The organism is Pseudomonas mandelii (genome assembly GCF_900106065.1).
Taxonomy (GTDB): Bacteria; Pseudomonadota; Gammaproteobacteria; order Pseudomonadales; family Pseudomonadaceae; genus Aquipseudomonas; species Aquipseudomonas mandelii.
The window spans coordinates 6,296,000-6,352,510 of record NZ_LT629796.1 but is presented as its reverse complement, the minus strand read 5'-3'; the positions used below and the strand labels follow the sequence as shown (position 1 = coordinate 6,352,510).

The following is a 56,511-nucleotide window of genomic DNA, read 5'->3' as shown; positions in this document are numbered from 1 at the left end:
GATGCGGTCGCATTCGATTTTCGGTTCGACGTGCGGTGCCATGCACCCGCGACGGGCCGGCCAGTCCCCAATGGCTTTTGTGCCGGCGAATTCCGAAGAGTCTTTGTTATCGACAGGCTCGCGACCAAAACCAACGCACTTTCCCCCTGCTAATGCTTGTGTCGGTGATGGATGTCCGGAAAGTGTGGATGGCTGTGACGGATCGGCGTGTGCTGATGTTCGTGGCTGTGCGGCTCGGTCCCGTCCCACTCGAACGAATGCTCATGTTGATGATGCTCGTCATGCACGTGCCGATGGCCATGGGTGAGTGCCACGTGTTGATGCTCATGGGCATGATGCTCCCTGAGATGTATCCAGACGCCCAGGCCCATCAGCAACGATGCGATCCAGAACGTCAGGGAAACCGTCTCACCGAACAGCAGGAGGGCGATGGCGGCGCCGAGAAAAGGCGCCGTGGAAAAGTAGGCGCCTGTGCGTGCAGTGCCCAGCCCGCGCAACGCCAGCACGAACAACACCAGGCTGATGCCGTAGCCGAGGAAGCCGACGATCAACGTCGGCCCGATCACCGTGATGTGCGGCAGTTTTGCCCCCAGCAGCAACGCCAGCGAGCAGTTCACCAACCCTGCGGCCAGCCCCTTGATCCCGGCGATGAACACGGCATCCGAGGCCGACACCTTGCGCGTGAGGTTGTTATCGATCGCCCAACAGGCGCAGGCCAGTGCGACCGCCAGTGGCCCGATCCAGCCTTGTGGCTGAGCCGAATCGTGCGGCCACGCCAGGAGCAATCCACCCGCGACAATGGCCAGCATCCCGGCGACGATGCGTCGGTCTGCATTTTCCTTGAACACGACCCACGCCAACACGGCAGTCAGTACCGCTTCGAGGTTGAGCATCAGCGAGGCCGTGGCGCCGGAGGTCAGGGTCAAACCAAACATCAGCGCCACCGGCCCCAGCACGCCGCCAAACACGATGGCACCGATCAGCCAGGGCCATTCAGACGCTTTCAGGCCGCTGGGCTGCCAGCCCCGGTCGCGGATCAGCCTGACGAGGGTCAAGCCCAGCCCGCTGCCCAGATACAGCAATCCAGCCAGCAGGATCGGCGAGAGGTCCAGGCCCAACACCTTGGCCAGCGGTGTACTCGCCCCAAACAGCGCGGCTGCGCTCAGGGCATAGACAACGTTCAGGTTCATTCGAGGCTCGGCGAGTGTGGATTAGTGATGCAGCGCAGTTTGAACCTGCGCTGCATCCCGTCAACCCCTGGAATCAGGCGCGACGCGCCATCAACAGCACCGAAGCCGCCGCCGACAACAACCCCGCGCAGCAACGGTTGAATAGCCGCTTGCCCCGGGGCTCGGCAAACCAGCGGCGCATGTGCAGGCCCATGTAGGCGTAGGCGCTGATGGCGATCCATTCCAGCATCAGGAACAACGCGCCGAGCAGCGCAAACTGTGGCGTCACGGCGCGTGTCGGGTCGACGAACTGGGGCAGGAATGCAGTGAAGATCAGGATCGCCTTGGGGTTGCCGGCCGCCACCAGAAACTCCTGTCGCGCCAGGGCCAACACGCCGACCGACGAACCCGACGAGGCTTTTTCGACCCCAGGATCGGCGCGCCACAATTGCCATGCGAGGTAAAACAGATACGCCGCGCCAACGATCTTGATGCCGTAAAACAGCAACTCGGACGTTTGCAGCACCACCGCCAACCCGGCCGACGCCAAGGCAATCATCCCGGCAAACGCCAGCAACCGCCCGATCCCCGCCACACAGGAGATGCGGTAGCCGTAGCGGGTCGAGTTGCTGACCGACAGCAGATTGTTCGGGCCCGGCGCCATGTTCAGGGCGAAGCAGGCGGGGATAAACAGCGTGAGCGTGGCGAGGTCCATGACAGGTCTCCGGTAACGAGAGAGGTATTTTTATCATGGACGGTGAGGGGCTTTCCCCGTACAGCGGTGGACGCAAGTCGCCGTACACTTTTGTTGTTTGTCGTGAGTGCGCGCCTGCTTATTCAACATGATTTGCGGGCGCTTGTTTAAAACCCGTCGGGTTTACTTCCTGAAAGCTACAAATCCTTGCGCCGTTGCCTACGGCTGCGCCAGAATCCGCCGGCTTGTGTGCTGTAGACCTTGATTCTATTGTTTCCGTGCCGCTGAACACTCAGCGGTCGGGCTTGGAAACTCGACGGGTAAACGACACGAAGGCACCTCTTCATAACGTATTTTTTCGCACTAAGTGCGTTGCGTTATGGCGGCTGTGCGTGGGAGACCTTATAGGTCTGCCGGGCTCGTTTACCCTGGTTTTCCAACCCGCGTACAGCTGCCACCCCTTCGCTTGGAAACGAACGTGGCAGCCTCACCAGTAAACGAGGTTTCACCATGTTCAAAGTCACACCAAACCCGCCGGACACCGATCCGGTTTCCCCATACGAACCTGACTCAAAGAAGCTCAACGAGGCTGCGGAACGGGCGCTCGACTTCCACTTCCCGTCGAATGCCGATATCAAAGCCACTCCGCGAATACGCAGCACCCTGTTTTCCGTAGACCCCGAGGCCTCGGCCGAAACCCTGGCGGTTTATCTGGTCGAGACGCTCGCCTCGGTCGATGTGATGGTCCATCAGTTGGTGGATCATCTGGAGGGTGAATCGCGTTACGCGTTGCTGGGTATATCCAATAGCATCATGACGGCGGAGATCACGGCGAACCGGGTGTTGGATAAGATTGATCTGCCCAAGTAGGTGCCGCTTGCTGTGGTGAGTGGCTAACGGATGTTTGGCTGTTCATCAGGACCAGAAGTGGCATAGCAGCGACTCGTGCGTTTCAAACGCGAAGAACCCCCAGTGGTCTGCCGATCACTGGGGGTTTTTGTTGGCCGCAAGACCGGCCGGTTTCATCGCCGGTCATGCTCCCCGGTCACATGTTGCGTATCGCCTCGTTCTCGTTAAGCACGAAATTTCATGAGCTCCTTCCAAATGTAACCGTAGCTGTAGCGAAGCCATGCAACTTTTAACAAGTCGAAGTTACGTCGTAGCCAACTGTTTTTTCGCGCTTTTAGTTCTTTGGCTATTTCATCTAGCAACCATTCATCCTTAAAACCAGTCCAGACAGGAGGGACGGGCGTTTCGAGGTTGCTGAAACACACAGGCGCGACCTCTGAGTACAAAATGTCCTCAACGACCTTTGGGTCATAGCCCCGGATTCGTTCTGCGATAGAGGCGTAGTCGACGGAGCTGTCTACAAAAGCCTCTGCCAGCGCGATCTGGATGCTTGCTCGTTCCGCAGTTGTCAGATGTCCCAATGGGCCAGCTCCTCTAGTTCTGCGTCGAACGTATGCAGTGATGTGACTGCGCCATTTCCGCACCGCACGAGAGCGGTATTTTTATCATGGACGGTGAGGGGCTTTCCCCGTACAGCGGTAGACGCAAGTCGCCGTACACTTTTGTTGTTTGTCGTGAGTGCGCGCTGCTTATTCAACATGATTTGCGGGCGCTTGTTTAAAACCCCTCGGGTTTACTTCCTGAAAGCTACAAATCCTTGCGCCGTTGCCTACGGCTGCGCCAGAATCCGCCGGCTTGTGCGCCTTGGGCCTGGGCTCTATCGTTTCCGGGTCGCTGCCAATTCAGCGTCCGGATTTGACCGTCCGACTCAATCAAGGCGCACCAGTGCCCAAGAAAAGTTTCCGGCTTTTTTGCGGTGGCTGTGCGCGGGACATCTTCGGGTGTGCCGGATTCCTTGATTTCCGGTCGGTCAACCCGCGTACAGCTGCCACCTTCATTCGTTTGACCGCGAATGGTGGCAGCTCCACTAATCAAGGAGCATCACAATGTTCAAGGCCACACCCAATCCCCCGGGAACCGACGACGTTTCCCCCTACGAATCCGCCGATTCCAAAAAGCTCAACGAAGCCGCCGAGCGAGCGCTCGACTTCCACTTCCCGTCGAATGCCGATATCAAAGCCACTCCGCGAATACGCAGCACCCTGTTTTCCGTAGACCCCGAGGCCTCGGCCGAAACCCTGGCGGTTTATCTGGTCGAGACGCTTGCCTCGGTCGATGTGATGGTCCATCAGTTGGTGGATCATCTGGAGGGTGAATCGCGTTACGCGTTGCTGGGTATATCCAATAGCATCATGACGGCGGAGATCACGGCGAACCGGGTGTTGGATAAGATTGATCTGCCCAAGTAGGTGCCGCTTGCTGTGGTGAGTGGCTAACGGATGTTTGGCTGTTCATCAGGGCCAGAAGTGACATAGCCGCGACTCGTACGTTTCAAACGCGAAGAACCCCCAGTGGTCTGCCAATCACTGGGGGTTTTTGTTGGCCGCAAGACCGGCCGGTTTCGCCGGGCACCGTCGGTCTACCTCGCAAACCTCCTCGCACCCACCACACACAAAATCACCGCAACAGTAACTCCGAGCATGCCGAGGCTGACCTGCTCGTGAAGCAGCGTAGCCGCCAGCGCCAATCCAAAAAACGGCTGTAGCAGCTGCAGCTGCCCAACGGCTGCAATCCCCCCTTGGGCCAATCCGCGATACCAGAATACAAAGCCGATCAGCATGCTGAAGAGCGACACATACGCCAGGCTCCACCAGGCCGGCGCGCTGATGCCCGAGAACGAAGAGGGCGTCAGCCACCAGGTCAGTGGCGCCACGATCGGCAGCGACACTACCAGCGCCCAGGAAATCACCTGCCAGCCGCCCAGGGTTTTGGAAAGCTTCGCCCCTTCGGCATAACCGAGGCCGCAGGCAAGAATGGCCAGTAGCATCAGGATGTCGCCGGCCGGCGAAGCGGTGAGTCCCTGGGACACGGCGAACCCGACCACCAGTAAACTGCCCAGGACCGAGAAGAACCAGAACGCCGGCCGGGGACGCTCGCCGCCGCGCAACACCCCGAACGCGGCGGTCGCGAGCGGCAACATGCCGACGAAGACAATGGAGTGCGCGGACGTCACATATTGAAGCGCCAGCGCCGTCAGCAGCGGAAACCCGACCACCACGCCCAGCGCGACGATGACCAAGGGCAGCATCTGGTGGCGCGCAGGGCGCTTTTCCTTGAACAGCCACAACATGCACAGCGCCAGCACGCCGGCGATGGTGGCTCGGGCGACGGTCAGAAAGACCGGCTCGAATTCCAGGACGGCCACCCGTGTCGCGGGCAGCGAACCGCTGAAGATCAGGACGCCGATGAGTCCATTGATCAACCCGCTGGTGTTCTTTTCCACGGTCTGGTTTTGCAGCTTCGATGTGCGTTCCATTTGGCGTCCACTCAAGGGGCGGGGTTGCGTTCAGCGCATCGTATGACCGACTATCGATACAATCAAAAAATTGTCATGGATACATTTCCCTATGCCTCGCTCTCGGTACAAGTCGCTGGTGGACGCCTTCGCAGCCGATATCCGCTCAGGGCGTTTGCCGCCCGGTACGCGCCTGCCGACTCATCGTTTGCTCGCCGCCAGCCATGGTTTGGCCTTGGTCACTGCCAGCCGGGTCTATGCAGAGCTGGAGGCCATGGGCCTCGTCAGTGGCGAAACGGGGCGCGGGACTTTCGTCCGGGAGACTTCGCTGCCGCCCAGCCTGGGCATTCATCAGCCCAGCGTGGCGGCGGGGATGATCGACCTCAACTTCAACTATCCCTCGGTACCGGGGCAGGCCGATCTGCTGCGCAATGCCTTGCGTCAGCTCGCATTGTCCGGTGACCTGGAATCCCATCTGCGCTATCAACCGCACGCGGGGCGCCTGCACGAGCGGGCATCGGTCGCGCGCCATCTGGAGGTGCGCGGGCTGACGGTACAGGCCGAGCAGGTATTGCTCGTCAGTGGCGCGCAGCATGGTTTGACGGTGGCGTTGATGGCGCTGCTGCAACCGGGTGACGTGATCGCGGCCGACGCCTTGACCTATCCAGGGTTCAAGGTGCTGGCTGAAACGCTGCATCTGGAAGTCGTGCCCATTCCCGGGACCGACACCGGGCCGGATCTGGAGGCGCTGGAAAAGCTCTGCCGGAGCCGATCGGTGCGAGCCGTCTACACCATGCCGACGCTGCACAATCCGCTGGGATGGGTGATGGCCGCCGATCAGCGTGAACGCCTGGTGGCGATTGCGCGCCAGCATGACCTGCACATCATCGAGGACGCTGCCTACGCGTTCCTGGCCGAAGACTCGCTGCCGCCGCTCGCGCAACTGGCCCCCGAAAGAACGGTGTACGTTTCAGGCTTTTCCAAGAGCGTCGCCACCGGCCTGCGCGTCGGATTCGTCGCTGCGCCCCTGCAAACCGTGCCCGCACTGGAGCGCACGATCAGGGCGACTACCTGGAATACCCCCGGGGTGATGACGGCGATTGCGTGTGCGTGGATCGATGACGGCACCGTCAGCCAGCTCGAAGCGCAAAAACGTGCAGACGCACAGGCCCGCCAGGCCGTAGCCGATCAGCACCTGGCCGGCCTGCACTTCGTGCGCCATCCATCCTCCTACTTTATCTGGCTGCCCTTGTCGGAAGACGCACGGGCCGACCAGATTGCCATGGCATTGATGCGCGAGCAGGTGGCGGTCTCGACCGCCGAACCGTTTGCGACTTCTGTCCATGTGCCCCACGCAATCCGCCTGGCGCTGGGTTCGGTGGATTTGGGCGCACTTGCCGTGGCACTGGAGAAAGTGAAGCGGGTGGTCGGGGCGTACACGTAGCGAAGTCATTGCCCGGGTGTGATCACTTCGCTAGCCACACACCCATAACCACAACCATGACCTACGCTTGTTCACAGACGCATGTTCAGAGAGCAGGGTTTGCTCCTGAGCGCGATTCAATCGGCACCCCACAAAAATAATATCGGGAGAGTCCCTATGCTTGCCTTGCTCCGTCGATCAAGCCGCTTCATGGCAATTGCCGTCACCGCTGCCGCGCTCGCGGCACCGGCGTTTGCGCTGGACACCGTCAAGTTCATGGCCCCTGGCTCGGTCGGTGGCGGCTATGACCAGACCGCACGGGATCTGGGCAAAGCCCTGGTCGAGGCCAAGGCGGCCAAATCCGTCACCTTCGAGAACAAGGGTGGCGCTGGCGGTACGCTCGGGCTGGCGCAATTTGCCAACAGCACCAAGGGCGACCCGAATGCGCTGCTGGTGGTCGGGGCGATCATGGTCGCAGGTATTGAACAGAACAAACCGCAAATCACCTTGAAGGACGTGACACCGATTGCCCGGCTGTTCACCGAATACAACGTCATTGCCGTACGCAAGGAGTCCGAGTTCAAAACCCTGGAGGACTTGCTCAAAGCCTTCAAGGACAAACCCTCCAGCATCACGTGGGGCGGAGGTTCCAAGGGGTCGATTGATCACATCGGGATCGCCGACCTGGCCGGAAAAATGGGAATCCCCGTTAACAAGGTGAACTACGTGGCGTTCGCGGGTGGGGGCGAAGTGGTGGCGCAGGTACTCGGAGGCCAGATCAAGGTGATCACCGGAGGTTATGCCGAACTGGGCCAATACATCCGCAACGGCCAGTTCCGGGTGCTCGCCATCGGCGCGCCCGAGCGCATTGCTGGCATCGACGCGCCAACGCTCAAAGAGAATGGCTACGACGTGATCATCGGCAACTGGCGCGGTGTTTACGGTGCCGCGGGCCTCACACCCGAGCAGCGCAAGGAAGTGACGGACGCCGTGCTGGCCGCCGCCGCCAGCGATGGCTGGAAAGCCAATGTCGAGACCAATAAATGGGCGCCCAACCTTCTGACCGGCGATGAGTTCGGCAAATTCGTCGACGAAGAACACGTGCGGCTGCGCGCGATGCTGGTCGAGGTCGGGTTGATTGCGAAATGAACCCGACTCGTAGAATCCTGCCGGTGCAACTGGCGATCGGCCTCGGTGTGGTCGCCATCAGTACAGTGTTGGCGCTCGGCGCCAACCGCTTTCCTGAGGAAATGGGTTTCGTCATCCTTGGCGCTCACGTCTATCCCTACGCATTAGCGGTGTTCCTCGGTGTGGTCGGTCTGTTGCTGTGTTATCAGGCCGTCACCGGTGGTTTTCGCGAATTGGCCGATCACGAAGACGAGTCTGCCAAGGCGCTGCCCGGCGGCAAACTCGGGGCTGCCTGGGTGACCGCGGGCCTGGTGGGCGTGGCAGTGCTGATCAACCTCATCGGGTTCGTGCTGTCGGCGGGGTTGTTGTTCGCCTGTTCGGCCCGGGGGTTTGGCAGTCGTCGCCCGGTGCGCGACCTCGCCATCGGCATTGCCCTGACGCTGCCGATTTACTGGCTGTTCAACGCCGGGCTCGGCGTGTCCCTTCCGCCCCTGATCAACGCCTGGATCTGAGGAGGTAAAGCACGGTGGATATTCTCTCAAGCCTGGCCATCGGTTTCGCCGCCGCGCTGACCCCGATCAATCTGATGTGGGGATTCATCGGCTGCCTGCTCGGCACGGCCATCGGTGTCTTGCCGGGGATCGGACCGGCACTGACCGTTGCGCTGCTGTTGCCGATCACGGCCAAGGTCGACCCCACCGGGGCGCTGATCATGTTCGCCGGGATCTATTACGGCGCTCAGTTCGGCGGCTCGACCACGTCCATCCTGCTCAATACCCCCGGGGAATCGTCGTCCATGGTCACGGCCCTGGAAGGCAACCTCATGGCCCGAAACGGACGGGCAGGGCCGGCCCTGGCGACGGCGGCTATCGGGTCGTTTGTCGCCGGCACCATCGCGACGGTCCTGCTCACCTTGTTTGCGCCCATCGTTGCCACGTTGGCGCTGAAGTTTGGTCCGGCGGAGTATTTTGCGATTCTGGTGCTGTCCTTCACGACGGTGTCGGCAGTACTCGGCGCTTCGATGCTGCGGGGTTTCGTCTCGCTGGGGATTGGCTTGACGATTGGCTTGATCGGCCTGGATTCGACCTCGGGCATTGCCCGCTACACCCTGGGCGTGCCGGAGTTGGTGGATGGCATTGAAGTCGTGCTCGTGGCAGTCGGTTTGTTTGCCGTGGGCGAGGCGCTGTACAGCTTGCTGTATCAAAAAGAAGAAGCGTCCGGTCGGCACCGGTTGACGTCTTTGTGGATGACGCGCGCCGACTGGAAGCGCTCGATTCCCGCCTGGCTGCGGGGCACTCTGATCGGTTTTCCTTTCGGCTCCATTCCAGCCGGTGGCGCTGAAATCCCGACCTTCTTGTCCTATTCGGCCGAACGCAAACTGAGCAAGTTTCCCAAAGAGTTTGCAGGCAGCAAGGGCGAGGGTGCCATCGAAGGCGTTGCCGGCCCCGAGGCCGCCAACAATGCCAGCGCGACCGGTTCCCTGGTGCCGCTGCTGACGCTGGGCATTCCGACTTCCGCCACGGCTGCAATCCTGTTGGCCGCGTTCCAGAACTACAACCTGCAACCGGGGCCGATGCTGTTCCAGACCTCGGGTGATCTGGTCTGGACCCTTGTCGCCTCGCTCTACATCGGCAACGTCATCCTGCTGGTGTTGAACCTGCCGTTGGTGGGGTTGTGGGTCAAATTGTTGCAGATTCCCCGACCGTACCTGAACGCCGGCATTCTGGTGTTCGCCACCATTGGTGTATACGGCATGCGCCACTCTTCGTTCGACTTGCTGCTGATGCTGGCAATCGGTTGGGGCGGGGTGCTGATGCGGCGCTTCGATTTCCCTGTCGCGCCGGTGATCGTGGGCATGCTGCTGGGGCCGATGGCCGAAAAACAGCTGCGCAACGCGTTGTCCATCAGCGAAGGTGACTGGATGATCTTTCTGACGCAACCTATCGCCGCGTCGTTCCTCGCGCTGACCCTATTGGTGTTGATCGTGCCCCATCTGCTGCACGCTCGGGGCATCAAGTTGCATGAGGATGATTAGGCAGTTTTCTTCAATACGCAGGGCAGGGCGCTCAGTACCTTGGGCGCTGGTTTTCCTGAATTGAAGAAGGTGTGCGATGAGTCTGATTATCTCCATGGCCACATTTGCCCTGGTGGCGTCGATAACGCCGGGTCCGGTCAACATTGTCGCGTTGAGTTCGGGGGCGCAGTTCGGCTTTCGCGCCAGTCAGCGGCATGTGGCCGGGGCCACGTTGGGCTTTGTGTTATTGCTGGTGTTGATGGGCCTGGGGCTGCATGAGGTGTTGCGCATCTGGCCCGCGCTGACACAGGTGGTGCAACTGGCGGGCGTGGCGTTTTTGTTGTTCATGGCCTGGAAGCTTGCGGCAGACGATGGTCGCATCGACGCCAAAGAGTCGCGCCGGGCACCGTCGATGCTGTATGGCGCGGTGATGCAATGGCTTAACCCGAAAGCCTGGCTGGCGTGTGTGGCGGGCATGGGCGCCTTCGTCGCGGACGGCGAGGCGCGGTTGGTCTGGCAGTTTGCAGCGGTGTATCTGGTGATTTGCTACGTGTCGGTGGGGTGCTGGGCGTATGCCGGAACTTTCCTGCAGGGTTATCTGAATAACCCTGCAGGCATGCGCTTGTTTAACCGCGTCATGGCGCTATTGCTGGGGGCGAGTGCCGTGTATCTGCTGGTTTCCTAGCCCCCGGGTCACTCACCTCAATCGAGACCGGGCAGCAAACTGAACTCATTTTTTATCAATGGTGTGCTTAGCCTCGATACTGTCCCGGTGTCGCTGCCAGATGCTGTTTGAATACCCGCTGGAAATGCGCCTGATCGGCAAATCCCGCTTCCAGTGCTACCTCCGCAATCAACTTGCCATTGCGCAGTTGATCACGGGCGAACTGGATACGCCGGTTGACCAGAAAGGCATGGGGCGTCATGCCGTAATGGTGCTTGAAGGCGCGAATCAGGTAGGACGGAGACAGTTGAGCCGCGTCGCAAATATCCTCGAGCTTGAGTGGGTGTGTACAGTTGTCACGAATGTAGTCGGCGGCCCGTTCCAGCTTGAAATTGGGTTCGCGCAACGCTTGATCGACCGGGTTTAGCCGCTGTTGCACATCGGTAAAAAACTCCACCGCTGCACTGTGTTTGCACAACACGTCCTGCCAGGGATCAACCAGTATTTCGTACAAGCTGTTGAGGCCGTCGAACAGGTTGCCATCGCGGGTGTGGGTGACGGAAAACCGCCTGAAGGCGGAGTCCTGGCTGAAGCCGAGCTGACGCTGCAAATCGGTCAGCCAAGGCGTTTCGACGTACAGCATCAAGTATGACCACGGCTGGTCGTCGATCGGATTGCAGGCATGGACATCATCAGGGTTCATCAACACCACGGTGCCGGCGCTGACCTGGAACTGCGCTTGCTCATGAAGGTAAGTACTGCGCCCGGCGGTGATCGCGCCGATGGAAAAGTGCTCGTGGGAATGCCTGGTGTAGCAGACCTCGCGGCCGTCGGCGATGGAACGGGCCTCGATGAAGGGCAGGGCATCGTCTCGCCAGAAACGGGGTGCTGTGTCAGCGTCTTTGGCAAAGGTGTGCTTCATCGTCAATGTCCTCGGCAGGCCAGCAACGGAGTGTATTAGCTCTCGCCGTCAAAGGCTCGTCGCAACGCGGCAATGTCGAGCTTTTTCATCTGCATCATGGCTTGCATGGCGCGTTGGGATTTCTTCGTGTCGGGGTCTTTGAGCATGTCCATCATGGCGACCGGCACGATCTGCCAGGACAAGCCGAACTTGTCCTTGACCCAACCGCACTGCTCGTTCTGCGGATGGGCGGAAAGCGAGCCCCAGAAATAGTCGACTTCTTCCTGGGTCTGGCAGTTGACCTGAAACGAAATCGCTTCGCTGAACGTGAACGCCGGGCCGCCATTGAGGCCTGTCATGGGCTGCCCGTCGAGTTCGAAGCTGACCGTCATCACAGAGCCTTCGGGCATGCCATGAACCTCCTGGCCGGCCTTGCCGTAGTGAGTGATGGCGGTGATTTTCGAATGATCGAAGATCGAACAGTAAAACTTCGCTGCCTCTTCGGCCTGATTGTCGAACCAGAGGCAGGGCGTCAGTTTTTGCACGCGTTGCATGATGAAGCTCCTCTACGGGTGATTCATGCTGGATTATCAGCGTAGCCAGCTTGTAGTCGATTGGCTGGACCGTAGATCGACATTTACCCTCAGGTCCTGGTGTGCGAATGAGTCAAAATGACACCTGTGTGAGTCATATAGACCATTGGCGGGGATGGTCGTTATGACTCATATGGCTTCAGGGCGCTGATTTGTAAGGATTAAAAAACTGGCACGAGACTTGATACGTAAAACGTACAACTGAACTGCTTCAGGAGTACGGAAAAATGTTCGAGTTCTTCAACAATCCTCAGAACGTTCTGAACCTGTCGAGTCGCGTGCTGGGCGCGGGTCTGGCACTGCTTTTGGCGGGCATCTACGGCGCGTATCTCTACGGCGGCCATGTGCCAATCGTGGCGCTGGTGATGATGCATGCCATGACCATCGTCGGGCCGACCTTGCTCAAGATCGGCTACGTGATGCGCCTGCTGGCCCAGCATCGGTTGAGTAAAGGTTTGGTCAGGGCTGTGACTTGATGCGCAGACTCGCCGCTGCCCCCCTTTTCAGTCTCGGCGTTCGACCCTTCTTTCTGGCGATCGCCGGTGCGAGCCGGGTGTTTCCGGTACCGTTTTCCGGGTGGGGGCTGGGCTCTCGGCGCTGTTGTGGAGCGGCGCTTTCGGCCTGTTTCTCATGCACTACACCGCCATCCTGTTGAGGCCGAGACTCTAATGCCCGAGGCCGCCGCGATCAGCGATCCACTGCGTGGCCATGTCGATGAAGGCGCGCAGTTTCGGTTGAGTCTGGGTACGGCTGGGGAAGTACAGGTACAACCCCGAACTCAGCGGCACAAACGGCTGCAGCACTCGCTCCAGCTGACCGTTCGCCAGCTCGTCGATGATCTCCAGGTTGCAGGCGTAAGCTAATCCGAGCCCGTTTCGGGCGGCGCTGATCAGTAGCTTGCGATCATTGACGAGCACGCCACTCTCGACGCCCACCGTGAAGTCTCGCCCGTCGCGGCGAAACTCCCAGCGATGCGCGCTGCCGGAGCTGGCGAAGCGGAAGCCGATGCACGCATGCCGGGTCAGTTCTTCCGGGCTGAGCGGTTTGCCGGCCTTGGCGAAGTACGCTGGCGAACCCACCACCGACCATTGCAGGTCCGGTGTCAGGCGCACGGCGATCATGTCTTTCTCGATGGACTCTCCCAGCCGGATCCCGGCATCGAAACCGCTTTCCATCAAGTCGACTGTGGCGTCGTCCAATGAAATGTCGAGGCCGACCTGCGGATAAGCCTGGCGAAACAGCGGCATCAGCGGCTCGATCAACAAGGCGCCGGACAGGCGTGGCGCGGTGATGCGCAACGTGCCCATCGGTTGGTCGCGAAAACCGCTGAGCACCGCCAGGGCTTCGTCGATTTCACTGGCCGCCGGACGCAAGCGGGCGAACAGGCTGGCGCCAGCCTCGGTCAACGCCACCCGGCGCGTAGTGCGCTGGAACAGCAACACGCCGGTGCGCCGCTCGAGCAGTTTGATCGCGTGGCTGACCGCCGTGGGCGTCACCGCCAACCGGGTGGCGGCGAGGGTGAAGCTTTTGTGCTCGGCCACCGCCAGAAACTCGGTCAAGCCATCGAAAGGATCGTGATTCATATCGGCGCCATTATGAAAGACAGTTTCATAGTGCTTGTAACACGAGGGCATTTTTCAGACCAATCTTCCTGCGTACCTTGTGCTCACCCCAACCCGAACAAGGAACTCGATTCATGACCACTTCCCACACCTTCAAACGTGTCTGGCTCATCACTGGCGCTTCCCGTGGTATCGGCGCCAAGATCGCGGCCGCTGCACTGGCCAATGGCGACGCCGTGGTGGCCACCGCCCGTGATGCCAACAGCGTCACCCAACGTTTCGGCACTCAACCCGCGTTGCTCGCCGTGTCCCTGGATGTCACCAACGAAGCGCAAGGCATTGCGGTCGCCAAGGCCGCCATCGAGCATTTCGGGCGCATCGATGTGTTGGTCAACAACGCCGGCTTTGGTTTGCTGGGCGCGGTGGAAGAAGCCAGCGCCGATGAAGTGCGCCGCGTGTACGAAACCAACGTCTTCGGTTTGCTGAACATCACTCGGGCCGTGTTGCCATACATGCGCGCCGCCCGCAGTGGGCATGTGATCAACCTGTCTTCGGTGGGGGGTTACGCGTCGGGGCCGGGGTTTGGCGTCTATTGCTCGACCAAGTTTGCCGTCGAAGGCCTGAGCGAGGCGTTGCACGCCGAGTTGGCACCTGTGGGCGTCAAAGTCACCGTGGTTGAGCCTGGATATTTCCGGACCGAATTCCTCGAGGGCAACTCCCTGGTCGAATCCCCGTCGACGATTGCCGACTACGACAGTACGGCGGGTGAGGTGCGCAAAATTGCCAAGGCCGTGACCCTGAACCAGCCGGGCGACCCGGACAAGCTCGCCCAGGCCATGATTATCCTGGTGGAAGCGAAAAAGGCACCGCTGCGCTTGCCGATGGGCAGTGATTGCGTCGCGGCGATCGAAGCCAAGAACGCCTTCGTCGCTGATGAATTGCAGACGTGGCGCGAGGTGTCGGTGTCCACCGACTACTGATCGCAATCTTTGTGGCCAGGGAGCTGCTGTGGCGAGGGAGCTTGCTCCCGCTGGGCTGCGAAGCGGCCCCAAGCCCTCCAAACCCGGTACATCAGAAAAACCGTGTTAGCTGGTTTTGCGAGGCTTCGCCGCCGAGCGGGAGCAAGCTCCCTCGCCACAAATGCCCACCAGGCACAAAAGCCCGCTAGCCGCCCAAGCGCCATCACTACAAAACCTCATTCCAAGGCCACCCATCAAGGTGGCCTTTTTTTGACCGGTGGTCGATGAACCGGTCTCGCCCGGCATTTTGCGCTTAGCTGTAGGGATAACCGGAGGCGCGTGTAGGCATTCCGTGTCACAGCGACGCCCCTTCAGAACACCGTGAGTCTGAGGAAATTCGCAATGCTGACCCTGAATATCAACGGCAAGGATCAGGAGTTGGATGTCCCCGCGGACATGCCGCTGCTCTGGGTCCTGCGCGATGTCGCGCACCTGACCGGGACCAAATTCGGTTGCGGCATGGCCCAGTGTGGCGCCTGCACCGTGCACGTCGACGGCGCGCCGCTGCGCTCGTGCATCACGCCCGCCACCGCGGTGGCCCACGGGCAAAAAATCCTCACCATCGAAGGCCTGTCCACTGACGGTTCGCACCCAGTGCAGCAAGCCTGGGCCGAACTCGACGTGGTGCAGTGCGGTTACTGCCAGTCCGGGCAAATCATGTCCGCCGCCGCGCTGCTGGCGAAAATCCCCAAACCCACCGACAGCGACATCGATCAGGCGCTCTCCGGCAATATCTGCCGCTGCGGCACCTACCCAAGGATCCGCGCCGCGGTCAAACGCGCCGCCGAGATCGGTTGATGCCACGTTGAAGGGAGTCTGAACATGAACAGCATCAACCCGGTGTCACGTCGCGGTTTTCTCAAGGGCAGCGCGCTGTTGGGCGGAGGTCTGGTGGTGGCGTTCGTCATTCCCGGCGCCCATCGCTTTGCCGTGGGGGCGGAGAATGAAGGCAACGTGTTTGCGCCCAATGCGTTTTTACGGATCGGCAACGACAACGTCGTCACCGTACTGCTCGGCCACTCGGAAATGGGTCAGGGCATCTGGACCGGCCTCACCATGCTGATCGCAGAAGAGCTGGACGCCGACTGGTCGAAAATCCGCGTCGAACATTCACCCGCCTCGGCGGCTGACTACGGCATGGCGGGTTTCGGCGGAATGCAGATCACCGGCGGCTCGACTTCGACATGGATGGAGTTCGATCGCTATCGGCAGGCCGGCGCGGCAGCGCGTCTGATGCTGGTTGACGCGGCCGCCAAGCGTTTCAACGTCGCGCCCTCGGCGATTCACACCGAGTCAGGTGTGGTCATTGCCGGCGACAATCGCGCGACCTACGGCGAACTGGCGGACGACGCCGGCAAGCTGCCGGTGCCGGATCCGGCTTCGATCAAGTTCAAAGAGGCCAAGGACTGGAAACTGATCGGCAAACCCACCAAGCGCCTGGACACCCCGGACAAAATCACCGGCCGGGCCAAGTTCGGCATGGACGTGCAATTCGAGGGCTTGATGACCGCCATGGTCGCCCGCTCACCCGTGTTTGGCGGCAGCGTCAAATCTTTCGAAGGCGCCGAAGCGCTGGCCGTGCCGGGCGTGCATAAAGTGGTGCAGGTGCCCACCGGCGTGGCGGTGATTGCCGACCATTACTGGGCGGCGAAGCTGGGGCGTGATGCGCTGAAGGTCGAGTGGGACCTGGGGCCGAATGCCGGCCTCGACAGCCAGAAATTGCTGGAAAGCTTCCGCAAACTCGCGACCACGCCTGGCGCCTCGGCCAGCAAGGCCGGGGATACCACCGCCGCGCTGGGCAAGGCGGCCAAGACCGTCGATGTCGAATACAGCGTGCCGTACCTGGCCCATGCGCCGATGGAGCCGCTCAATTGCACGGTGAAAATCAGCAAGGACAAGTGCGAGATCTGGACAGGCACGCAGTTCCAGACCCTGGATCAAATGATCGCGGGCAAGATCACCGGGCTCAAACCCGAGCAGGTTGAAATCCACACCGAATTCCTCGGCGGCGGCTTCGGTCGCAGGGCCAATCCGACCTCGGACTTTGTCGCTGAAGCCGTGCAGGTCGCCAAGGCGGCAGGCGGGCCGGTGAAAACCGTCTGGTCCCGGGAGGATGACGTCCGCGGCGGTTATTACCGCTCGGCGTTCCTGCATCAGGCACGAATCGGCCTGGATGCTGGCGGCATGCCCGTGGCCTGGAAGCATGTGATGGTCGGTCAGTCGATCATGGCCGGCACCATGATGGAGGCGACGATGGTCAAGGACGGTATCGACAAGACCTCGGTCGAAGGCGTTGCCGACAGCCCGTACCTTGAAGACCTGGCCAATCACCAGGTGGAACTGCACTCGCCGACTACCGGCATCAGCGTGTTGTGGCTGCGTTCGGTGGGGCACAGCCACACGGCGTTTGTCATGGAGTCGTTGATTGATGAACTGGCGGAGGCGGCTGGCAAGGATCCGGTGGATTACCGACGAACCTTGCTCAAGGCGCATCCGCGACATTTGGGCGTGTTGAACCTCGCCGTCGAAAAAGCCAACTGGAAGGCGGAACTGCCGGACGGCCATGCCTTGGGTGTGGCGGTGCATGAGTCTTTCGGCAGTTACGTCGCGCAGGTCGCTGAGGTGTCCCAGGACGACCTGAAAATCCGCGTGCACCGGGTGGTGTGCGCGGTGGACTGCGGGATTGCGGTCAACCCGATGAGCATCGCGGCGCAGATGGAGTCCTGCATCACCTTCGGCCTCGGCTTTACCTTGCACAGCAAACTGACGTTCAAGGACGGTCAGGTGGTGCAATCCAATTACCACGACTATCAGGTGCTGCGGCTCAACGAAATGCCGGTGGTCGAAGTGCATATCGTGCCAAGCACTGAACGGTCCGGCGGTATTGGCGAAGCCGGCGTCCCACCCACGGCGCCGGCAGTGGCCAACGCGGTGTTCGCCCTGACCGGGCAGCGCTTGCGGGAACTGCCGTTGCAACTGTCGGGGGTGTGAGATGAGACGACATCTGATTCTGGGGACGGTGGTGTTGATCGGCTTGGCCAGCTATGCCGAGCACCTGTTTGCTGACGATAAGGAAGCCATCAAGGCGTTTGATACGGTGCAGAAGGTCTTTCAAAGTCCGCGTTGCCAGAACTGTCATATCCCGGGCGATTCGCCGTTGCAGTTCGATGCAGGCATCCCCCACGCCATGAGCGTAGTGCGCGGGATGGACGGCAAGGGCGCAGCGGGTTTGCCCTGCGCGACCTGTCACGCCGAGGCCAATCCGCCCGCCAGCTACGGGCCGCATACGCCACCGGGGGCGCCGCACTGGAGCTTGCCGCCCGAGGCGCACAAGATGGCCTGGATCGGGCTGCCGGCCGACCAGTTGTGCGCGATGATCAAGGATCGCTCCAGTAATGGTGACCGTGATTTCGCGGCCCTGATCAAGCACGTCACCGAGGACAAACTGGTGCTCTGGGGCTGGAATCCGGGTGAGGGAAGGGCGCCGGTGCCGGTGCCGCACGACATTTTCGTCACCCAATTCAAGCTGTGGGCGGCCGCTGGAGGCCCGTGTCCGGTGCAGGGCAGTTGACCGGCGGTCCGTTAACAGGGAGTCAAACCGGGTATGCACGACTCTAAAGTACATACCCGCCAATGGAGTGAGTCATGCTGATCCCAGGCAAACCGGTCAAGCGCGGTGCTTGTACAGACCCGTTACGTTCGCCACTGCAGGAGCGTGAGCTGCTGTGTGACCTGGCCCGCAAGGCCGAGCAAGAACTGATGGGCGTGCAGATGGCGAGCATGGACGAGTTGACGCTGCTGCCCAACCGCCACGGTTTTACAGCGCTGGCCCAACAGGGGATGGACGCCTGCCAGCAACTGGGGCTGCCGGCGACGCTGCTGTTTTTCGACCTCGATAACTTCAAGCGAATCAACTATCTGTACGGGCGCGCCGAGGGTGATCACGCCCTGAAGACCTTCGCTGACGTGCTGCGTATCGCCTTTCGCGAAAGCGATGTGATTGGTCGACTGGGCAACGATGAGTTTATCGCCCTGTTGACGGGTGCAAGCGTTGTCGAGCTGTCCGCGATCAAGGCCCGGCTCGAAGAAATACTCGCCGAGCGCAATGCCACGGCGAATCGCAGTTTTGCCATTCACTTCAGCATTGGCCAGGTCGAGTTTGATGCTCGGCTAAACCCGACAGCGGAAGACGTGTTGACCCTGGCCGATAAGGCGATGCACGACACGGATCAGTGCTGAGCGGCGCCTTGCAACGCTGCGGCAACGTAGGCGGCCGTTCGCAACAGCCGGCCATCGTCCCTGAACTTCCCGATGATCTGTAGCCCGACCGGCAACATGGGGTGGGCGCGCACCAGCGGTACGTTCACCTGCGGCCAGCCAAACGCCCCCCAGAACTTGATGAAATCCGACGGTCCGGTGCTTTCCAGGCCCATCGGCGCGACCATCCCGCAGGAGGCGCCGAGCATGGCGTCGAACGGTTGGCAAAGCTCATTCAAACGGGGCGCAAGGGTGGCCAGGCGCGCCTTGGCAGCGGATTCCTGCTCCCAGGTTGTTGCCGCCGCTCGCTCGAACATGGCCAGTGTCGATGGGCTGAGTTGAGCACGATGGCGTTGGAATTCCTTGGCCAGCGAGCGGGCACCTTCGCAATCGTTGATCAGCTGATGGTCGTCGAACACTGCGGCAAACTCATCGGGCAGTTCCAGTTCGCTCACATAATGGCCGGCGCTGCGCAACTGATCCGTGGCCTGCTCCAGAGCGCAGGCCACATCGGCGTCCACCTGATCCCAGCGTGAGGTGCGGCAGAAACCCAGCCGCAATGGACGCCGCTCGACGTCAGGCACTACAAAACCGGGAATCAACACCCGCGCCACAAGGTGCAGATCGCGCACCGATCGTCCATACCAGCCCACGGTGTCGAAGCTCGGCGCCAGCGGCTTTACACCTTCCAGCGACACCAGTCCCAGGGACGGTTTGTAGGCGAAGAGGCCGCAATAGGACGCCGGCTTGAGCAGCGAGCCAGCCGTCTGGGTGCCCAGCGCCACCGCAAAGAAACCCGCTGCCATCCCCGCCGCCGAACCCGCGCTGGAGCTGCCCGGCGTGCGAGCGAGATCGTGAGGATTTCGGGTCGGGCCAGTGTGCATGTAGGCAAATTCGGTGGTGTGGGTCTTGCCCATGATCAGCGCCCCGGCCTGGCGCAGCAGTGTCACGACGTGGGCATCCCGGGACGGTTGATGGTCGGCGTAGATGGGCGAGAAGAATTGCGTGGGGTAGGCGGCCGTGTCGAAGATGTCCTTGATGCCGACGGGGACGCCGGCCAGCAGGCCGCGCCCGGTGATCTGCGCAGCATCGGCACGCACCTGCCGGTCGTCGAACGAGACGAACGCCTGAATCTCCGGCTCCCGCGCCTGAATGCACTCAAGAAAGGATTCGGCGATGGCGGCAGCGGTCGTATCGCCATTGACTACCGCTTCACTGAGGGTGGTCGCGTCAAGGGCTGGGCGGTTCATTTGGCGAACAACTGGCTGATGTTTTTAAATGCCTTGAACTCCAACGCGTTGCCGCAAGGGTCGAAGAGAAACATCGTGGACTGCTCGCCCACCAATCCCTGAAAGCGGATGCCTGGCTCGATCACGAAGCGTGTCCCAAGGCCTTTCAAACGCTCGGCCAGCGCCTCCCATTCCGCCATCCCCAGCACCACACCGAAATGCGGCACCGGTACGTCATGACCGTCCACGGCATTGGTGTGCGCCGCTTCCTGTGAAGCGTTTTTCGGTGCCAGGTGTATCACCAGTTGATGGCCGAAAAAGTTGAAGTCGACCCAATGCTCGCTGGAACGGCCTTCTTCAAGACCGAAGACTTCGCCATAGAAACGCCGGGCAGCGGCCAGATCGTAAACCGGTACAGCCAAGTGAAAAGGGGAGAGTTGCATCGGATTCGCCTCGGATTGTCAGGAGATGAGGCTGAGTTTAGCGCTATGATTTTTGATTGAAAGACGATAGTTTTTGCGTCGAGCTCAAATTATTTCGATCAATCGAGAAGTCCAATGCTGCGCGAATTGAAAACCTTCGTCGCCGTCACACGCTACGGCACATTCGCCGCCGCCGGCATGCACATCGGTCTGACGCAGTCGGCGGTCAGTGCGCAGATGCGCAACCTGGAAAAGGCGCTGGGCATCCGCCTGTTCGATCGCACCGGGCGACAGGCGATTCTGAATGCCGCAGGGCAACGGGCATTGCCGATGGCGCAGCAGATCCTCGACACGTTTAACCGGATGGCCGTCAGTGAGGACGTCAGCGAGTACCGTGGCGAGTTGAAAATCGGTGCGGTGGCCACGGTCCAGACCGGATTGTTGCCTCAGGCATTTTTGCGCTTGAGGGAGCAGGCACCGCTGCTGGAACCGAAACTGGTGCCGGGCGTGTCGTTGAGCCTGCTGAGTCAGGTCGATACGGGTGAGGTGGATCTGGCGATATTGATCAAGCCGCCCTTCGAACTGCCCAAGGAGCTGTCGGCGCAGGTGATTCGCCGGGAACCGTTTGTATTGATCGTGCCGATGGATCTTGAGGGCGATGACCCGCTGCAGATCCTCGCGAGCCAGCCGCACGTGCGGTACGACCGTAACTCATTCGGAGGGCGCCTGATTACGCGATTTTTGCGTGAGCAGCAGATTGATGTGCACGTGGCGATGGAGATGGATGAGCTGGAAGCCATCGTGAAAATGGTTGAATGCGGGTTTGGTGTTTCACTGCTGCCCGAGGCCGGGTTATGGCTTGAACATGGGGCGAAGGTCAGGATCATCGCGCTGGGCGAGCTGACGTTTTATCGGGAGATTGTCTTGTTGCAGCGCTACAGCCAACGCACGCAGCCGATCCAGCTGTTGTTTGCCAAGTGCCTGACGCAACCTCCTGGCTAACGCAGGCGTGCAGTGTATGTGCTGTAAAGAATGAATTTTGGCTCTTGAAGACAGTAAGACTGTTATTTATGACAGTGATATGCGTGTCGGCTTTCGCATTAGGGTGGCGCTGTCAAACGGATCTGGCTGTCGGGATGGATGTTTGTTGGCATTCCCCTGATTGCATGGAGCCCTTACTTCAGGAGGATAACGGCATGACAGCGCAAGCCAACACGCAGCAAGCACCAGGTGACCTGGATGTGGGATTTGCTGACAACGGTATGATCAATATTCCCCAAGGTTCGTCTCAGTGTGTCGTTGAAACATCTGCCGGCAAACTTCTTTACGTGGCTCAAACAGGCCGTGTCTCATGGGTTTATCGGGCCATGGCTGATGGCACTTCCGATCCGACCTTCCAACCGTTCGCGTGGGACTTCGCCAAAGGCCAATTCGAAAGTGTCACACGTTTACTTGCTCGAAGAGACGGCAAATTCCTCTTGATTGGTAACTCGGGTAATGAGCCCTTTATCCGGCAGGCTGCGATCACGCGATTCAACGAGGGAGGAAGTCCTGATTTAGTCTTTGGCACAAAAATGCTGCCTTTACCCGTAGACCCCGTCCCTCCGGAGCAGGGTTTGCAGACATTCGGACCTACGGGATGCCTCACTGCTGACAACCATGTGTTAGTGGCCGCAAGTTACCAATTGGCGGACAGCGAGGGCACAACTATCGATTCGGCAGGTAGGGTATACACCCTGGATGACCAAGGTCATCCCGACACTGGATTTGAAGTCAGATTCAAGGGGCCGATTACAACGATTCATAGTATCGGCGTCCTGTCAGACGGGCGCATCGTTGTGTTTGGGATTGTTGACCGCCCGGCATCAGGCACATCAGTGCCGAACGCGGTCTTGGCTTGCTACAACCGAGACGGCACGTTGAACAAAACCTTCGGCATTGACGGATTTTGGGAAGACAAAAGCTACGCTGGTTTTGGCTCGATGGTGGTGGATGATGACAAGATAATCATCGCCGCTGTCACGTCGATTAATAACGATGGCAACCGTTATGTTTCCGTGCAACGAGTATTGGGTGATGGCACCTCGGATAAGACCTTTAACAACGGAGCGCCGTTGGTGGTTGATCTGGGTTCCGGCTTTATAAACATCCCGACCATCACCGTACAGCCGGATAAAAAAATCGTGGTCGCAGGGAGTGAGAATTTTCCTGTGCAAAACCTGTACTGGCTGCGTACCACCGAGGGCGGTGAGCTAGACACTTCTTTCGGTGATTCTGGGGTGGTTCGACAGCAAGCTGGCCGGGTGAATGACATTATTGTCCAGCGCACCGGCAATCGACTCATCCTCGCGGTTAATCTGGACTCAAGTGAAGCTCAAGGTCCGAAAGTCTTGGGTATCCTGAGCTGATAGCGTCTTTACGACCACGCAAGCCACAAATCCTTGTGGGAGCGAGCCTGCTCGCGATTGCAGTGTGTCAGTCAACATCAATACTGAATGTCAGACCGCAATCGCGAGCAGGCTCCCACAGGGGATTTGCGTCGGGCATTGATAATGCAGGCATAAAAAACCCGCCAGACGAGGCGGGTTTTTTCATGGCTAACCGAAGATCACTCTTCGATGTTGCCCATGGCGGTGGTGTTGAAGCCGCCGTCTACGTACATGATTTCGCCGCTGATGCCGGACGCCAGGTCCGAGCACAGGAAGGCGCCGGCGTTGCCGACTTCGTCGATGGTGACGTTACGACGCAGCGGGGTTTGCGCTTCGTTGGCGGCCAGCATCTTGCGGAAGTTCTTGATGCCGGAAGCGGCGAGGGTGCGGATCGGACCAGCCGATACGCAGTTGACGCGGGTGCCGTCCGGGCCCAGGGAGCCGGCCAGGTAACGCACGCCGGCTTCCAGCGAAGCCTTGGCCATGCCCATTACGTTGTAGTTCGGCATGGTGCGCTCGGCACCCAGGTACGACAGGGTCAGCAGGCTGCCATTGCGGCCTTTCATCATTTCGCGGCCAGCTTTGGCCAGGGCCACGAAGCTATAGGCGCTGATGTCGTGAGCGATGCGGAAACCTTCACGGGTGGTGGCTTCGGTGAAGTCGCCGTCCAGTTGGTCGCCCGGGGCGAAGCCGACGGAGTGCACGATGCAATCCAGTCCGTCCCACTTCTTGCTCAGCTCAACGAAAACCTTGGCGATTTCTTCATCGCTGGCCACGTCGCACGGGAAGCACAGGTCAGGGTTGGAACCCCAGCTTTGTGCGAACTCTTCGACACGACCCTTGAGTTTGTCGTTCTGATAAGTGAAGGCAAGCTCAGCGCCCTCGCGATGCATGGCGGCAGCGATGCCGGATGCGATGGACAGCTTGCTGGCGACACCGACGATCAGTACGCGCTTACCGGCGAGAAAACCCATGTGTTGCTCCTCTCTTTCAGGTTATTGCGCAGTGGCCGGAGCCAGGAAAGCGGCTTCCAGCAACTGCTGTGTATACGGATGTTGGGGGGCGGCAAAGATACTTTGCGCGTCTCCCTGTTCGACCACTTGGCCCTGCTTGACCACCATCAGTTGGTGGCTCAGCGCCTTGACGACAGCCAGGTCATGGCTGATAAACAGATACGTCAGGTTGTACTTGGTTTGCAGTGAACGCAGCAGCTCCACCACTTGGCGTTGCACGGTGCGGTCGAGGGCCGATGTCGGCTCGTCCAGCAAAATCAACGCCGGTTTTAGCACTAATGCCCGGGCAATGGCGATTCTCTGCCGCTGCCCACCGGAAAATTCGTGGGGGTAGCGGTTCCGGGTTTCCGGGTCCAGGCCTACCTCCTTCAATGCCGCAATAATCGCTTGTTCCTGTTCCGCCTCGGTGCCCATCTTGTGGATCCGCAGGCCTTCGCCGACGATCTGGCTCACGCACATCCGTGGGCTCAGGCTGCCAAACGGGTCCTGAAACACCACCTGCATCTCCCGGCGCAACGGCCGAACCTCGGCCTGCGTCAGGCAGTCTAGCTGCTTGCCTTCAAACCGGATGGCGCCTTTGCTGCCGATCAGCCGCAAAATCGCCAAACCCAGTGTCGACTTGCCCGAACCGCTTTCTCCCACAATCCCCAGGGTCTGGCCCTGAGGCAGGCTGAAATTGATCCCGTCCACCGCTTTGATGTGGTCAACGGTCTTTTTCAGAAAGCCTTTCTTGATCGGGAACCAGACTTTCAGGTCCTCGACCTGCAGCAGCGGCGGGCCAATCACGTTGGTCGCAGGCGTCCCGCTGGGCTCCGCTGCCAGCAGTTCCCGAGTGTACGGATGCTGCGGCGCGCGGAACAACTCTTCGCACGATGCCTGTTCGACGATGCAACCGCGCTGCATGACACATACGCGATGCGCAATTCTTCGTACAAGGTTCAAATCGTGACTGATCAGTAGCAAGGCCATGCCCAGGCGGGCCTGCAATTCCTTGAGCAATTCGAGGATTTTCAGCTGAACGGTCACGTCCAGCGCGGTGGTTGGCTCGTCGGCAATCAGCAGTTCCGGCTCGTTGGCCAGGGCCATGGCAATCATCACCCGCTGGCGCTGGCCACCGGACAACTCGTGGGGTAAAGCCTTGAGGCGCTTGTGCGGTTCAGGAATGCCGACCATTTCCAACAATTCCAGGGTGCGCCTGGTCGCCACTTTGCCGACAAGGCCCTTGTGAATACCCAGCACCTCGTTGATCTGCTTCTCGATCGAGTGCAGCGGATTGAGCGAGGTCATCGGTTCCTGGAAGATCATCGCGATCCGGTTGCCGCGGATGTGGCGGATGGTTTTCTCTTTCAGACTCAGCAGGTCTTGCCCCGAATACTCGATGGTCCCGGACGGATGCCGGGCGAGCGGGTAGGGCAGCAGTCGCAGGATCGAATGCGCGGTCACCGATTTGCCTGAGCCGCTTTCGCCAACCAGAGCCAGGGTTTCGCCGCGCTTGATGTCGAAGCTGACGCCTTCCACCACCCGCTGGCAGTGATCGCCGACGACGAATTCGACGGCCAGGTCGCGCACTTCGATCAGATTGTCCTGATTCATTTCACTTCCTCGGGTCGAAGGCATCGCGAGCGGACTCGCCGATGAACACCAGCAAACTCAACATCAATGCCAACACGGCAAACGCGCTCATGCCCAGCCACGGTGCTTGCAGGTTGGATTTGCCCTGGGCCACCAGTTCACCCAGGGACGGCGCACCCGGCGGCAAACCGAAGCCCAGGAAGTCGAGGGCGGTCAGGGTGCCGATGGCGCCGGTCAAAATGAACGGCATGAAGGTCATGGTCGAAACCATGGCGTTGGGCAGGATGTGGCGGAACATGATCGCGCCATTCTGCATCCCCAGCGCACGGGCCGCGCGCACATATTCCAGGTTACGCCCGCGCAGGAACTCGGCGCGCACCACGTCCACCAGGCTCATCCACGAGAACAACAGCATGATGCCCAGCAGCCACCAGAAGTTCGGCTGCACGAAACTGGCGAGAATGATCAGCAAATACAACACTGGCAGCCCGGACCAGATTTCCAGGAAACGCTGCCCGGCCAGATCCACCCAGCCGCCATAGAACCCCTGCAAGGCCCCGGCGATCACACCGATGATCGAACTGAGAATGGTCAGCGTCAGGGCAAACAGTACCGAAATCCGGAAGCCGTAAATCACCCGCGCCAACACATCGCGGCCCTGATCGTCGGTGCCCAGCAGGTTGTCGGCCGAAGGTGGCGCCGGCGCCGGGACTTTCAGATCGTAATTGATGCTTTGGTAGCTGTAGGGGATCGGCGCCCACAGCACCCAGGCATCCTTGGCCTTGAGCAATTCACGGATGTACGGGCTCTTGTAGTTGGCCTCCAGCGGAAATTCGCCGCCGAACGCGGTTTCCGGGTAGCGCTTGAGCGCCGGGAAATACCAGCCGTTGTCGTAATGCACCACCAGCGGTTTGTCGTTGGCAATCAGTTCGGCGCCGAGGCTCAGGCCGAACAGCACCAGAAACAGCCACAGCGACCACCAGCCACGCTTGTTGGCCTTGAACAGTTCGAAACGCCGGCGATTGAGCGGGGACAGATTCATCTCAATGCTCCCGGCTTTCGAAGTCGATGCGCGGATCGACAAAGGTGTACGTCAAATCGCCAATCAGTTTCACCACCAGCCCCAGCAACGTGAAGATAAACAGCGTGCCGAACACCACCGGGTAATCGCGGTTGATCGCCGCCTCGAAACTCATCAAACCGAGACCGTCCAGGGAGAAGATCACTTCCACCAGCAGCGAGCCGGTGAAGAAGATCCCGATAAACGCCGACGGGAAGCCGGCGATCACCAGCAGCATCGCATTGCGGAACACATGACCGTAAAGCACACGGTGATTGGTCAGGCCCTTGGCCTTGGCAGTGACCACGTACTGCTTGTTGATTTCGTCGAGGAAACTGTTTTTGGTCAGCAGGGTCATGGTCGCGAAGTTGCCGATCACCAGCGCGGTCACCGGCAATGCCAGGTGCCAGAAGTAATCGAGAATCTTGCCGCCAGTGCTCAGCTCATCAAAGTTGTTCGACGTCAGTCCCCTGAGCGGGAACCAGTCCAGGTAGCTGCCGCCGGCAAACACCACGATCAGCAGGATCGCAAACAGGAACGCCGGGATCGCGTAACCGACGATGATCAGCGAACTGGTCCAGACGTCAAAGTGGCTGCCGTGTCGCGTTGCCTTGGCGATCCCCAGCGGGATCGACACCAGGTACATGATCAGCGTGCTCCACAGCCCGAGCGAGATCGACACCGGCATCTTTTCCTTGATCAGGTCGATGACCTTGGCGTCGCGGAAGAAACTGTCGCCGAAGTCCAGGGTGGCGTAGTTCTTGATCATGATCCACAAGCGTTCCGGCGCCGATTTGTCGAAGCCGTACATGTGCTCGATTTCCTTGACCAGCATCGGGTCCAGGCCCTGCGCGCCGCGATAGGCCGAGCCGGCCACCGAGACTTCGGCACCGCCGCCGGCAATGCGGCTGGTGGCGCCTTCGAAGCCTTCGAGCTTGGCGATCATCTGCTCCACCGGCCCACCGGGGGCGGCCTGGATGATCACGAAGTTGATCAGCAGAATGCCGAGCAAGGTCGGGATGATCAGCAGCAGTCGCCGAAAAATATACGCCAGCATCTGATTACTCCGTGCCCGCAGGGTCGGCTTGCAGTTTGGTTTCGACTTCTACCGCAGGTTTCGCATCAGGCTTGACCCACCAGGTAGTGGTGCCGATGTCGTACTTGGGAGAGACTTTCGGGCGACCGATGTGGTTCCAGTACGCCACGCGCCAGGTTTTGATGTGCCAGTTGGGGATCACGTAATAGCCCCATTGCAGCACGCGGTCCAGTGCCCGGGCATGAGCCACCAGGCTTTTGCGCGAATCGGCGTTGATCAGTTGTTCGACCAGTTGATCGACCACCGGGTCCTTGAGGCCCATGGAATTGCGGCTGCCGGGTTTGTCGGCCGCGGCGGACATCCAGAACTCGCGCTGCTCGTTGCCCGGCGAGTTGGATTGCGGGAAGCTGCCGACGATCATGTCGAAGTCCCGTGAACGCACGCGGTTGATGTACTGCGAGACATCGACCCGACGAATCACCAGGTCAATGCCCAGGTCGCTGAGGTTGCGCTTGAACGGCAGCAGCACGCGTTCGAATTCGGTCTGGGCCAACAGGAACTCGATGGTCACCGGTTTGCCGTTGGCGTCGACCATCTTGTCGTCGACGATCCGCCAGCCCGCCTCTTGCAGCAGTTGGTAGGCTTTGCGCTGCTGGGCGCGGATCATGCCGCTGGCGTCGGTCATCGGGTTCTGGAACGCTTCGCTGAATACCTGCTCGGGGATCTTGCCGCGGAACGGACTCAAAATTTCAAGCTGATCGGCGTCGGGCAGGCCGGTCGCGGCCATTTCCGAGTTTTCGAAGAAACTGCGGGTGCGCACGTAAGCGCCGTTGAACAGTTGCTTGTTGGTCCATTCAAAGTCCAGCAGCAACGTAAATGCCTGGCGCACGCGCACGTCCTGGAACACCGGACGGCGCAGGTTGAACACAAAGCCTTGCATGCCGGTCGGGTTGCCGTTCGGGATCTGTTCCTTGTTCAATCGGCCTTCGGTGACCGCCGGGATGTTGTAGGCGTTGGCCCAGTTCTTCGCGCTCATTTCCAGCCAGTAATCGAACTGCCCCGCCTTGAGGGCTTCCAGCGCCACCGTGTTGTCGCGGTAGTAATCGGTGGTCATCACGTCGAAATTGTAGAAACCACGGTTGGCCGGCAGGTCCTTGCCCCAGTAATCCTTGACCCGCTCGTAGCGGATCGAACGCCCGGCCTTCACGTCGGTCACCTTGTAGGGGCCGCTGCCCAACGGTATTTCGAGGTTACCTTTGTTGAAATCGCGATTGGCCCACCAGTGTTTGGGCAACACCGGCAACTGGCCGAGGATCAGCGGCAGTTCGCGGTTGTTGTTGTGCTTGAACTTGAACAGCACGGTGAGCGGGTCTTCGGCGACCGCTTCCTCGACATCGCTGTAGTAACCGCGATAGAGCGGGGCGCCTTCTTTGGTCAGCATCTGGAAACTGAACACCACGTCTTCGGCGCGCATCGGATGGCCGTCGTGGAAGCGCGCTTCAGGACGCAGGTAGAAGCGCACCCAGCTGTTGTCCGGGGCTTTCTCGATCTTGCCGGCGACCAGCCCGTATTCAGTGAACGGTTCGTCCAGTCCCTGTTTGGCCAAGGTGTCGTAGATCATGCCGATGTCGTCGGCCGGTACGCCTTTGCTGATGAACGGGTTGAGGCTGTCGAAGCCGCCGAACCCGGCCTGGCGAAAGATTCCGCCTTTGGGGGCGTCGGGGTTCACGTAGTCGAAATGCTTGAAGTCGGCCGGATATTTCGGCGGCTCGTTGTACAGGGTCACGGCGTGTTGCGGGGCGGCGCAGGCCAGCCCGGCGAACAGCAGACCGCTGGCCTGCATCAGCAGTGCGCATAGGGGCTTCATCGATCTTTCTCCGAAGATTTCAGCCACCACGCGGAGAGGCCCAGGGTATAGGGCGGCGTGGTGACGAAGGCGAACCGGTTGCGGTAGGCCAGGCGGTGATAATTGAGGTACCAGTTGGGAATCATGTAGTGCTGCCACAACAAGACCCGGTCCAGGGCTTTGCCGGCGGCCACTTGTTCGTCGCGGGTTTGCGCGGCGAGCAATTGTTCGAGCAGGTGATCGACCACCGGGTTGGCGATGCCGGCGTAGTTTTTACTGCCCTTGACCCCGACCTGGCCGGAATGGAAATACTGCCATTGCTCCAGGCCCGGGCTGAGGGTCTGGTTGAGCGTCATCAGGATCATGTCGAAATCGAACTGATCGAGGCGTTGTTTGTACTGCGCGCGATCCACTGTGCGCAGCCGCGCATCGATGCCAATGTTGGCGAGGTTCTCGACGTAAGGCTGAAGGATGCGCTCCAGGTTCGGGTTGACCAGCAGGATCTCGAGCTTGAGCGGTTGGCCTTTGGCGTTCTCGATCCGTTGTCCATTGAGCTTCCACCCGGCCTCGGCGAGCAGCGCCAGGGCCTTGCGCATGGTTTCCCGAGGGATGCCGCGTCCGTCGGTCTTTGGCAGGCTGAACGGCTCGGTGAGGAGCTTGGCGGGCAATTGCTCTCGATAGGGCTTGAGCAACAGCCATTCATGACCGACCGGCAGGCCCGTGGCGGAGAATTCGCTGTTGGGGTAGTAACTCATGGCGCGCTTGTAGGCGCCGCTGAACAGGGTGCGGTTGGTCCACTCGAAGTCGAACATCAGCCCCATGGCTTCACGGACTTTGGTCTCGGAGAAGACCGGGCGCCGGCTGTTCATGAACAGGCCCTGGGTCTGGGTCGGGATCTGGTGCGGGATCTGCGCCTTGATCACGTCTCCACGGCGGACGGCCGGGAAGTTGTAACCGTTTTCCCAGTTCTTCGCCTGGTGCTCGATGTAAATGTCGAATTCGCCGGCCTTGAAGGCTTCGAACGCCACATCGCTGTCGCGGTAGAACTCGACTTCCATGCGGTCGACGTTGTACTTGCCACGATTGACCGGAAGGTCCTTGCCCCAGTAATCCTTGACCCGCTCGAAAATGATCTGGCGTCCTGGCGTCACCGAGGTGATGCGATAAGGCCCGCTGCCCAGCGGCGGTTCGAAGGTTGTAGCCTTGAAGTCGCGATCTTTCCAGTAATGCTGCGGCAGCACCGGCAATTCGCCCAGGCGCAGGATCTGCAACGGATTGCCGGCACGCTTGAAGACGAATCGAATGCGCTGCGGGTTGAGGATGTCGACCCGCAACACTTCCTGAAGGCTGGTGCGGTACTGCGGGTGACCTTCCTTGAGCAGCAAGCGGTAGGAAAACGCCACGTCGTAGGCGGTAATCGGCGTGCCGTCGTGAAAGCGCGCTTCGGGGCGCAGGTTGAACACCACCCAACTGCGGTCCTCGCTGTACTCCACCGATTGCGCGATCAGGCCATAACTGGAGGTCGGCTCATCGCCGGACGGCGCGTATTGACCGGTGCCGACCATCAGCGGTTCGTTGAGCTCGTTGATGCCGTATTGCAGGAAATTGGCGGTGGAAACCGGGCTTGAGCCCTTGAATGTGTAGGGGTTGAGCGTATCGAAGGTGCCAAACGCCATCACCCGCAACGTACCGCCCTTGGGCGCTTGCGGGTTGACCCAGTCGAAGTGGGTAAATCTGGCCGGGTACTTGAGCGTGCCGAACTGCGCATAACCATGGCTTTCGCTGATCGTCGCGCTTGCGGTGGAGCTCAAGGCCAGGCTGATCAGGAAGAGGAGGAGGGGACGCTTCAAGTCAGAGATCCGATCCAGGCGGCTTGGGCTTTGTGGGCCGTACAGTAACAGCTTGTATCGACAGGAAAAAGACAGGGGGTTAATGCGCTGTTAATTGCCGAGGTGACGATGCGGCAGGTGCTGTGCCTGTGGCGAGGGAGCTTGCTCCCGCTGGGCTGCGAAGCGGCCCCAAAACCTGAAAATTTTTATAATTCCTGACACACCGCATGTTCAGGGTTTACGACTGCTTCGCAGCCGAGCGGGAGCAAGCTCCCTCGCCACAGTTCCCATGCATCCCCCGATTCCAGCAGAGCTCAAATTGCAGGCGAAAAAAAGCCCCTGGATTCAGGGGCTCGTTTTTAGCGCGGCGAAGACACCGTCAACATCTGCCCAGGCTTGAGCGCCTGGCCAACACGCGGATTCCAGCGCTTGAGGTGCTGCATTTCAACGTTGAAGCGTTTGGCGACCATGTATAGCGAATCGCCTTGCTTGACCTTGTATTGGGTCTGCGGCTTCTGTTTGTCGGCTTTGCTGTTGGTCTTGCTGTTCGCCGCCACAACGGTGTTGACGCGACCGCCGCTACGTTTGGCAGTGTCCTGCATCACCAGGGTCTGGCCGACCTTGAGGTTCTTGCCGGTCATCTTGTTCCAGCGCTGCAGGTCCTTGACGGCGACCTTGTTCGCCTTGGCGATGGCGGCCAGGTTGTCGCCGCGTTTGACGCGGTAGGCACGTTTCAGGCTGGCGACTTCGGATTCATCGGCGCCTTCGAAGACCGGCTTGAGCGACTTCTTGCTGATCAACTCTTCAGGACGCATGGTCGAGAGGCTGGCGGTCAGCAACTGCGCCTTGGACGTTGGCACGAGCAAATGCTGGGGGCCGTCGATGGTGGTGCGCTGTTTGAAGGCCGGGTTGAGCTGGAACAACTCGTCTTCGTCGATGTTGGCCACCGCGGCAACCTTGGACAGGTCCATGCGCTGGTTGATTTCGACGACCTGGAAATAAGGTTCGTTGGCGATCGGGTTGAGGTTCACGCCGTAGGCTTCGGGTGCCAGCACAACCTGGGACAAGGCCAGCAGCTTGGGCACGTAAGCCTGGGTTTCGGCTGGCAGCGGCAGGTTCCAGTAATCGGTCGGCAGGCCCAGCTTCTCGTTGCGCTCGATGGCACGGCTGACCGTACCTTCACCGGCGTTGTAGGCCGCCAGAGCCAGCAACCAGTCACCGTTGAACATGTCGTGCAGGCGGGTCAGGTAATCCATGGCCGCAGTGGTCGAGGCGGTGATGTCGCGACGACCATCATAGAAGCGGGTCTGACGCAGGTTGAAGTAACGGCCGGTGGAAGGAATGAATTGCCAAAGGCCCACCGCATTGGCCCGGGAGTAGGCCATCGGGTTGTAGGCGCTTTCAATCACTGGCAGCAGCGCCAGTTCCAGCGGCATGTTGCGTTCTTCAAGGCGTTCGACGATGTAGTGAATGTAGAGGCTGCCGCGTTCACCGGCGTTTTCAAGGAAGGACGGGTTGCTGGCGAACCACAGGCGCTGTTGCTCGATGCGCGGGTTGACGCCCAGGTTGTCCTGCAACTGGAAGCCCTGGCGCATGCGCTCCCAGACATCCTGTGGAATTTGCGGAGTCGGCTTTTCGCTGAGCCAGATAGGTTTCTGCTTGGCGCGAGCGGCGATGTTCGGAGTGTGTGTCGCTTCGGTCTGCGGCACATGGCTGGAACAGCCCGCCAGAGTGGCGGACACAGCCACCGCTATGGCTTGAGCCAAGCGGGTCAATGCGTCTGAATTGATGGCTTTACGAATAGATGACGACATTGGCTGGAAGTAAGTTCCGGGCAAAAATGTCGGGCGATTCTAGAAAGCGCACCCTCTGCGGTCAACCATTCAGAATTTTTGTACCAACGGGGCGGCGACTTAGAACTTATCTTTCCAAGCCCGAAGAGCAGCAAAGACCGCACTCGGAGACCGGTTTTGGGTTCCATTCCGTTCGTCCACTTTTTCTTTAACGGATGTTTCGTCGACACGCAAAAAGGGGTTGGTCAGTTTTTCAAGCGCCAGAGTAGAGGGCAGCGTCATGATTCCGGCAGCACGTTGCTCGGTAACTTTTTCCAGACGTGCGGCGGTGTCAGGATTGCCGGGTTCGACCGCTGCGGCAAATTTCAGATTGCTCAGGGTGTATTCGTGGGTGCAATAGACCAGCGTATCTTCCGGCAGCGCAGCGAGGCGGCTCAGCGAGGTGTGCATCTGCTCGGGCGTGCCTTCAAACAAGCGCCCGCAACCGGCGGCGAAAAGGGTGTCGCCGCAGAACAGCAGGCCGTGGTGATAATAGGCAATATGCCCCAGGGTGTGTCCGGGAACCGCATAGACGTCGAAGTCCCAGCCCAGCACGCTGACACGGTCGTTGTCCTTGAGCGCCACGTCTCGCGCCGGGATGGTTTCGCTGGCCGGGCCGTAGACTTTCGCGTCTGTCGCTTTTTTCAGCTGCTCGACACCGCCGACATGATCATGATGATGGTGAGTGATCAGGATGTCGCTCAATACCCAACCCTTATGCGCCGCCAGCCATGCTTGCACGGGCGCGGCATCACCCGGATCGACCACGGCGCAGCGCTGGGTGTTGTGGTCCTGTAACAACCAGATGTAGTTGTCGGTGAAGGCGGGCAGGGCACTGATCTGTATCATCGTCGGATTCGCCAAGCGGAAAACAATGGCGCATCTTAGAACTTCCTGGCGCGTTGGAGAATGCAATGACCGATAAAGCGTTCGCTCAGGCCGATCCTGAGTGGCTGAATTTGATCAGCGCGGCCCGTGAATGGCTGTCCGGGCCCATCGGGCAATTTCTGTTGGACGAAGAGCGGCGCATGCTTGAAGACGAGCTGGGCCGCTTCTTCGGTGGCTATCTGGTGCATTACGGCCCGTCGGCCCAGACACCGCCGTCGGCACCCCAGGTTCAGCGCAATGTGCGACTTGGCGCGCCGTTGCCGGGGGTCGAGATCGTCTGCGAAGAGCAGGCATGGCCGTTGAGCGAGCATGCCGCTGATGTGGTGGTGATGCAGCACGGCCTGGATTTCTGCCTGTCGCCCCACGGCTTGCTGCGTGAAGCCGCGAGCAGCGTGCGGCCCGGCGGGCATCTGCTGATCATCGGGATCAACCCCTGGAGCAGCTGGGGCTTGCGCCATGTGTTCGCTCACGACGGCTTGCGCAAGGCGCGCTGCATCTCACCGTCGCGGGTCGGCGACTGGCTGAACCTGCTGGGCTTCGCGCTGGAGAAACGCCGCTTCGGGTGCTATCGTCCGCCGCTTGCGTCACCCGCCTGGCAGGCTCGCCTGGCCGGTTGGGAGCGCAAGGCCGGTGACTGGCAACTGTCGGGCGGCGGCTTCTATTTATTGGTGGCGCGCAAGATCGTTGTTGGCCTGCGACCCGTCCGTCAGGAGCGGCGCGAACCGATGGGCAAGCTGATTCCATTGCCGATGGCCAAGGTCAACCGTCGTAACATCGAGCCGTAATACACTCTTTACTTTCCCGGCCGGGTTCGCCCCGGCCTCGGGCATCGTCGTCACTGATCGGCGAGCCACCGCATTTTCTGGATAGATTGGCATGAGCGATAGCGTAGAACTCTTCACCGACGGCGCCTGCAAAGGCAACCCTGGCCCTGGCGGCTGGGGCGCGTTGCTGGTGTGCAAAGGCATTGAAAAGGAGCTGTGGGGCGGCGAAGCCAACACCACCAACAACCGCATGGAGCTGATGGGCGCGATTCGTGGCCTGGAAGAACTCAAGCGCTCCTGCGACGTGCTGCTGGTGACCGACTCCCAGTACGTGATGAAAGGCATCAACGAGTGGATGGACAACTGGAAGAAGCGCGGTTGGAAAACGGCGGCGAAGGAACCGGTCAAAAACGCTGACCTATGGAAACTGCTGGATGAGCAAGTCAACCGCCACAACGTCACCTGGAAATGGGTACGCGGGCACATCGGCCACCATGGCAACGAACGGGCTGACCAACTGGCCAACCGTGGCGTGGATGAAGTGCGCGGGTACAAGCAGGCTTGATCGGTAGTGCCGCCCTTCGCGAGCACTGTCTGCCGGAGATCCATGCAGGAGCGAGGCTTGCCCGCGAAGAAAGCGCCGCGGTGTAACTGAGAGACCGCGTTATCGTTCTTCGCGAGCAAGCTTCGCTCCTTCGGGGCGTCACAGCATCAAGATCGCGGTGGCCAGTTGTTGGTCTGAATACGGTTCGTTGACCACCCCGCGAATCCGCAAAAACGCCGCCTGGATCCGCGCCCCGCGAATCACCCCCTCGCTCGCCACAAACGCTGCCGCATCATCCTTGGCCGCCAGTACGATCTTGTCGTCGCTGAATGAGCCACTGGTGCCTTTGGTGGAGTTCATCGTCAGACTGACGGTGACGTCTGTGCTGATGACAAAACTGGTGGCGTGGGCGCTGGAACCCAGCAAACAGGTACTCAATAAAACCAGCCGTGCAGTCTTCATGACGATTTCAAACCCTGGGTCAGCAAGGGGTGCACGCTAGCAATCCATCGGCTTCCAGACTTTATGAACATTGCTAATGATTGTTAAAAACTGCATGAGCGCCCGTCACCTGGCAGTGCGCGCGCCGGATCCCGCGAGCGTGTTAACATCGCCGCTTTTGCACGATTGACCCGTTGAGAGCTGAGCACTGATGGCCACCAGATCCGTTGCTATGTTCTGCCTACTTGTCAACTGTGTAATCGAGCCCATAGCACATCAGTGAACGATTCAAGATGCTGATTGTGTGGGGGTTATTGATCAAGCTCCCGTTTTTTTAGCTGAATTTAAAGATTTGATGGTTCTAAAGTGTAAACGATGGGCTGTTTTAGCCGCCCATCGTTTACATTCTAAAATAAGAGCCTGAAGCAATCTGATACTCTCTTTGTCGAATGCGACGTTTCCCATCTCGGGGATAGCAATGCAGTCGATGCCGACTCGGAATGCAGATGCCTTGGATGTCTAGAGTATTTTAATGAACCTGCGTTCGCCTTAATTTATTATAGATGAAATCTATTGAAAGATTGCTGGCAACTTCGTTTCTGGTGTCATATTCAAAACTCCCGCCAATGTAAGCTCTCAGAATGAATGATAGGTTTACGTGACTATCTTCGTGCTCAATGTTGTATAAAGAATGAATGGCTTCGATTTCGTCGGCGTATTGTTTGAATTCCGTAGTGTCAATCGAGATGATCAAATCAATTCTTCGCATTTCAAATTCTGACTCAATATAGACACTGTCTTCGGGCAGTCCCTTGATAGATTTTATCTCGGTGTGCTCTAATCCTTCAAATATATCTGCGTTGATATCGAGAACAGGTGTTAGCTTTTCGGAAAATAATTTGGTTTCTAGGAGCTCGCTAAGCTCGTTGTTATTCATTGCGTTTATAAGGGTTTCTGTTTCGGAAATCAGGAAGCTTTCAAGGTCATCTAATAGTTTGTGTTGGTCGAAGGAGTGATTTATCTTGTCGACGTTTTCTTTCACGAAGTCATATATGTTTAGATATGGCTTAACCTCTGCTTTTATGTTGCGCTCGCTTATGTCTTTCAAAAGTTCATCATTGAACGATATGGTTTTATCTTTTATTTGGTAGAAGTCGTTTTTGTTGTTTGTGATGAAAGCCACTTCTCCTTCGATGCTATTTGAAGATAGGTGATCAAGAAAGGACAGCCAAATCAGTGTGTCTCTGTAGCCTTTCTCTTCATTGGTAAATGGCTTAATCGATTCGATTGCTCTTTGAACTACCACGCTATGGGGGATTGTGTCGTATTCAATTCTCGTAATCCATTCCACTCGGTCTTTCAGCACGTCGACAAGATCATAGGATTGAAATCCAAGGTTGTCCATGTCGAGATTCAAGTTATTCCGATTTAACTGATTACCTTTTTTTAGAATCCTGGTCAATTCAGAATGAACCTCGCGAACTTCACGTTGCCTGATGTTGTTTGCTTCTTGGATGACTAGGTTTGACAGCAATAGCTCATGATCTAAGTTGTTTAGAAAGTAAAACAAAAGCTTGAAATTTGCGTTGCTTGCAAACCAGTGTTTATAAAATACATTTGTATCTAGAAAAACTTTCATTAAATTAACCCTAAAAATTCTCGTTATGCGCTGCTCAAGATGGCTAGTGCGTAAGCTGCCAGTTTCTGTTTTGATCCATTGTGGCGAATGATGCCAGATTATTATTAAGTTTTTCTATGCCCATTTGGTGGGGGTTTCGAATGCCTGCTTAGCTTGATTTTAGCCTTTCGGCTCCGGCTGCTTTGGGTCCAGAGTGTGTAAAAGCGCTTCGCAAAAATTGAAGTGTGCGCGTCTACTTTAAATCTGAAATTTATCGGCACGTCAGCAGATGTGGATTTCGCGTAGAAGCGCGATTTTCAGTCCGGTTTTGAGTACCTCTCTCGCTCAAAAACGTTTTTACACAGCCTCGGTCCAGAGTGTGTAAAAACGCTTTGACCTCATCGTTTTGGATCATCGACCTTCGTTGGTTGAGCGATCGCACGGGCAATGCTGCGGGTCTCGGGAAGTAAGGTGCCTTGGCCTCGATGTTCACCTTGGATAAAGCGCTTCATGGGCGATCCCTGCGATGAAATCCTCAGAAATCATAGCAAGGGTTCGCGAAGGCGTTTTTACACACTCTGGGCCGATTGCTGCCAGTTGCCGCAAGTTGCAAACAGTAGCTTCTGGCCGGTAACTCCCTCTTCCAGACGGCAGGTATCGGTTCATTGCAGCGATTCAATCGTACTGGATAGGGATTCGAACCCCTTCAGTAGTCGTCACAGGCCGATTAAGGCCAACATTAATAGGCTTTTCCGCTCGATCTTGGCGTCCTGCGGCCTGTTGCTGCCTTAGATTTGCCCTAAAAAGCCGGTCTAAAACGTAGTTTTAACTAGGAACTTGCACAGGCTTGCCTTCGATTATCCTGTAGCTCCTTTGTATGAGTGTCATCGGGTTCGACGTGAAATTCTCTGCTGTTATGATCTGAGTGATGTCCGATGGGGCTCCGATATTTAGCTCTAACGCCCCTCGATCGTTTAGTGCCTCAGGTTCCGTGCCAAAGCATAGTCTGTACTCTCGTTGCCAAGCATACTCAATCGGTTTGCGAAACAATCCTATCGGTCCGCTGTAGTCGCTGAAGTCAACGTATTCGACCTGGCCGTAACCACCTTCAAAGAAGGGAGAATTATAAAGGTGAGGGTGGGTCGCAACAGCTAGTGAAAGCCTTCTAAAGAACTCTGCGTGGTTCGTAATACGAAGGACATGGGTACCAAACTCTCGGAAACGCTCACTGAATTGCAGCATTCCGTTGTCGAGCCCCCAAATCTGACCGTCATGTCCGGCTGACACAGAACCCAGGCAGTACACCATGACGGTTGCAGGACGAGGCAGATGAAGGGTCAGGATTGTCTCTGGGTTCAATACGATTTCGTCGTGACCTTCAACCCGAAGTGCGAGTTCGCTGACAACCCCATCCCTTATGCCAGAGCTGAGCTTAAGGTACACATTCTCAAGATCGTCCCTTCGAAGCGCAGTGCCCGCTTCACTTTCAAGCTTCGCGAAATAGTCGACGCTATTCATGTAAAGCAGACCACGCTGCAGCGCCTGTAGTCGGTCTAGATTAGCCACCTTGAACAGCATCCAACAATGCTTGTTCGGTGTGCGACCAGGTACCGCTTGCATCTGCACTTCACCTGATATCATCTTGCCCCCCCTAACCTCTACAAATCATTGTTCAACCATCGGGATGGGACTGACTACGGCTTGAAGCTGGCGGCAGCAAGCTCTGCAACCTCTGATCGTCCGGCACCGATATTGTCGTCAGGGGCCGCCAGGGCGCCATTCACTTTAAATCTATTCACGTTTTTTTACTTATACAGAACCGCTCTAGCGAACGGGAGTGTTACTGAGCTGGGCAGTCTCAGGTCACCGACTGAGTGTTTTCGGTACATTGCCGCCTCACAAGTCGAGTCCCTAAAACTGCCGAAGTCGCGTAATCCCATCTGTAATCGCTTTTGCATTTGTGTCCAGGATTTGCATGGCCGCGAGTGCGTTCTCTGAAACACTCTGTACGCCATTCTCTGAAAGCCACTTCGTGACCTCCTCCATCGCCGCTCCTAGCGCGTGCTGGTTGTGTAAAAGCAACGTCAGTATATCTGCTGTGGCGATGTTGAATTCTGAGTCATTTGGCATGGAAGTCATCCTTGGAGTTCGGTTCGCGAGAGCCTAGTACATCCGATCGCCAGCGGAGGTCTGCCGTCCATCCAGTGCGCTTTATTTACGCACCCAAATAGAGTCCCAATCCTCATCCTACCGCTTTCCAATAAACGAACGTTCAAATAGATGGCTTTTGGCCGGATGGCTGACTAACATCGGGATGCCTCGCCTGCTTGCTGGTGCAGCCGCCTCACAGCACTGAACCAAGTTTGACAGACGCCAGCCATCTCTCTTCGGAGGTTGCTGTCCGGGTCGCGACCAAGATCGCCGTTAAGGCTTCGCGGTCTCCCGAAGGTAAAGGGCACCGCTCGACTGCTGCGTCAATAACCGTAACTCTGTCTGTACGTTGGGGTCACCGGACGGTTAGCAGCTTTATTTTCAGCGCGGTGTTCGATGTTCAGCCGCACGGCGTGCGCTTGACCGCGAAACCCAAAAAGGTACGATTTGCACCTTGGCGGGACCTTCGGAGGACAATGTGCGATCGTGCAAAAACGTGCCAACCTGGCGCATGGCGCGAGCTTAGCCGCAAGACCCAAAAAGCTGCGATTTATCGTGTTTTGACGGAATCTTTGGGGGTAATCATGCGTTTATGCAAAAACGTGCCAGCTTGGCGCTCGCCGCATCACGGAGGTTCGTGACTGCGATCAACCTCGCCTGCTTGCTGGTGCAGCCGCCTCACAGCACTGAACCAAGTTTGACAGACGCCAGCCATCTCTCTTCGGAGGTTGCTGTCCGGGTCGCGACCAAGATCGCCGTTAAGGCTTCGCGGTCTCCCGAAGGTTGAAGATCCCCTGTAGCAGTTGGGTGAGAGTTCACTGGTGTCTCCCAACAAACAAGGAGTTTTTGTGGCTTCGTCGCTTTACCGTAGAATCTATAGCGGGGATTCGTTGTATTCGGCCTGGAGGAAGGTCAAAGAAAGCGCCTTTTCTTCATCATCCGAAACTATCCGAAACGAAGCCAAGGATTTCGAGAGCCAACTCCCCCGGTCGCTTTCCGACATCCAGCGCGCGCTGTCTAAGAAGACCTTTACTTTCCAAAAGCAGATCGGCGTGGCGAAAACCAAGGCCAACGGAAATTCTCGCCCGATTGTGCTTTCACCTATACCCAACCGGATCGTCCAGCGGGCTCTACTCGACGCCTTATCACGTATTAAGTTTGTGAAAGAAGCGTTGTCTATCCCCACGAGCTACGGAGGCATAAAAAATAAAAGGGTCTCGATGGCGATAGCCGACACCAAAGCAGCCATTGCCGAGGGAGCAACCTTCCATATCAGGTCAGATATCGCCGAGTTCTTCACAAGAATTGACAAGGCTCGTGTGATGAGACTAGTAGCCCCTCACATCGTATGCCCTGACACGATTGCATTGTTCCGAGCAGCGATCACCACAGACCTTGCGAACATTGACGTGCTTCGACGACAGGGTCTGGATGAGATTTTCCCCATCGGCGTGGAGGGTGTAGCTCAAGGATCGCCCCTATCTCCACTCATAGCCAATTTGTACCTGCATGACTTTGACAGGGTCATGAACGATGGTGAGGTCACTTGTCTTAGGTATATTGATGACTTCCTGATCCTCGGGAAGGACATGGGCAGCGTGGATCGTGCGTTTAGCAAAGCGCAGAATGAGCTCAAAAAGCTCTCTCTTGAAGCATACCTGCCCTCAGCAACAAGCGACAAAGACTCGAGGGGCCTTACAGCTAAAGGATTCGATTTCTTGGGTTGCTTCGTTTCCGCAGGATTGATCCAGCCATCTACAGCTACAAGGGAGCGATTCAAGAAACGGATCACATCCGATTTAGACGCATCGATACGAATCATGAAATTCAGTGTTGAAGCTGGAGATATATCCCCAAAGGGGTCCTACTCCGGCGCGCTACAAAATATCGACCGAGTAATCTTGGGGTGGGGAAAAGCCTTTTCCTTTTGCAGCAATGGCCAATGGATAAAGAGCTTGGATGACTACATCACGAGTGCATTGGCGCAGTATGAAATAGAGAAAGCGAATCTCTTTCAAAAAACAAATGGCACGGCCCAGCGTACGATGTTGGGGGTAAGGCTGCTTGCAGCGGTCCACTCGGAGCGCAGAGAAACGGAGTGACCGCTAATGGCCGATTCTGTTGAAAAAGTCGGCCATGGTTTCCACGGCAGAAAAGTATGCGCTTGAGATTGAAATCTTTACTTTGAGCAGAGGATTCCGGGCTCAGATTTCGCATAGCTGCGTGCAAAAAAGGCGTTTTCAGCAGTCAGTATGTGTGCAGTCTGGAAGGACCGACTTTTTCAACACAATCGGCCGTTTTCTACCTGTCACGAAGGGCAGAAATCGGCCGAGACTGTGTAAAAACGTTTTTGAGCGCGAGAGGTACTCAAAACCGGACTGGAAATCGCGCTTCTACGCGAAATCCACATCTGCTGACGTGCCGATAAATTTCAGATTTAACGTAGACGCGCACACTTCAATTTTTGCGAAGCGTTTTTACACACTCTGGACCCGAAGCGGACGGTCGCCCTAAGCCGTTTTTGCGACAAACCAGCGGCTTACTCAGGTATCTGGTCCAAGACCGTCAATGCCTGAATATCGCTCTGGATTCCACTGTATGTTTTGCAAAAATAATACTCGAGCATCCGGTTCTTTAAGCTCGCAACGCACTTCGGCGAGGCTTATCCAAGCGCTGGCCCCCTCCGATATCCCGCCATAAAAACTACAATGCTCGTCCATATATTTGCTCCACGCCGCATGTTCTTGCTGGAACTGTAGTCTGGTGGAACGTACGTCATTCGCACTTTCAGGAATTTTTTCGAGCGTAGCCGCGTATAGATGCTCAACGGTAGCTCGCATTTCAACCGCGAGGTTAGCAGTGAGCCATGGAGCGAGTATTTCAGCACAGGAGGTGGGTCGCGCAGCGGTTGGTGTTTGACGATTTGGAATCCACGTAAACGCTTGCTCAGTGCGATTGCTGCTAGTGGCGCAAGTCGAGAGCACTGCATACGTGCTGGTGAAGCGCGTGAAGCATAATCGCGATGTTAGGAGGAGGGGGCAAAGTAGCTAAATGCTCGGGTCTGTTGCCATTGGGCCGCTTGCCGCCCTTAGTGAAAGTCAGCAATCGGCCATAAGCCCCTTTCCATCTTGGCGCATTGAGCTATCGTCACATCCAGCCCAACGACAAGCTGAGCTATGTGCCGTATTAAAGGGGTAGAGAAAGACCTCGTCAGCTCAGGAGCACAAGGATGGGCCTACGTGTACCGCTGTTGGTTCGAACTCTCGCCAAAGTACGTAACGGCAGCGCAGAGTTCGTCCGTGTAGATGATCTGGCTGCGTATTATCGTGTTTGGGGCGTTGATCTGTCATTCCAGGATGGGCCGGATTTCAACTACGACCCAACGGAAGACCCCGCCGAAGTAGACGAGCTACGACAGCAGTATCAGCCGGCCAACGCGAACGCTGGCGCACCAGCATTAGTGATTGTAGCGGCAGCGTGTTGCCGCTGACCGAAAACTGACCCAGTAAAGGCTGTTCTGCCGACTGAAAACTGACCCAGGTGTTCAACTGCTTCTGCTCACTTTCCGAGCAGGAGAACACAGGGTGATCAGCATGGAAATGTTGGGAAAAATCCGGCGGATGTACTTCCGCGACAAGCTCTCGCTGCACCAGATAGCCAAGCGTACCGGGCTGTCGAGAAACACCATCCGAAAATGGGTCAGAGCGCCCGAAGCTACTCAGCCGGCGTACCAGCGGTGCGCAACCTTCAACAAACTCAGCCCTTTCCGCGAGACGCTGGAACAGGCGCTGAAAGCCGATTCGTTCCGGGCAAAGCACAATCGCAGAAGCGCCAAAGCACTTTTCGAGCAGATCAAGGCCGAGGGTTATGACGGCGGCTACAGCCAGCTCACGGCGTTTGTACGCTCGTGGCGAGGTGAACAAGGCAAGTCTTTACGCGCTTTTGTACCGCTGACGTTTGCGCTCGGTGAAGCTTTTCAATTTGACTGGAGCGAAGAAGGGCTGCTGATCGGAGGCCTGTTTCGACGCATCCAGGTCTCCCACATGAAGCTGTGCGCCAGTCGCGCATTCTGGTTGGTTGCGTACCCTAGCCAAGGTCACGAGATGCTATTCGATGCACATACACGCTCGTTCGGAGCGTTAGGTGGCGTGCCGCGTCGCGGCATCTACGACAACATGAAAACGGCTGTCGACAAGGTCAATAAAGGCAAGGGCCGCACGGTCAATGCCCGGTTTTCCGTGATGTGTGCGCACTACCTGTTCGATCCGGATTTCTGCAACGTAGCCTCTGGCTGGGAAAAGGGCATTGTCGAGAAGAACGTTCAAGACAGTCGACGACGCATTTGGCTTGATGCTCAAAACTGCATGTTCCACACCTTCGAGGAACTGAATGCCTGGCTCGGCCAACGCTGTCGTGCGCTCTGGAGCGAGCTGCTGCATCCGCAGTACAACGGACTTACGGTGGCGGAAGTTTTGGAGCTGGAGCAGGTCGAAATGATGCCGATGCCGACGGCCTTTGATGGCTACGTCGAGCGCACCGTACGGGTCTCCAGCACCTGCCTGATCAGCGTGGCGCGAAATCGCTATTCGGTGCCTTGTGAACGAGTCGGCCAGTGGGTCAGCAGCCGTCTTTACCCATCCCGGATCGTGGTCATCGCCGATGACGCAATGATTGCCAGCCACGAGCGCCTCTTTGATCGAGATCAGGTCAGTTTTGACTGGCAGCATTACATCCCACTCATCGAACGCAAGCCGGGTGCACTGCGCAATGGCGCACCGTTTGCCGATCTGCCCAATCCGTTGCGGCTTCTCAAACGGGGCCTGAGACGTCACAGCAACGGTGATCGAATCATGACGCAGGTGCTCGCTGCCGTGCCCATCGCCGGTCTTGACCCGGTGCTGGTAGCGGTAGAACTGGTGCTTGAGTCGGGAAGTCTGAGCGCCGATCACATCTTAAATGTTCTCGCCCGACTCACCGCTACTGCACCACCGCCTTCCGTAGAAACCAGCCTGCAACTCAAGGTGGCTCCCGTTGCCAACACGGCCCGATATGACCAACTCCGTACAACAGATGAGGAGAGCCGCAATGCGTGACTTGATGGCAGAACTTAAAGAACTGCGTCTGCATGGCATGGCGCAGGCTTGGGAAGAACTGGCGGCCCAGGGAGAAGCTTCGACGGCATCCTCGAAATGGCTACTTGAGCATCTGCTCCAACAGGAGCAGGCAGATCGCGCCGTGCGCTCTGTGAATCATCAGATGAACATGGCAAAGCTCCCCATGCACCGTGATTTAGCTGGCTTTGACTTCAGCGCTTCCAGTGCTGATGCCCGTCTGGTCCAGGAATTATCCAGCCTTGAGTTTACGGAGACTGCGCAAAATGTCGTGTTCATCGGTGGGCCTGGAACCGGAAAAACACACTTGGCCAGTGCCTTGGCCGTGTCCGGAATCACCACTCATAACAAACGAGTACGGTTCTTCTCCACGGTCGATCTCGTCAACCTGCTGGAGCGTGAAAAGTACGATGGTAAGGCAGGCCGAATCGCCCAGGGACTGCTTCGGACAGACCTGGTGATACTCGATGAGCTTGGGTATTTGCCCTTCAGTCAGAGTGGTGGCGCGCTGTTATTTCACCTGCTTTCAAAACTGTACGAGCACACCAGCGTGGTCATCACCACCAACCTCAGCTTCTCGGAATGGTCGAGTGTATTTGGCGACGCCAAGATGACCACAGCGTTGCTGGATCGACTGACACACCACTGCCATATCGTCGAAACGGGCAACGAGTCCTACCGCCTGCAACATAGCACCTTGGCCGCCCAGACAAAGATCAAATCGCGAGAACGAAAGCGCAAGGGCGAAGATGGTATCGAGGACGATGAACCGTTCTGATCTGCACCGTAAACACCCTGCCGCATGCCTACATGCGGTGGGGCCCGATGCGTCTTCAACCAGGACACTACTGCTAAGCTTTATCCACAATTGCTGGGACAAAAATCAGCAATCCGCCCTGGGTCAATTTTCAATCGGCAGGGTGGGTCAGTTTTCAATCAGCGCCAACACCGCATCCAGCCATTCTGGCAGCACGTCTGGCCAAAATTCCGCGACCTTGCTAGCCCAAGCATTGCTGAATCTCTCGTTCGATTGAGCACTGCCGCGGGCTCTGAGTTCCCCGTCGCCTTGACGGCTGTGCAGGACTGGTTGCACTCGATCGAGCATCCGCATTACGTCGTGCGTCGATTGCTTGAGTCCAAGCTATGCAGCCGGTTTCCATTAGATGCCTTGCGGCTGCTGAATGTCATTATTGATGACCTTCCGTGGGCGCCTCGTGAGTTGGGGCAATGCCTGGATGCAATCGTGCAGGCAACTCCAGATTTGACCCAGGACGCCCGGTATCATCGGCTCTTTGAGTATTCCCGACGACGAGGGGTGTGAGTCTTGGTGGGCTCTCTGCACTAGCCTGAAAGGTGGGGGGAATGGCTGCCCCGGTATATCTCATGCTCAGGACAACAAAGGGGGATTGATCTCTCTCCTTCTCTAAAAGTCCGCTATTGGCCGTTTTCTGCCCGTCGTGACAGGCAGAAAACGGCCAATAGCTGCCTTTCGTGTAGAACGACTATCGGCCAAGGCCATCTTCCGCCTAGTCTCGCGTCGACTTGCGCAGAAAAGCTGTATGAACGTAGAGTTTCCTGGCCGTGCGGATCGTTGCCCCGGAAATCTGCGAGATCGTGCGCCAGTGATTCTCCAAGTTGGTAACGAAGGAAATGATGATGCTAAAGAGCCATTGCTTGTGATACGTTTGATTTCCACGCTTGGCAGGGACGTCTAAGCTAGTTGCGTCCATCCCTTCCTCGCATTTTTACACTAAGGGATGTACATGAGTTCTGAACTAGAGTTTCGGAGCAGCGCTGAAGTTTTGCAGCGCTGGCTCAAGCGATCCAGAGAGTCACAGCTGTCGCATCAGTTAATGGCAGAGCGTCTAAGCTCGGTCCACCGCTGGCTGGGTATGCTAACCATCGGCATCACTGCAATTGCAGGTGCCACCACATTATTGGCGACGCTTGGGGATGTATCCAAAGTGTTGCTCGCTCTCTTCACGCTGCTGGCAGCAATTCTCTCCTCATTACAAACTTTTTTGAAACTTGAAGATCGCACGAACCTTCACCGAATTTCTGGGGCTGGCTATGGCCATGTCCGTCGGAAACTGGAGTTAGCCATGGCACTCGAAAGTTCTGAAAAGGAAATCCGGTTGAAGGAGGCTGAGTCCGAGTTGAACAAACTGGCAACAGAAAGTCCGAGTGTATCAAAGCGGGTCTATGACGCTGCGTTGAAGAGGAATGGTCAATGAGCAATCCATTCAACAACTTGATCTTTGATCGCATTATTTTGCATAACGTACATAAGCCTAATGAGCATGGCGCTACGCCCGCCACAATCAGCCTTGAGTTGACTACCCTCGATCAAGCGGGTAAGCAAATGCTTCAGGAGCGGGTCAGCAAGGTTCTCGGGACAGGGTCAGGGTCGTTGGCAATGGATGTCTCCAGCAAAACGACTGCGAGTTGCTACGAGTACTCTAAGCAACTAGTTCAAGCATCTGATCGGGGATTTATTACCACCTCGGCAGCGATTGCCCACCACCATACTTCCATCCACACCAGCAAACGCTGGCCTGGCGGCACTTTGGTGATTATTTCTGGAACCACGGACACAGACAACAAGCGGTGCTTGATCATTATCAAGGCCGAACAGCAAGCTGGTTTCACAGAAACGGAAGAGGATGGCAAGATCACTCTCGCTTACCTTGAAAACCTGATCCTCACCCCGCAATCTAAACTTTATAAGATCGGTATTTTTTACGAAACGGTTTCCAAAACTAGCGGAGTGGTTGTTGACCTTAATGCGCATGTATTCGACAGCAATATAAAATCCGATGACGATCGTCAAGCTGCGAAATATTTTTACTCCAGCTTCTTAGGGCTCAGAATTCCGGACAACGCGGTGCAGCGGACCCGCGATTTTTTCGATTACACCGCCGAATTTATCGGAGGGATGGATGTGCCACCGGAGCGAAAAATCGACTTGCAACAAGCGTTGTACACCTACCTCAAGACGGATACGTCGACCACAATCGAAGGTACCGAATTCGCTGAGCGTTATATGAGCCCTGAGGAATCGGATGATTTTGTGGGTTACATGGGAAGGAAAGGCTTTCCTGACTCTGCGATTGTCAAAGATACCAAGGCGATCAACAGGAAATTGGCCCGTCGCAAGCTAAGCTTCACCAATGATGTCAAGATCACCGCGCCGGCTGATACGTTTGCAGAGCTTGTGAAGGTGGTCGAAACAACTCAAACGCACACAACGCTGATGATCCAAGGAGCTCTTGTGAGCCAGGACAAATGACAGAGGAAGATTACCTCAGTCGGTTCCGAAGTGAGGCCCCATACCTTAAGGCTTGGGGCCAATTTGTCGTTGAAAAAATAACAGAAGCTATCACCTGTACTTTTGGCACTCAGGCCTATCAGAAGTGGGTGAAAATCCCGCCTGAGGTCAGGGTTAAGGACGAGAGCTCACTGATCGCTAAGGCATTTGTGCTTAACAAAGGCTGGTTCTCCAACTATGAGGATATTACAGATAAAGTGGCTCTTCGCATTTAAGGGTGTAGCTGATTTCTAAACCCTCCTGACTTCAGCAAGCACCTGGCTATGTAATTGGTTAAATTTCTAAAGCCCAAGGCGGTACCTCGTAAGTGCTCAAGTCGCCCGTTGATAGCTTCTGTTGGACCGTTGCTGGTTCCTGGCCGGTCGAAGTAGGCAAGGATGCTCTCAGCGTATTTTTTCAGCGTTTCCCCCAAGCCTTTCACCTCGATGAGCGCTTTGGGCAAGTCGCTGGCTGTAATGATATTTATGACCTCTTCCATGAGTTTTTTACCACGTTTTCGATCCGGCTCGTTGTAGGCGCTGACCACCCGTTGGTACATGCTCCAGGTGCAATCCACTTCGAGGTGGTGCTCATCTGCAAACAGCTGGAACAGTTGCTTTTTGTTGGCGTCAGACAGGTAGCTGATCCGAGTCAGTAGCGTTCGACGGCTTTTGTAGAGCGGGTCATTTTTACGCCCTCTGCGGCCCAGGATGTCGTGTTGCACACGCCGGCGGCATTCATCCAGCATGTTGCTTGCCCAGCGCACGACATGGAAAGGATCCAGCACGGTTTGGGCTTGAGGCAGGGCTTCTTGCGCTGCAGATTTAAACCCCGTAAAACCGTCCATGGCAATGCTTTCGATCTGGTCACGCCACGATTTGGGGCGACTCTGTAGCCATTGCTTAAAGGCTTGTTTGGAGCGGCCTTCCAGCACATCGAGCAAGCGGGCCGGCCCGTTTTTGTTACGCACGGGCGTAAGGTCAACCACGATGGTGACGTACTTGTCACCACAGCGTGTATGTCGCCAAACATGCTCATCCACGCCCAGCACGGTCACACCGTCAAAACGTGTCGAGTCATTAAAAAGCAGGCGCCGTCCTTCGTTGATAATGGCATTATTAGCGGTGTGCCATGCAACATCAAGCTGGCTCGCAACACGAGATACCGACAGATGATCCAGCACGATGGCAGCTAATGCCCAGCGTATCGCCCCATATGAAAGCTTTGAACGTGGAGGTGCTGCACTGTTTGTATCTTCATGCCAGAAACAGCCGCAAGCACAACGCCAGCGACGGATACGCAGCAGCAATCTGGTTGGTCGTTGTCCGTAAGGTGTGTGAGCAAGATGCCTATCGACAGTACCGCGTGAAACACCAGCAGCCCCGCACTTGGGGCATGGCTCGGGTGCTTTGGTTAAACGACATTCGATGACGGCGCGCTCTGCACAAAGATGTTGTCCAGTGGCAGTCAGGCCGAGGTTATTCAGTTGGCAAAAGCTGGAAAGATCAGGGCTAGAAAAGGTAAGATTGTTCACGTCGGGGGCTTAGTTTTTGTTGGTGTGAGAGCTTACATTTTCTAAGATCCTCGACTCCTTTTCCAGCCGGTCAGATTTTTTCTACACCCTTAAATGCGAAGAGCCGATAAAGTAGGAGCCCGCTTTGTGTTGGGGTTGTCTGATCAGATTGTAGAGGTCTCAAGGCTCATTGAGGCATCGGATCACTGGCACACGATGAGTAGTAAAGAATTCGATGAGTGGCGTGAAAAAGATCCTCGAATATTTGACTATCAGTCCGCCCATTTCATCGTAACATCCTACAGTGAGTTATCTCACGAGGGAGTACTGATACCAGTCGGTACCAAGTGTGAGATACAGGTTAGAACTCTTCTTCAGCACGCCTATGCTGAGTTAAGTCACGATACTCTTTATAAATCAAATATAACCAGTCATCCCGATGTTCATCGATTGTTTGCCAAGAGCATGGCGCTTATGGAAACAACGGATGATATGCTGCTAAGGGCAAATAAAAGTACTTTAACATCACTCGCTACTGTCCAAGCTATTAAGGATGAGGTGGCTAAAATAAATGCCTTAGAGCTTTCTGCTGTTGTTTTCGAGCCCAAGTCTCGCGAAAATGATTACATCATCGACCAATTACGAGTTGCTATCGGGAGTAATGGGCTCGAGGGGTATGGCGCTTTTGTACAGAAATTTTCGAATGTCCTCAAGGCCAAGATAGAGGAGAGAAATGCAAAAGAAGCGATCTATCGTATTCCTGCAATCACTCTTATATATTTTCTTGTGAAAACTCGATCACGCTCCCTTCCTGGATGTTGGCCTTTTGATCTGCAGATGCTTGAGCCAATATACAGTGATCTGGGCATTGCGCCCCGGTGGACTAAAGATATCTGAATCTGTGACCGGCAACAGATCGACCGCAATTAGGCGATTTTTTGCCCTGCTTAGGGGATTAAAGCTACGAATAACCAGTTTCCTATCATGACCTGTCATTTGCTTTTCCCTGCGGTCGTAAAGCGAGATAAAAAATACAGCTGTTGAGCTTGGCTTATAAGTTTGGCATATTTTATATTTTATCGGTAGAAACCATTATTCATTATTTCGAGAGAATGACGTGTCAAACAAGAAGCTCATCTACCTAGATTACAATGTGTTTGCTTATTATCACGACAACAAAGATCCTAGGGTTCGTTTGCGTATTGATAAACTAAGGGATGCATATAGATTCTGTTACAGTCCCGCGCATTTGGAGGATATTGGATCTTCTCTTATGTGGAATAGGGGCCAGAATAAAGCTGAAGCCAAGAAAATTGCGAAACAAACAATTAACAAAGCTATAACTATTTCCAAAATCACTGAGGATCTTGAAGTTTTTCCAGGCACAGGGTGTGAGCCGGCAAAATTCATACGAGAGTTTCCTGCCAGATGTCTCGATCGTGTGTTGAAGCACGCTGATAGAAACTATTACCTTGACCCGAAAGAACGAAGCATGCTCGAAGGATTTAAAGCCCAAGACCCTAAGGGTGCAACTTCTAATGTAATGGCTAATATGCCGCTGGACTTTTTGTGTAAGCCAGAATATGAAAACCCTCTGTTGGAAAAGTTGAAGTCGAGTCTTTCGCTCGCAGAGAAATGCGCGCGTGCGGGGGTCACTAATTATACGTGGGAAAGCATATCTAAATCGCAAGAAGTCATGGAACACGTTTTCGAGGTGGTATTCAATCACCTCGAGGAAATCCGATATAAGCCTGATGCTGTTAAAAAGTCCAGGTCGCGGATGCATGATGTTTCACACGCTATTTATGCGGCGCACGCAGATTACTTTGTGACCAATGACGGAGGCTTTTCAAGTAAAGCGCGCGTCGTCTACTCATATCTTGGCGTACCAACGGAGGTGGTGGATTATCTACACTTTATGGAGCACCCTGAACTCTTTGAATGCTGTGTAGACTCCTGAGCATTCCGCGGATCACTATGGATCAACGTTGATATTACGACTGACAGGCTGCAATGGGCTGAAGGCCGCCGCCTACGAGTGGCAGCTTTCGACCCAAAAGCAGTCATTTCTTTGTCTTGAAAACTAGAGGCGACCCAACACGTGTGCTCGTTCTGACCAATAGATCGCAAGCGTCATTCCTTGACAGCTTGGGACCACATCGACAACGCAGACATTCGCCGTCTTTACCGTAAAGCACGTGAGGGCTAGGATGGCTCGTTGTTAGTGGGGTGGCGATGCTCTCGCAAGACCAGTGATAAGGCTGCTCGGCCGTTGACGGATCTGCAGTAAAGGAGAGTGGGATGGTGGATGGGATCGAAAGCATTGCCAGCGGATTGTTGACCACACATGCAAAGTTGGTATTGCACAACGCCAACGAAGCGGAAACCCGTAAAAAGCTGATCGACAGAATCGTAGAGGACGTGTTGGAGTGGGACGACACTGACATTTCTTACGAGGAGCGGGTCTCCGAAGATGGAGGTACAACGTACGCCGACTACATCATTCGAACCGCAGATGTGGCGTTGCTCATAGAAGCAAAGCGCATCGGGCGCAGCTTCGACGTGGTACCCACCCAGAAGCGAGTCAAGCTCACGGGTCGCATCATGGAAGGCGATACCGGCGCAGCAATCGTCCAAGCTCGGGACTACTGTAGGAAAAAGTCGATTCCTTTCGCCGTTGTCACCAATGGTGCGCAATGGATCATTTTCCCGGCAGTCCGTACAGATGCCGTTTCTTTCTCAGATTCTTATGCAATCGTGTTCGACTCGCTGAGTCGAATCCTTGGGGAAGAGCTGGAGCATTTCGTCGATCTGCTATCACGAACGGCTGTGGTTGAAGGAAATCTCGCCATCGAGCTTATAGGTCGGACTACTGACCAGTTTGAGGAACGGCGCCTCAACAAATTCTTCAAAGGCTCAACTGTAAAACGACATAACCCCATCTATCCGCTGATTGAAAACGAGGTCATTAGCGCATTCTCAGACTCAATCGTCGGTGCTGAGAGCTCACTCCTCGAAAAGTGCTATGTGAAAAATGCCGACCGGCAAAAATTCGATAGCCGCATCAGGATGCACTTACAGCGCAGAGAGCCCCTCTTCTCGACGCAGCCCAAAAAGCCGATGCGAAAGAAGGAATCCTCCTCCCTTGCAGACTCGATAAGCTCCGCCTCTGCGTCGCGACGGCCGTTGGCGATTTTGATTTTGGGTACAGTGGGCACAGGCAAAACAACCTTTCTCCAATACACGCGCAAGGTTGCGTCCGCAGCATACTTTGAAAAAAATCAGGCGGCGCCCTACCCGCATTGGATTGATATCGATTTCCGAAATTTTTCGCGCAGCGAGAATCCGCTGGAATTCATTTACGCGCACCTGTTCAGCTACCTGAGCAATGACCCATATTTCAGGGATTTTCAGCGGGCCATCAAACCTGCCTATCGCGAAGAGATCGACGCGCTTCAATCAGGGCCTATGTTTCTCATCGCTCAAAACCAGACCGAGTTCGATAAAAAAATAACGGAGCTGATTCTCAACGACTACAACGCCAAACGTCCCTACGTGGACAAGATGATTACGCATGGCTCGAAGCATGCTCCAATCTTCCTGGTGATCGACAACGTCGACCAGTTCGAAGATGACAGTACGCAGTCAAGAATTTTTTCCGATGCCATGGCCATCGCAGGACGATTGTCCCTCAACCTTATTATCTCTATGCGCGAGTCTACCTACGTGGCACATAGGGGGTCTTCGACCTTTGATGCTTTTGATTTTGACCCTTTGCATATCGAGCCGCCTGAAATACCCGCAGTATTGAGCCGTCGCTTTTTTATGACCGGCCAAATGCTAGCTGGAAAAAGCGGGAGCTTTACGACCCAGGGAGGCGTAAATTTCAAAGTCGAGGACTTGTCGGTATTTATTGATATCGTCAAGGCTTCGGTACTTGGAACAGAAATTGGCGAACGTATTGACGTTCTTGCCAACCACGATGTGCGCCTAGCCCTCCGGATGACCAGGGAGTTCCTAGCAAAAGGATATACGGATCCAGCAAAGGCTCTTCAGAGTCATAAAAATAAAAATACCTACGTGCTGCCGAAACAGGAGGCGTTCCGCTCTATCCTGCTGGGCAACCAATCTGTATACAGCGAGGAATTCTCCGTAATTGGCAATCCCTTTGACTCACGGCTAGGGAAATCCAATGGCGGATTGCTCAGGATGTTTATCCTCTCGGCACTGGTTAAACAGAGCAACGCTGAAGGGGGCCACATTGACGGCCCCGAGATTCGTGACAACATTCGATCTATCGGATTCTCGGAAGACGATACTTTGAAAGTCCTGACCGACCTGACCGAGCTAAGATTCATACACACTAAATCGCATGGCAAAGCCGATCTCAACAGCGGTTATTATGCGAGTCGGCTGGGTGGCCATGTCGTGCGAGCGTTAATCGCCGACCTGACCTTCGTCGAAAATATCTTGATGGATACTTTTATTTCTGACAAAGACGTATGGGACAGGCTCCGAGATCTGACTCAAAAGATTAGGGACGAACGCGAAATTGTTGTCCGGATGGAAATCAGGGTCGAACGTGCAAAGCTTTTTTACCATCTTATGACTGAGCAGTATTCGCCCCTGTTGGATGAAGCAAGAAAAAGGGGCTTGAATCCAGTCTGGTTGGGAAATCCTCTGGACGAGATGCGGGCAGCTTTCGACGCGGACACTTCTAAAGCGCTTCATTCAGCCCACCGGCATTATGGGAAGTAAACGTCCATGGTCAGGGCCGGGCTTGCGCATGCCGCACACTGCTCGCCCTGGCCTTGGTAATGTTTCTGATTGCGACAGACCGCTTCTGGCCGTTTTCTGCCGATTAATTTCCGCGTTCTCATAGCGCCGTGTAGCTAGCAGCATAAGATTACAAAATTGCTATTACTTCGAGAATTTTGAGCTACGGCCTTCGATGGCGGATCTGAGTTCCGTCTCTTCTTCCTCACGAAACCCGTCGTCACATAGTATAAGTTTGGAAAGGCTAAACCAGCAGACGGCGCAATCATCAACTGCTATCCAGCTCGAATGTTCAGGATGTAAATCAAGCCAGCTTGATGCTTCGGCTTCCCGCCCTCCAGGTCGCAGCGAATCGTCTAGGATTGGAGTTGAACCAATGATGCGATCTTGCAAATCCAAAGGAAACAGAGCTTTTAGTTCCTTCAAGGTACGATTTACTCGCCATGTGCTGCTGATGACCACGTACGTGTGAGGGTAATTGCGCAGAACTGCCGATAATCTTGGGAGGTACGCAAATGGCGCAGACTCCTTTCCAGGCCTGTCCTTTCGAGGAAAAAGAGGGTGCAGAACACCATCAATATCAAGAAAAATTATCAATACCCTTCTCCAGACAGGTTTGTGACCCACTCACCCTTGAGCTGAACTCTAAATTTGATGGCTGACTCATCCAGTACGCTAAGCGTAGCGGGCGTGGAAATGCTAGTACGCTAAGCGTAGTGGGTGTGGAAATGCCAGTACGCTGAGCGTAGTTTGTGTGGAAATGTCGCACGAAAGGCTGTCGACTGAGGGTAACCGTCCGGCCAACTCACCTTCCTGACCCCGACGCCAAAGGCGATGGTGTCCACCTAATTTAAGTGGACACCATTTCTAGCCTTTTAAGCGGGTCTTTCCATGCAGTCACAACGCCGTTCCTATTCAAAATCCTTCAAGGCCCAAGTTGTCCAAGAGTGCGCCCAGCCCGGCGCATCGATTGCCAGCGTCGCGCAGAAGCACAGCCTTAACGCGAACCTCGTCCATAAATGGATTAGGGTACTCACGAACAAAACCATGGCGCTGCAACCTGCTTTCATTCCAGTGCCCTTGCCGCTAGCCGGAGGACATTCGCAGGCAGCTTCATCGAGTATCTGCATTGAAATCCAGCACCCGCGTGGCACCGTCAAAGTGAACTGGCCGACCGAAAGCGCTGTCGCCTGTGCCACCTTTCTGCGAGACCTATTGGTATGATTCGGATCGATGCCATCTGGCTTGCCACCGAGCCTATGGACATGCGCGCCGGTACCGAGACCGCGCTGGCCAGGGTGATCGCGGTGTTCGGTGTGGCGAAGCCGCACTGCGCATACCTCTTCGCTAATCGCCGTGCCAACCGAATGAAAGTCTTGGTGCATGACGGTGTGGGCATTTGGCTGGCAGCGCGACGATTGAACCAAGGCAAGTTTCATTGGCCCGGCATCCGTCACGGATCGGAAGTCGAACTCGATAACGAGCAACTTCAAGCCTTGGTACTGGGTTTGCCGTGGCAGCGGGTCGGCGCAGGCAGCGCGATCACAGTGCTTTAGCCCCTGCCATTAGCCCATCGGTTTATCGCTGTTGACGACCTGCTCTGACACAATCAGCGGCATGACTTCCTCGCCCAATCTCGACCAGATGACACCGGAACAGCTGCGCGGCTTGGCCGAACAGGCTATGCAGTTGCTGTCCCAGGTCGACTCCATGAGCCAGAAAATCCAACGCCTCGAAACGGTCAACGAGCAACTGGCTCATGAAATCGCCATCCTCAAGCGACACAAGTTCGCCAAGCGCAGCGAGCAACTGAGCCCCGACCAAGGCAGTCTGCTCGATGATCTGCTCGATACCGATATCGCAGCTATCGAAGCCGAGCTGAAGGCAGCCAATCCGCCGGCCGCACCGGCCGAGCCACGTAATAAGCCCAAGCGTGCACCACTGCCGCCGCAGTTTCCGCGAACCGTGATCCGTCACGAACCAGAGAATACTCAGTGCGTGTGCGGCTGCCAGCTTCAGCGAATCGGCGAAGACGTCAGCGAGAAGCTCGATTACACTCCGGGCGTGTTCACCGTTGAGCGGCATGTGCGTGGAAAATGGACGTGCCGTCAGTGTGAAACACTGATCCAGGCGCCTGTACCGGCCCAAGTGATCGACAAGGGCATCCCGACCGCAGGCCTGTTGGCCCACGTGATGGTGGCGAAGTTCGCCGACCATTTACCGCTGTACCGGCAGGAGAAGATTTTTGGTCGGGCCGGACTGCCCATCGCCCGTTCGACACTGGCGCAATGGGTCGGACAGACCGGTGTGCAGCTCCAGCCTCTGGTCGATGCGCTGCGTGA

53 protein-coding genes (1 of these 53 running past the window's edge) are annotated in these 56,511 nt (G+C 56.8%); 30 read left to right on the top strand and 23 right to left on the bottom strand.

Annotated features, from left to right (window positions below; all coding sequences use genetic code 11):
* Nucleotides 1-149: 149 nt before the first annotated feature.
* Together BLU63_RS29330 and BLU63_RS29325 are read right to left on the bottom strand one after the other, a co-directional pair.
* The gene (locus BLU63_RS29330; protein WP_083376917.1) at nucleotides 150-1,190 is read right to left on the bottom strand and encodes a DMT family transporter; all 1,041 of its coding nucleotides are present in this window, start codon (nucleotides 1,188-1,190) and stop codon (nucleotides 150-152) included.
* Between the two features lie 73 nt (nucleotides 1,191-1,263).
* On the bottom strand, nucleotides 1,264-1,884 hold the full coding sequence (locus BLU63_RS29325) for a LysE family translocator (protein ID WP_083376916.1): 621 nt from the start codon (nucleotides 1,882-1,884) through the stop codon (nucleotides 1,264-1,266).
* Between the two features lie 489 nt (nucleotides 1,885-2,373).
* Here BLU63_RS29325 and BLU63_RS29320 point away from each other — a divergent pair, with 489 nt between their 5' ends.
* The gene (locus tag BLU63_RS29320) at nucleotides 2,374-2,733 is read left to right on the top strand and encodes a DUF6124 family protein (protein WP_083376915.1); all 360 of its coding nucleotides are present in this window, start codon (nucleotides 2,374-2,376) and stop codon (nucleotides 2,731-2,733) included.
* 203 nt (nucleotides 2,734-2,936) lie between these two features.
* Here BLU63_RS29320 and BLU63_RS29315 read toward each other — a convergent pair whose 3' ends face one another.
* Nucleotides 2,937-3,293, bottom strand: coding sequence for a DUF7079 family protein (locus BLU63_RS29315; RefSeq protein ID WP_077750545.1), 357 nt, complete (start codon nucleotides 3,291-3,293; stop codon nucleotides 2,937-2,939).
* A 525-nt stretch (nucleotides 3,294-3,818) separates the two neighbouring features.
* Here BLU63_RS29315 and BLU63_RS29310 point away from each other — a divergent pair.
* Nucleotides 3,819-4,181, top strand: a complete 363-nt coding sequence (locus BLU63_RS29310; RefSeq protein WP_083376914.1) for a DUF6124 family protein — start codon at nucleotides 3,819-3,821, stop codon at nucleotides 4,179-4,181.
* 170 nt (nucleotides 4,182-4,351) lie between these two features.
* Here BLU63_RS29310 and BLU63_RS29305 read toward each other — a convergent pair whose 3' ends face one another.
* On the bottom strand, nucleotides 4,352-5,248 hold the full coding sequence (locus BLU63_RS29305) for a DMT family transporter (protein WP_083376913.1): 897 nt from the start codon (nucleotides 5,246-5,248) through the stop codon (nucleotides 4,352-4,354).
* Between the two features lie 91 nt (nucleotides 5,249-5,339).
* Between BLU63_RS29305 and BLU63_RS29300 the strand changes: the two genes are divergently transcribed.
* From BLU63_RS29300 to BLU63_RS29280, 5 genes are all read left to right on the top strand, one after another.
* Nucleotides 5,340-6,671 carry an aminotransferase-like domain-containing protein gene (locus tag BLU63_RS29300; RefSeq protein ID WP_010459742.1) on the top strand — a complete coding sequence of 444 codons (1,332 nt, stop codon included), beginning with the start codon at nucleotides 5,340-5,342 and terminating at the stop codon, nucleotides 6,669-6,671.
* A 156-nt stretch (nucleotides 6,672-6,827) separates the two neighbouring features.
* Nucleotides 6,828-7,799: a tripartite tricarboxylate transporter substrate binding protein gene (locus BLU63_RS29295; protein WP_083376912.1), complete on the top strand. Its 972-nt coding sequence runs from the start codon at nucleotides 6,828-6,830 to the stop codon at nucleotides 7,797-7,799.
* Nucleotides 7,796-8,290, top strand: coding sequence for a tripartite tricarboxylate transporter TctB family protein (locus BLU63_RS29290; RefSeq protein WP_077750510.1), 495 nt, complete (start codon nucleotides 7,796-7,798; stop codon nucleotides 8,288-8,290). Before BLU63_RS29295 ends, BLU63_RS29290 begins: the two co-directional genes overlap by 4 nt.
* Before the next feature lie 14 nt (nucleotides 8,291-8,304).
* Nucleotides 8,305-9,813 (top strand): tripartite tricarboxylate transporter permease, encoded by a 1,509-nt coding sequence (locus tag BLU63_RS29285; protein WP_010459748.1) that lies wholly within the window; start codon nucleotides 8,305-8,307, stop codon nucleotides 9,811-9,813.
* Nucleotides 9,814-9,889: 76 nt separating this feature from the next.
* A complete protein-coding gene (locus BLU63_RS29280) occupies nucleotides 9,890-10,477 on the top strand; it encodes a LysE family translocator (protein ID WP_010459750.1) in 588 nt (195 codons plus the stop codon).
* A 67-nt stretch (nucleotides 10,478-10,544) separates the two neighbouring features.
* Here the strand turns inward: BLU63_RS29280 and BLU63_RS29275 are convergent, their stop codons facing one another.
* Both BLU63_RS29275 and BLU63_RS29270 read right to left on the bottom strand, forming a co-directional pair.
* Nucleotides 10,545-11,378 (bottom strand): AraC family transcriptional regulator, encoded by an 834-nt coding sequence (locus BLU63_RS29275; protein WP_010459752.1) that lies wholly within the window; start codon nucleotides 11,376-11,378, stop codon nucleotides 10,545-10,547.
* Nucleotides 11,379-11,413: 35 nt separating this feature from the next.
* Nucleotides 11,414-11,911, bottom strand: a complete 498-nt coding sequence (locus BLU63_RS29270) for a VOC family protein (RefSeq protein WP_083376911.1) — start codon at nucleotides 11,909-11,911, stop codon at nucleotides 11,414-11,416.
* Between the two features lie 266 nt (nucleotides 11,912-12,177).
* Here BLU63_RS29270 and BLU63_RS29265 point away from each other — a divergent pair, with 266 nt between their 5' ends.
* Nucleotides 12,178-12,426 (top strand): transmembrane sensor/regulator PpyR, encoded by a 249-nt coding sequence (locus BLU63_RS29265; protein WP_083376910.1) that lies wholly within the window; start codon nucleotides 12,178-12,180, stop codon nucleotides 12,424-12,426.
* Between the two features lie 189 nt (nucleotides 12,427-12,615).
* Here BLU63_RS29265 and BLU63_RS29260 read toward each other — a convergent pair whose 3' ends face one another.
* Nucleotides 12,616-13,533: a LysR family transcriptional regulator gene (locus tag BLU63_RS29260; RefSeq protein ID WP_083376909.1), complete on the bottom strand. Its 918-nt coding sequence runs from the start codon at nucleotides 13,531-13,533 to the stop codon at nucleotides 12,616-12,618.
* Between the two features lie 113 nt (nucleotides 13,534-13,646).
* On the opposite strand from BLU63_RS29260, the gene BLU63_RS29255 reads away from it, so the two are divergent.
* The 5 genes from BLU63_RS29255 to BLU63_RS29235 all read left to right on the top strand — a co-directional run bounded on the left by BLU63_RS29255 (nucleotide 13,647) and on the right by BLU63_RS29235 (nucleotide 18,770).
* Nucleotides 13,647-14,492, top strand: coding sequence for an oxidoreductase (locus BLU63_RS29255; RefSeq protein ID WP_083376908.1), 846 nt, complete (start codon nucleotides 13,647-13,649; stop codon nucleotides 14,490-14,492).
* A gap of 381 nt (nucleotides 14,493-14,873) precedes the next feature.
* The gene (locus BLU63_RS29250) at nucleotides 14,874-15,329 is read left to right on the top strand and encodes a (2Fe-2S)-binding protein (RefSeq protein WP_010459764.1); all 456 of its coding nucleotides are present in this window, start codon (nucleotides 14,874-14,876) and stop codon (nucleotides 15,327-15,329) included.
* 24 nt (nucleotides 15,330-15,353) lie between these two features.
* Nucleotides 15,354-17,522 (top strand): xanthine dehydrogenase family protein molybdopterin-binding subunit, encoded by a 2,169-nt coding sequence (locus BLU63_RS29245; protein ID WP_083376907.1) that lies wholly within the window; start codon nucleotides 15,354-15,356, stop codon nucleotides 17,520-17,522.
* Between the two features lies 1 nt (nucleotide 17,523).
* Entirely contained in the window at nucleotides 17,524-18,102 is a 579-nt protein-coding gene (locus tag BLU63_RS29240; protein ID WP_083376906.1) for a hypothetical protein, read from the top strand.
* A gap of 74 nt (nucleotides 18,103-18,176) precedes the next feature.
* On the top strand, nucleotides 18,177-18,770 hold the full coding sequence (locus BLU63_RS29235) for a GGDEF domain-containing protein (RefSeq protein ID WP_083376905.1): 594 nt from the start codon (nucleotides 18,177-18,179) through the stop codon (nucleotides 18,768-18,770).
* Here the strand turns inward: BLU63_RS29235 and BLU63_RS29230 are convergent.
* Both BLU63_RS29230 and BLU63_RS29225 read right to left on the bottom strand, forming a co-directional pair.
* Nucleotides 18,761-20,038: an amidase gene (locus tag BLU63_RS29230; RefSeq protein WP_083376904.1), complete on the bottom strand. Its 1,278-nt coding sequence runs from the start codon at nucleotides 20,036-20,038 to the stop codon at nucleotides 18,761-18,763. The genes BLU63_RS29235 and BLU63_RS29230 overlap by 10 nt on opposite strands.
* Nucleotides 20,035-20,460 (bottom strand): VOC family protein, encoded by a 426-nt coding sequence (locus tag BLU63_RS29225; RefSeq protein ID WP_010459775.1) that lies wholly within the window; start codon nucleotides 20,458-20,460, stop codon nucleotides 20,035-20,037. Before BLU63_RS29225 ends, BLU63_RS29230 begins: the two co-directional genes overlap by 4 nt.
* A 114-nt stretch (nucleotides 20,461-20,574) precedes the next feature.
* On the opposite strand from BLU63_RS29225, the gene BLU63_RS29220 reads away from it, so the two are divergent.
* On the top strand, nucleotides 20,575-21,441 hold the full coding sequence (locus BLU63_RS29220) for a LysR family transcriptional regulator (protein WP_083376903.1): 867 nt from the start codon (nucleotides 20,575-20,577) through the stop codon (nucleotides 21,439-21,441).
* Nucleotides 21,442-21,635: 194 nt separating this feature from the next.
* The gene (locus tag BLU63_RS29215) at nucleotides 21,636-22,847 is read left to right on the top strand and encodes an NHL repeat-containing protein (protein ID WP_083377315.1); all 1,212 of its coding nucleotides are present in this window, start codon (nucleotides 21,636-21,638) and stop codon (nucleotides 22,845-22,847) included.
* 200 nt (nucleotides 22,848-23,047) lie between these two features.
* Here the strand turns inward: BLU63_RS29215 and fabI are convergent, their stop codons facing one another.
* The 8 genes from fabI to gloB all read right to left on the bottom strand — a co-directional run bounded on the left by fabI (nucleotide 23,048) and on the right by gloB (nucleotide 33,905).
* A complete protein-coding gene (gene fabI, locus BLU63_RS29210) occupies nucleotides 23,048-23,842 on the bottom strand; it encodes an enoyl-ACP reductase FabI (protein ID WP_010459780.1) in 795 nt (264 codons plus the stop codon).
* Between the two features lie 21 nt (nucleotides 23,843-23,863).
* Nucleotides 23,864-25,474 carry an ABC transporter ATP-binding protein gene (locus BLU63_RS29205; protein WP_077749641.1) on the bottom strand — a complete coding sequence of 537 codons (1,611 nt, stop codon included), beginning with the start codon at nucleotides 25,472-25,474 and terminating at the stop codon, nucleotides 23,864-23,866.
* A gap of 1 nt (nucleotide 25,475) precedes the next feature.
* A complete protein-coding gene (locus tag BLU63_RS29200) occupies nucleotides 25,476-26,495 on the bottom strand; it encodes an ABC transporter permease (RefSeq protein ID WP_010459784.1) in 1,020 nt (339 codons plus the stop codon).
* A gap of 1 nt (nucleotide 26,496) precedes the next feature.
* The gene (locus BLU63_RS29195; RefSeq protein WP_010459785.1) at nucleotides 26,497-27,570 is read right to left on the bottom strand and encodes a microcin C ABC transporter permease YejB; all 1,074 of its coding nucleotides are present in this window, start codon (nucleotides 27,568-27,570) and stop codon (nucleotides 26,497-26,499) included.
* A gap of 4 nt (nucleotides 27,571-27,574) precedes the next feature.
* Complete coding sequence (locus BLU63_RS29190; RefSeq protein ID WP_010459787.1) at nucleotides 27,575-29,416, bottom strand: extracellular solute-binding protein; 1,842 nt, start codon at nucleotides 29,414-29,416, stop codon at nucleotides 27,575-27,577.
* On the bottom strand, nucleotides 29,413-31,221 hold the full coding sequence (locus BLU63_RS29185; RefSeq protein WP_371859427.1) for an extracellular solute-binding protein: 1,809 nt from the start codon (nucleotides 31,219-31,221) through the stop codon (nucleotides 29,413-29,415). The genes BLU63_RS29190 and BLU63_RS29185 overlap by 4 nt, the downstream gene beginning before the upstream one ends.
* Before the next feature lie 362 nt (nucleotides 31,222-31,583).
* Nucleotides 31,584-33,038, bottom strand: coding sequence for a transglycosylase SLT domain-containing protein (locus BLU63_RS29180; RefSeq protein ID WP_010459791.1), 1,455 nt, complete (start codon nucleotides 33,036-33,038; stop codon nucleotides 31,584-31,586).
* A gap of 99 nt (nucleotides 33,039-33,137) precedes the next feature.
* Nucleotides 33,138-33,905 (bottom strand): hydroxyacylglutathione hydrolase, encoded by a 768-nt coding sequence (gene gloB / locus BLU63_RS29175; protein WP_010459793.1) that lies wholly within the window; start codon nucleotides 33,903-33,905, stop codon nucleotides 33,138-33,140.
* 65 nt (nucleotides 33,906-33,970) lie between these two features.
* Between gloB and BLU63_RS29170 the strand changes: the two genes are divergently transcribed.
* Nucleotides 33,971-34,729 carry a class I SAM-dependent methyltransferase gene (locus BLU63_RS29170; protein WP_010459795.1) on the top strand — a complete coding sequence of 253 codons (759 nt, stop codon included), beginning with the start codon at nucleotides 33,971-33,973 and terminating at the stop codon, nucleotides 34,727-34,729.
* Nucleotides 34,730-34,820: 91 nt separating this feature from the next.
* Nucleotides 34,821-35,273 carry a ribonuclease HI gene (gene rnhA / locus BLU63_RS29165; RefSeq protein WP_008152099.1) on the top strand — a complete coding sequence of 151 codons (453 nt, stop codon included), beginning with the start codon at nucleotides 34,821-34,823 and terminating at the stop codon, nucleotides 35,271-35,273.
* Nucleotides 35,274-35,411: 138 nt separating this feature from the next.
* Here rnhA and BLU63_RS29160 read toward each other — a convergent pair whose 3' ends face one another.
* From BLU63_RS29160 to BLU63_RS29145, 4 genes are all read right to left on the bottom strand, one after another.
* Nucleotides 35,412-35,714: a DUF2388 domain-containing protein gene (locus tag BLU63_RS29160; protein ID WP_083376901.1), complete on the bottom strand. Its 303-nt coding sequence runs from the start codon at nucleotides 35,712-35,714 to the stop codon at nucleotides 35,412-35,414.
* Between the two features lie 508 nt (nucleotides 35,715-36,222).
* A complete protein-coding gene (locus BLU63_RS29155) occupies nucleotides 36,223-37,332 on the bottom strand; it encodes a PIN domain-containing protein (protein WP_083376900.1) in 1,110 nt (369 codons plus the stop codon).
* 804 nt (nucleotides 37,333-38,136) lie between these two features.
* Nucleotides 38,137-38,931, bottom strand: coding sequence for a hypothetical protein (locus tag BLU63_RS29150; protein ID WP_084315818.1), 795 nt, complete (start codon nucleotides 38,929-38,931; stop codon nucleotides 38,137-38,139).
* Nucleotides 38,932-39,222: 291 nt separating this feature from the next.
* Nucleotides 39,223-39,441, bottom strand: coding sequence for a hypothetical protein (locus BLU63_RS29145; RefSeq protein ID WP_083376898.1), 219 nt, complete (start codon nucleotides 39,439-39,441; stop codon nucleotides 39,223-39,225).
* An 869-nt stretch (nucleotides 39,442-40,310) separates the two neighbouring features.
* Between BLU63_RS29145 and BLU63_RS29140 the strand changes: the two genes are divergently transcribed.
* The 6 genes from BLU63_RS29140 to BLU63_RS29100 all read left to right on the top strand — a co-directional run bounded on the left by BLU63_RS29140 (nucleotide 40,311) and on the right by BLU63_RS29100 (nucleotide 47,862).
* Nucleotides 40,311-41,564, top strand: a complete 1,254-nt coding sequence (locus tag BLU63_RS29140; RefSeq protein WP_083376897.1) for a reverse transcriptase domain-containing protein — start codon at nucleotides 40,311-40,313, stop codon at nucleotides 41,562-41,564.
* A 1,127-nt stretch (nucleotides 41,565-42,691) separates the two neighbouring features.
* The gene (locus BLU63_RS32910; RefSeq protein ID WP_156877442.1) at nucleotides 42,692-42,952 is read left to right on the top strand and encodes a hypothetical protein; all 261 of its coding nucleotides are present in this window, start codon (nucleotides 42,692-42,694) and stop codon (nucleotides 42,950-42,952) included.
* Between the two features lie 103 nt (nucleotides 42,953-43,055).
* Nucleotides 43,056-44,555, top strand: coding sequence for an IS21 family transposase (gene istA, locus BLU63_RS29125; protein ID WP_144443481.1), 1,500 nt, complete (start codon nucleotides 43,056-43,058; stop codon nucleotides 44,553-44,555).
* A complete protein-coding gene (istB, locus tag BLU63_RS29120; RefSeq protein WP_083376895.1) occupies nucleotides 44,548-45,351 on the top strand; it encodes an IS21-like element helper ATPase IstB in 804 nt (267 codons plus the stop codon). Before istA ends, istB begins: the two co-directional genes overlap by 8 nt.
* 985 nt (nucleotides 45,352-46,336) lie before the next feature.
* Complete coding sequence (locus tag BLU63_RS29105; protein ID WP_083376893.1) at nucleotides 46,337-46,807, top strand: SLATT domain-containing protein; 471 nt, start codon at nucleotides 46,337-46,339, stop codon at nucleotides 46,805-46,807.
* A complete protein-coding gene (locus BLU63_RS29100) occupies nucleotides 46,804-47,862 on the top strand; it encodes a nucleoid-associated protein (protein ID WP_083376892.1) in 1,059 nt (352 codons plus the stop codon). The genes BLU63_RS29105 and BLU63_RS29100 overlap by 4 nt, the downstream gene beginning before the upstream one ends.
* Before the next feature lie 250 nt (nucleotides 47,863-48,112).
* Here the strand turns inward: BLU63_RS29100 and BLU63_RS29090 are convergent, their stop codons facing one another.
* Nucleotides 48,113-49,414 carry an ISL3-like element IS1411 family transposase gene (locus BLU63_RS29090; RefSeq protein ID WP_011920678.1) on the bottom strand — a complete coding sequence of 434 codons (1,302 nt, stop codon included), beginning with the start codon at nucleotides 49,412-49,414 and terminating at the stop codon, nucleotides 48,113-48,115.
* A 93-nt stretch (nucleotides 49,415-49,507) separates the two neighbouring features.
* On the opposite strand from BLU63_RS29090, the gene BLU63_RS29085 reads away from it, so the two are divergent.
* From BLU63_RS29085 to BLU63_RS29075, 3 genes are all read left to right on the top strand, one after another.
* Complete coding sequence (locus tag BLU63_RS29085; protein ID WP_083376890.1) at nucleotides 49,508-50,290, top strand: RelA/SpoT domain-containing protein; 783 nt, start codon at nucleotides 49,508-49,510, stop codon at nucleotides 50,288-50,290.
* Nucleotides 50,291-50,510: 220 nt separating this feature from the next.
* A complete protein-coding gene (locus BLU63_RS29080; RefSeq protein ID WP_144443497.1) occupies nucleotides 50,511-51,353 on the top strand; it encodes a hypothetical protein in 843 nt (280 codons plus the stop codon).
* Between the two features lie 341 nt (nucleotides 51,354-51,694).
* Nucleotides 51,695-54,151 (top strand): P-loop NTPase fold protein, encoded by a 2,457-nt coding sequence (locus tag BLU63_RS29075; protein WP_231990922.1) that lies wholly within the window; start codon nucleotides 51,695-51,697, stop codon nucleotides 54,149-54,151.
* Between the two features lie 162 nt (nucleotides 54,152-54,313).
* Here the strand turns inward: BLU63_RS29075 and BLU63_RS33925 are convergent, their stop codons facing one another.
* A complete protein-coding gene (locus BLU63_RS33925) occupies nucleotides 54,314-54,736 on the bottom strand; it encodes an HAD domain-containing protein (RefSeq protein WP_391564247.1) in 423 nt (140 codons plus the stop codon).
* On the opposite strand from BLU63_RS33925, the gene BLU63_RS33475 reads away from it, so the two are divergent.
* The 4 genes from BLU63_RS33475 to tnpC form a co-directional block, all read left to right on the top strand.
* Nucleotides 54,685-54,831, top strand: a complete 147-nt coding sequence (locus BLU63_RS33475) for a hypothetical protein (protein WP_156877441.1) — start codon at nucleotides 54,685-54,687, stop codon at nucleotides 54,829-54,831. The two genes, BLU63_RS33925 and BLU63_RS33475, sit on opposite strands and share 52 nt — an antisense overlap.
* A 229-nt stretch (nucleotides 54,832-55,060) precedes the next feature.
* Entirely contained in the window at nucleotides 55,061-55,393 is a 333-nt protein-coding gene (gene tnpA / locus BLU63_RS33920; RefSeq protein ID WP_083376067.1) for an IS66-like element accessory protein TnpA, read from the top strand.
* Nucleotides 55,390-55,725, top strand: coding sequence for an IS66 family insertion sequence element accessory protein TnpB (tnpB, locus tag BLU63_RS33470; RefSeq protein WP_009684097.1), 336 nt, complete (start codon nucleotides 55,390-55,392; stop codon nucleotides 55,723-55,725). Before tnpA ends, tnpB begins: the two co-directional genes overlap by 4 nt.
* 61 nt (nucleotides 55,726-55,786) lie before the next feature.
* A protein-coding gene (tnpC, locus tag BLU63_RS29060; RefSeq protein ID WP_083376068.1) for an IS66 family transposase crosses the window boundary here: on the top strand, nucleotides 55,787-56,511 show its beginning. The gene runs 811 nt beyond the window's last position; the window shows 725 of its 1,536 coding nt (coding positions 1-725); its start codon is at nucleotides 55,787-55,789; its stop codon lies beyond the right edge, outside the window.

What these genes read in the sequence shown, in the direction of transcription:
- BLU63_RS29330 (WP_083376917.1), bottom strand. Translation starts at nt 1,190, where the DNA reads ATGAACCTGAACGTTGTCTATGCCCTGAGCGCAGCCGCGCTGTTTGGG.
- BLU63_RS29325 (WP_083376916.1), bottom strand. Translation starts at nt 1,884, where the DNA reads ATGGACCTCGCCACGCTCACGCTGTTTATCCCCGCCTGCTTCGCCCTG.
- BLU63_RS29320 (WP_083376915.1), top strand. Translation starts at nt 2,374, where the DNA reads ATGTTCAAAGTCACACCAAACCCGCCGGACACCGATCCGGTTTCCCCA.
- BLU63_RS29310 (WP_083376914.1), top strand. Translation starts at nt 3,819, where the DNA reads ATGTTCAAGGCCACACCCAATCCCCCGGGAACCGACGACGTTTCCCCC.
- BLU63_RS29305 (WP_083376913.1), bottom strand. Translation starts at nt 5,248, where the DNA reads ATGGAACGCACATCGAAGCTGCAAAACCAGACCGTGGAAAAGAACACC.
- BLU63_RS29300 (WP_010459742.1), top strand. Translation starts at nt 5,340, where the DNA reads ATGCCTCGCTCTCGGTACAAGTCGCTGGTGGACGCCTTCGCAGCCGAT.
- BLU63_RS29295 (WP_083376912.1), top strand. Translation starts at nt 6,828, where the DNA reads ATGCTTGCCTTGCTCCGTCGATCAAGCCGCTTCATGGCAATTGCCGTC.
- BLU63_RS29290 (WP_077750510.1), top strand. Translation starts at nt 7,796, where the DNA reads ATGAACCCGACTCGTAGAATCCTGCCGGTGCAACTGGCGATCGGCCTC.
- BLU63_RS29280 (WP_010459750.1), top strand. Translation starts at nt 9,890, where the DNA reads ATGAGTCTGATTATCTCCATGGCCACATTTGCCCTGGTGGCGTCGATA.
- BLU63_RS29275 (WP_010459752.1), bottom strand. Translation starts at nt 11,378, where the DNA reads ATGAAGCACACCTTTGCCAAAGACGCTGACACAGCACCCCGTTTCTGG.
- BLU63_RS29270 (WP_083376911.1), bottom strand. Translation starts at nt 11,911, where the DNA reads ATGCAACGCGTGCAAAAACTGACGCCCTGCCTCTGGTTCGACAATCAG.
- BLU63_RS29265 (WP_083376910.1), top strand. Translation starts at nt 12,178, where the DNA reads ATGTTCGAGTTCTTCAACAATCCTCAGAACGTTCTGAACCTGTCGAGT.
- BLU63_RS29260 (WP_083376909.1), bottom strand. Translation starts at nt 13,533, where the DNA reads ATGAATCACGATCCTTTCGATGGCTTGACCGAGTTTCTGGCGGTGGCC.
- BLU63_RS29255 (WP_083376908.1), top strand. Translation starts at nt 13,647, where the DNA reads ATGACCACTTCCCACACCTTCAAACGTGTCTGGCTCATCACTGGCGCT.
- BLU63_RS29250 (WP_010459764.1), top strand. Translation starts at nt 14,874, where the DNA reads ATGCTGACCCTGAATATCAACGGCAAGGATCAGGAGTTGGATGTCCCC.
- BLU63_RS29245 (WP_083376907.1), top strand. Translation starts at nt 15,354, where the DNA reads ATGAACAGCATCAACCCGGTGTCACGTCGCGGTTTTCTCAAGGGCAGC.
- BLU63_RS29240 (WP_083376906.1), top strand. Translation starts at nt 17,524, where the DNA reads ATGAGACGACATCTGATTCTGGGGACGGTGGTGTTGATCGGCTTGGCC.
- BLU63_RS29235 (WP_083376905.1), top strand. Translation starts at nt 18,177, where the DNA reads ATGCTGATCCCAGGCAAACCGGTCAAGCGCGGTGCTTGTACAGACCCG.
- BLU63_RS29230 (WP_083376904.1), bottom strand. Translation starts at nt 20,038, where the DNA reads ATGAACCGCCCAGCCCTTGACGCGACCACCCTCAGTGAAGCGGTAGTC.
- BLU63_RS29225 (WP_010459775.1), bottom strand. Translation starts at nt 20,460, where the DNA reads ATGCAACTCTCCCCTTTTCACTTGGCTGTACCGGTTTACGATCTGGCC.
- BLU63_RS29220 (WP_083376903.1), top strand. Translation starts at nt 20,575, where the DNA reads ATGCTGCGCGAATTGAAAACCTTCGTCGCCGTCACACGCTACGGCACA.
- BLU63_RS29215 (WP_083377315.1), top strand. Translation starts at nt 21,636, where the DNA reads ATGACAGCGCAAGCCAACACGCAGCAAGCACCAGGTGACCTGGATGTG.
- fabI (WP_010459780.1), bottom strand. Translation starts at nt 23,842, where the DNA reads ATGGGTTTTCTCGCCGGTAAGCGCGTACTGATCGTCGGTGTCGCCAGC.
- BLU63_RS29205 (WP_077749641.1), bottom strand. Translation starts at nt 25,474, where the DNA reads ATGAATCAGGACAATCTGATCGAAGTGCGCGACCTGGCCGTCGAATTC.
- BLU63_RS29200 (WP_010459784.1), bottom strand. Translation starts at nt 26,495, where the DNA reads ATGAATCTGTCCCCGCTCAATCGCCGGCGTTTCGAACTGTTCAAGGCC.
- BLU63_RS29195 (WP_010459785.1), bottom strand. Translation starts at nt 27,570, where the DNA reads ATGCTGGCGTATATTTTTCGGCGACTGCTGCTGATCATCCCGACCTTG.
- BLU63_RS29190 (WP_010459787.1), bottom strand. Translation starts at nt 29,416, where the DNA reads ATGAAGCCCCTATGCGCACTGCTGATGCAGGCCAGCGGTCTGCTGTTC.
- BLU63_RS29180 (WP_010459791.1), bottom strand. Translation starts at nt 33,038, where the DNA reads ATGTCGTCATCTATTCGTAAAGCCATCAATTCAGACGCATTGACCCGC.
- gloB (WP_010459793.1), bottom strand. Translation starts at nt 33,905, where the DNA reads ATGATACAGATCAGTGCCCTGCCCGCCTTCACCGACAACTACATCTGG.
- BLU63_RS29170 (WP_010459795.1), top strand. Translation starts at nt 33,971, where the DNA reads ATGACCGATAAAGCGTTCGCTCAGGCCGATCCTGAGTGGCTGAATTTG.
- rnhA (WP_008152099.1), top strand. Translation starts at nt 34,821, where the DNA reads ATGAGCGATAGCGTAGAACTCTTCACCGACGGCGCCTGCAAAGGCAAC.
- BLU63_RS29160 (WP_083376901.1), bottom strand. Translation starts at nt 35,714, where the DNA reads ATGAAGACTGCACGGCTGGTTTTATTGAGTACCTGTTTGCTGGGTTCC.
- BLU63_RS29155 (WP_083376900.1), bottom strand. Translation starts at nt 37,332, where the DNA reads ATGAAAGTTTTTCTAGATACAAATGTATTTTATAAACACTGGTTTGCA.
- BLU63_RS29150 (WP_084315818.1), bottom strand. Translation starts at nt 38,931, where the DNA reads ATGCAAGCGGTACCTGGTCGCACACCGAACAAGCATTGTTGGATGCTG.
- BLU63_RS29145 (WP_083376898.1), bottom strand. Translation starts at nt 39,441, where the DNA reads ATGCCAAATGACTCAGAATTCAACATCGCCACAGCAGATATACTGACG.
- BLU63_RS32910 (WP_156877442.1), top strand. Translation starts at nt 42,692, where the DNA reads ATGGGCCTACGTGTACCGCTGTTGGTTCGAACTCTCGCCAAAGTACGT.
- istA (WP_144443481.1), top strand. Translation starts at nt 43,056, where the DNA reads ATGGAAATGTTGGGAAAAATCCGGCGGATGTACTTCCGCGACAAGCTC.
- istB (WP_083376895.1), top strand. Translation starts at nt 44,548, where the DNA reads ATGCGTGACTTGATGGCAGAACTTAAAGAACTGCGTCTGCATGGCATG.
- BLU63_RS29105 (WP_083376893.1), top strand. Translation starts at nt 46,337, where the DNA reads ATGAGTTCTGAACTAGAGTTTCGGAGCAGCGCTGAAGTTTTGCAGCGC.
- BLU63_RS29100 (WP_083376892.1), top strand. Translation starts at nt 46,804, where the DNA reads ATGAGCAATCCATTCAACAACTTGATCTTTGATCGCATTATTTTGCAT.
- BLU63_RS29085 (WP_083376890.1), top strand. Translation starts at nt 49,508, where the DNA reads ATGCGAAGAGCCGATAAAGTAGGAGCCCGCTTTGTGTTGGGGTTGTCT.
- BLU63_RS29075 (WP_231990922.1), top strand. Translation starts at nt 51,695, where the DNA reads ATGGTGGATGGGATCGAAAGCATTGCCAGCGGATTGTTGACCACACAT.
- BLU63_RS33475 (WP_156877441.1), top strand. Translation starts at nt 54,685, where the DNA reads ATGGCGCAGACTCCTTTCCAGGCCTGTCCTTTCGAGGAAAAAGAGGGT.
- tnpA (WP_083376067.1), top strand. Translation starts at nt 55,061, where the DNA reads ATGCAGTCACAACGCCGTTCCTATTCAAAATCCTTCAAGGCCCAAGTT.
- tnpB (WP_009684097.1), top strand. Translation starts at nt 55,390, where the DNA reads ATGATTCGGATCGATGCCATCTGGCTTGCCACCGAGCCTATGGACATG.